The sequence below is a fragment of the Bradyrhizobium sp. LMG 9283 genome (assembly GCF_045571415.1).
Lineage (GTDB): Bacteria > Pseudomonadota > Alphaproteobacteria > Rhizobiales > Xanthobacteraceae > Bradyrhizobium.
This window is the reverse complement of sequence record NZ_CP120691.1, coordinates 8,462,671-8,518,277: the sequence shown is the minus strand read 5'-3', so window position 1 is coordinate 8,518,277 and position 55,607 is coordinate 8,462,671. Positions and strand designations below refer to the sequence as shown.

The following is a 55,607-nucleotide window of genomic DNA, read 5'->3' as shown; positions in this document are numbered from 1 at the left end:
CAAGTCCCTGTAGGAGAAGCCCGCCCCGATGGCGATCGACGCCCCATCTTCTCCCCCCGCCCAGCCCTGGTCCGACCGGCTGCGGCACTCGACCATCATCCTGATCGCCGCGGCGCTGGCGCTGTCCGTCGTGGTCTCGCTCGGCGAATTGTCGGCGCTGCACGCCGCGATCGTGTTCCTCTGCATCGCGGCGGCTGCCCTGATCCCGTGGCGGCTGCACGATCCCGCCGCTTCCCGCGACGACGTCAGACGCATCAACCCGGTCGAGAGCGCGGCGGTGGCCGCGGTGGTCGCCGGCATGCCGGATCCGGCGGTGCTGCTCGACCGCGCCGGACGCGTCATCCACCTCAACGCCGCGGCCGCCCAGCTCGCGCCGGCGCTGCGCCGGAACGAGCTCGCCCAGTTCGCGCTGCGCTCGCCGGAGATCATCACGGCGCTACGCGAGGCGATCGCGACCACCGAGCCGCGGCGCGCAACCTATCTCGACCACGTCCCGGTCGATCGCTGGATGGAGCTCATGATCACGCCGGTGCCGGTGCCAACCAGCTTCGGCGGCGCCGACAGGTGCATGCTGATGACCTTCCACGACCAGACGCCGTTGCGCCGTGTCGAGGAAATGCGCGCCGACTTCGTCGCCAATGCCAGCCACGAGCTGCGCACGCCGCTGGCCGCGCTGTCGGGCTTCATCGACACGCTCCAGGGCCAGGCCAAGGACGACCCCAAGGCGCGCGAGCGCTTCCTTGGCATCATGCACAACCAGGCCACCCGCATGGCGCGCCTGATCGACGATCTCTTGTCGCTATCGCGGGTCGAGCTGTCAGCCCATGTCCGGCCCGACACCCTGGTCGATCTCGTGCCTATCATCCGCCAGGTCGCCGACGGGCTCGAGCCGCTGGCGCGCGAGCGTCAGGTCGAGGTGGAGATCCATCTGCCGGAGCCGCCGGTGATGATCGCGGGCGACCGCGAGGAGCTGCTCCGCCTGTTCGAGAACCTGATCGAAAATGCGCTCAAATACGGCGCCTCGGGCGGACGCGTCATCGTGTCGCTGACATCAAGCGCGGCCGCTGACGGAGCTCAGGAAATCCGGGTCATGGTCCGCGATTTCGGCCCGGGCATTGCGCCGGAGCACCTGCCGCGGCTGACCGAGCGCTTCTACCGGGTCGACGTCGGCGACAGCCGCTCGCAAGGCGGCACGGGGCTCGGATTATCGCTGGTGAAACATATTCTTAACCGTCACCGCGGCCGCCTTCTGATTGAAAGCGTGCCCAAGCAGGGCGCCACTTTCACCGCCTGTTTTCCCCAGGCAAAGACTCCGGTGCAGGCCTGAAACTCAAGTTATTTCAAATGCTTGAGCGTGTCATCCAGCTGTCACGAAACCTTCGTAAAAGCACAGCCGACCGCTCCTAAAGGGGCGGCGCGGGGAGCGCGATCGGGCGCGGATGGCGCTTCGCTCCCCTGTATGGAGACCAGCATGAATTTCCTCAAAACTATCGTCGCTGCTGGCTTGGTCGCCGCATCGACGACAGCGGCGTTTGCAGCCGACATTACGGGTGCCGGTGCGACGTTCCCGTTCCCGATCTATTCGAAGTGGGCTGACGCCTACAAGAAGGAGACCGGCAACGGTCTGAACTACCAGTCGATCGGCTCGGGCGGCGGCATCAAGCAGATCCAGGCCAAGACCGTGACCTTCGGCGCCAGCGACGCGCCGCTCAAGGCCGAGCAGCTCGAGAAGGACGGCCTCGTCCAGTGGCCGATGGTGATGGGCGCCATCGTCCCCGTCGTCAACATCGAGGGCGTGAAGCCCGGCGAGATGGTGTTCGATGGCGAGACCCTGGCCAACATCTATCTCGGCAAGATCACCAAGTGGGACGATGCCGCGATCAAGAAGCTCAATCCGAACGTGAAGCTGCCGTCGGAGGCGATCACCGTGGTCCGTCGCTCGGACGGTTCGGGCACCACCTTCAACTTCACCAACTATCTCTCCAAGGCCAGCGCGGACTGGAAGAGCAAGGTCGGCGAGGGCACCGCGGTCGAGTGGCCGGTCGGCGTCGGCGCCAAGGGCAACGAAGGTGTGTCGGGCAACATCAGCCAGACCAAGAACTCGATCGGTTATGTCGAGTACGCCTATGCCAAGCAGAACAAGCTGACCTACACCGGTCTCGTCAACAAGGCCGGCAAATCGGTGCAGCCGACCGTCGAAGCCTTCCAGGCGGCCGCCTCCAACGCCGACTGGGCCAAGGCGCCCGGCTACTACGTCATCCTGACCGACCAGCCCGGCGACAAGTCCTGGCCGATCACGGCGGCGACCTTCATCCTTATGCACAAGGAAGCCACCGACAAGGCGGCCTCGCAGGAAGCCCTCAAGTTCTTCCGCTGGGCCTTCAAGAACGGCGACAAGGCGGCCGAGGAGCTCGACTACATCCCGATGCCGGACAGCGTCGTCCAGCTGATCGAGAAGACCTGGGCTGCCGAGATCAAGAGCTGATCTCTTGCTCTCGTGTCCCGGACGCGGTGCGGCACGTAGTGATGCACCGCAGAGCCGGGACCCACAAGAACTGGGCCCCGGATCAGCGTCGCAACGAGCGTCTCGTCCGGGGCGCGGGACCAAACAGGCAAGAACAAACATAGTCAGTACAGGGGATCGGCGTGGCAGAGATGGCCGTTCAGAGCGATGTAATCGACGACGCCGGACCGTATGACCGCGCCAAGGCCTTGAGCGCGTTCAAGCTCGGCGACGTCACCTTCTACTGGATCACGCGGCTGTCCGCGATCTCGGTGCTGCTGATCCTCGGCGGCATCATCATCTCGCTGATCGTCGGTGCGTTCCCGGCGATGAAGGAATACGGCCTGTCCTTCCTGTGGACGCAGCGCTGGGCGCCGTCGGCCGATCCGCCGGTGCTGGGCGCGCTTGGGCCGATGTACGGCACGCTCGTCACCTCCTTCATCGCGATGCTGATCGCGATTCCCGTCGGTCTCGGCATCGCGATCTTCCTCACCGAGCTCTGCCCGCAATGGCTGCGCCGCCCGATCGGCATCGCGGTCGAGCTGCTCGCCGGCATCCCCTCGATCATCTACGGCATGTGGGGCTTTTTCGTGCTGGGCCCGTTCCTGGCCAACACCTTCCAACCCTTCATGATCCGGATCTTCGACGGCGTTCCCGTGCTGGGCGCGATCTTCGCAGGTCCGCCGTCCTATCTGAGCCTATTCAACGCCGCGCTGATCCTCGCCATCATGGTGCTGCCCTTCATCACCTCGATCTCGGTCGACGTGTTCAGGACGGTGCCGCCGGTCTTGAAGGAAGCCGCCTACGGCGTCGGCTGCACCACCTGGGAAGTCGTCCGCAGCGTGGTGATCCCCTACACTCGGGTCGGCATCATCGGCGGCGTCATGCTGGCGCTGGGCCGCGCCCTCGGCGAGACCATGGCGGTCACCTTCATCATCGGCAACTCGTTCCGGATCTCCTCGTCGATCTTCGCTCCGGGCACCACGATCTCGGCGGCGATCGCCTCCGAGTTCGCCGAGAGCGACGGCCTGCATCAGTCCGGCCTCATCCTGCTCGGCCTGCTCCTGTTCGTGCTGACGTTCTTCGTGCTCGCGGCCGCGCGGCTGATGCTGCTGCGTCTGGAACAGAAGGCGGGGAAGTGACATGAACCCGATTTACGCACGGCGCCGTCGCAAGGACATCGTCATCCGCGGGCTCTGCATTAGCGCCGCCGCCTTCGGCGTCACCTGGCTCGCGCTGATCCTGATCACGCTGCTCTACAACGGCCTGTCCGGCCTGAACCTCCAGGTCTTCACCGAGAACACGCCGCCGCCGGGCTCGACCGAGGGCGGCCTGCTCAACGCCATTGTCGGCTCGCTGATCATGACCGTGCTCGGCGTCGGCATCGGCGCGCCGCTCGGCCTGTTCGCCGGCACCTATCTCGCCGAGTACGGCCGCAACGACAAGCTGACCTCGGTGATCCGCTTCATCAACGACATCCTCTTGTCGGCGCCTTCGATCATCATCGGCCTGTTCATCTATGGCGCGGTGGTGGTGCCGATGCGCGGCTTCTCGGCGATCGCAGGCAGCCTTGCGCTGGCCGTCATCGTGATCCCGGTCGTGGTGCGCACCACGGAAGACATGCTGCTGCTGGTGCCGAATCCGCTGCGCGAAGCCGCCAGCGCACTGGGCTTGCCGCGCTCGCTGGTGATCAAGCGGATCGCCTATCGCGCCGCGCGCTCCGGCCTCATCACCGGCGTGCTGCTCGCCACGGCCCGCGTCGCCGGCGAGACTGCGCCGCTGCTGTTCACTGCGCTGTCGAACCAGTTCTTCAGCCTGAGCCTGAACAAGACGATGGCCAACCTGCCGGTCACCATCAACAACTTCGTGCAGAGCCCCTACGCCTACTGGAAGCAGCTCGCCTGGAGCGGTGCGCTGCTGATCACCCTGACCGTGCTTGCCCTGAACATTGGCGCGCGCATCATCGGCGCCGAGAGGACTGCAAAATGAGTGAAATGTCTGTTTCCGTGAGCGCGCCGACCGTTCATCCCGGTTCCCAGCCGCTGCCCGAGGCGCCGGCCAAGGTCACCGCGCGCAACCTGAATTTTTACTATGGCGAGCACCACGCGCTGAAGAACATCAACCTGGCGCTCGGCACCAACCGTGTCACGGCGTTCATCGGCCCGTCGGGGTGCGGCAAGTCGACCCTGCTGCGCATCTTCAACAGGATGTACGATCTCTATCCGGGCCAGCGCGCCACCGGCCAGCTGCTGCTCGACCACACCAACATCCTCGACCCCAAGCTGGATCTCAACCTGCTGCGGGCGCGGGTCGGCATGGTGTTCCAGAAGCCGACGCCGTTCCCGATGACGATCTACGAGAACATCGCCTTCGGCATCCGCCTCTATGAGAAGATCTCGAAGTCGGAGATGGATGACCGCGTCGAGAAGGCGCTGCGCGGCGGCGCGCTGTGGAACGAGGTCAAGGACAAGCTCAATGCCTCCGGCCTGTCGCTCTCCGGCGGCCAGCAGCAGCGCCTCTGCATCGCCCGCACCGTCGCGGTGCGGCCCGAGGTGATCCTGTTCGACGAGCCCTGCTCGGCGCTTGACCCGATCTCGACCGCCAAGGTCGAGGAGCTGATCCAGGAATTGTCCGAGAACTACACGATCGCGATCGTCACCCACAACATGCAGCAGGCGGCGCGCGTCTCCGACAAGACCGCCTTCATGTATCTCGGCGAGTTGATCGAATTCGACGACACCAGCAAGATCTTCACGTCGCCGAGCGACCGGCGCACGCAGGATTACATCACCGGCCGGTTCGGCTGAGGAGACGGAACATGGGTTCTGAACATACCGCAAAGGCCTTCGACACCGACCTCCAGGAGCTCACCCGCCTGGTCGCCGAAATGGGCGGCATCGCCGAGCGCATGATCGTCGATTCCGTCGACGCGCTGATCCGCCGCGACGTCGCGCTCGGCCAGCGCGTGGTCGCGACCGACGCCGAGCTCGACGCGCTGCAGAAGCGCATCGAGGAGCGCGCCGTGCTCACCATCGCCCGCCGCCAGCCGATGGCGGTGGATCTGCGCGAGATCGTCGGCGCCATGCGCGTCGCGACCGATCTCGAGCGCATCGGCGATCTCGCCAAGAACATGGGCAAGCGCGTCGCGGCGCTGGAGACGGATTTCCATCCGCTGAAGCTGTTCCGCGGACTGGAACACATGACCGATCTCGTGCAGCAGCAGGTCAAGTCGGTCCTGGACGCCTATGCCGCGCACGATCTGCCGGCGGCCATGGCGGTGTGGAAAGGCGACGAGGAAGTCGACGCCATCTGCACCTCGCTGTTCCGCGAGCTCCTCACCTATATGATGGAGGATCCGCGCAACATCTCGTTCTGCATCCACCTGATGTTCTGCGCCAAGAACATCGAGCGGATCGGCGATCACGCCACCAACATCGCAGAGACCGTGTTCTACATGATCGAGGGCCAGGCGATCACTGACAAGCGGCCGAAGGGCGACATGACGACCTTCGCCACGACGGTGCCGAATACCTAAGGGAGCGACGACAACATGGGCGCACGCATTATGGTGGTTGAGGACGAGGAAGCTCTCACCGAGCTTCTCCGCTACAACCTCGAAGGCGACGGCTATGACGTCGAGACGGTGATGCGCGGCGACGACGCCGACACCCGCCTCAAGGAGCACATTCCCGATCTGATCGTGCTCGACTGGATGCTGCCGGGCCTGTCAGGCATCGAGCTGTGCCGGCGGCTTCGTACCCGCCCCGAAACCAAGCAGCTGCCGATCATCATGCTCACCGCGCGCGGCGAGGAGAGCGAGCGGGTGCGGGGGCTTGCGACCGGCGCCGACGATTACATCGTCAAGCCGTTCTCGGTGCCGGAGCTCTTGGCGCGCGTGAAGGGTCTGCTCAGGCGCGCCAGCCCCGAGCGGCTCGCCACCGTGCTCGCCTATGGCGATATCGAGCTCGACCGCGACAAGCGCCGCGTGGCGCGCTCGGGCCGGCCGATCGATCTCGGCCCGACCGAATATCGCCTCTTGGAGTTCTTCTTGGAGCATCCCGGCCGCGTGTTCTCGCGCGAGCAGCTGCTCGACAGCGTCTGGGGCCGCGACATCTACATCGACGAGCGCACCGTCGACGTCCATATCGGCCGCCTGCGCAAGCTGCTCAATCTCGGCCGCGAGCAGGACCCGATCCGCACCGTCCGCGGCGCCGGCTACGCGCTGGACGATCGTTTCGCGAAGGCCGAGCAGACCTGAGGTTTGCGAGCTGTTGCCACACGCTCAGTGTCGTCCCGGACAAGCGTCAGCGCAGATCCGGGACCATAACCACAGGGCATGATTGTTTTGCGAAAAGGTAATTTCGAGTCCCCATAACCACATCTCTCGGTGGCTATGGGTCCCGGATCGGCGCGCGCTTGTGGCGCGTTTGTCCGGGACGACATCGGATTGTTTGAGCCGTCATCGTGTGACAGCTCATTTCTGATCTCAGAACAAACTCACCGCGTGCCCGGCTTCGCCGGTGCGCGACGGCGATCCGCTGCGGGCTGATAGGCCACGCGCGAGTGCTGGGCGCAATAGGGCAGGCCGGAGAGAGCCTTGCCGCCGCAGAAGAAGAAATCCGGGCTTGAGGGATCGCCGACCGGCCAGTGGCAGGTCGCCTCGTTCAATTCCAGCAGAGACAGCCGCTGACTCATCGGCACCACGTTGTCATAGGTGACAGGCTCGGCCTCCACCTCGACCTCGAAGGCCTGCGCCAGCGCGGTGTTGCCGCGCGCGACAGGGCGGGTCACCCGCATCATGTGCTGCGCGGGCCGTGCCTTGCGCGGCCGGGGCGCTGCCGATGAAGGGCTCTTGGCGCGGCCGGACAGACCGAGCCGATGCACCTTGCCGATCACGGCATTGCGGGTCACATTGCCGAGCTCCGCCGCGATCTGGCTGGCCGAAAGTCCGGCCTCCCAGAGCTTTTTCAGCTGCTCGACGCGATCATCGGACCAGGTCAAAACCGTCATTGCACCCTTTCCCTCGCTGCGCGCCTGCCATCCTGGGGCCTTCGCAGCGAATGCCTGAAGCCTTGAAAATCCCGTGCCGCAGAATCCCTTAAGGCTCGCCGGGCGCGCTCAAGACGCCCGAACGTTTACGCCGGTACATGAGGACTCTTGGGATCAGAACCGCTGCACGAGATGTCGTATCTGACAGTCCAAACGCTACAATATGGCGTGACTCCCGCGCAAGAGTCCGCCGACTCGCTTCCACATGTTCCGTGGTGAAAACTCCGCAAAATCGCCACCGCAAGACTACGGATTCAGCGTTTCGCGAGGCTTTCCGGGCGGCATTGACACCTGTCTTGCCAAGCATAAGATAGTCTTACGTGCCGCCCTTAAAAGGCGGCACGTTTCGTTTTCCGGGGCCGGTCGATGGTGCGTTGCGCAATGCACGTCTCACACCGTCCGCAACATTCAAGTGACGTCATGACTGACAGCGCCGCGCCGCATTTGCTCCCCGTTTTCGCCAGGGCCGACCTCGGTTTCGAGCGCGGCGAAGGCTGCTGGCTGATCGCGACCAATGGCGATCGCTATCTCGATTTCACCTCGGGCGTGGCGGTGAATGCGCTCGGCCATGTCCATCCCGCGCTGGTCAAGGCGTTGCAGGAGCAGGCGACGAAGCTCTGGCACATGTCGAACCTGTTCCAGAGCCCGGACGGCGAGAAGCTTGCCGCGCGTCTGTGCAAGGAAAGCTTCGCGGACTTCGTATTCTTCTGCAATTCCGGCGCCGAGGCGCTGGAAGGCGTAATCAAGCTGGTGCGCCACCATCACTTCTCCAAGGGGCATCCGGAACGTTACCGCATCATCACCTTCGAGGGCGCCTTCCACGGCCGCACGCTGGCGACGCTCGCCGCCACCGGGTCTGCAAAATATCTCGAAGGCTTCGGTCCGCCGATGGACGGCTTCGACCAGGTGCCACATGGCGATCTCGACGCTGTGAAGAAGGCGATCGGCCCGCACACCGCCGGCATCGTGATCGAGCCGATCCAGGGCGAGGGTGGCGTTCGCTCTGCGCCTCCCGGTTTCCTGAAGGCGCTGCGCGAGCTCTGCAACGAGCGCGGCATATTGCTCGCCTTCGATGAGGTGCAGACCGGCATGGGCCGCACCGGCGATCTCTTCGCCTATAGACGCACCGGCGTCACGCCTGACGTGATGTCGCTCGCCAAGGCGCTCGGCGGCGGCTTCCCGATCGGCGCGGTGCTGGCGACCGCGGAGGCGGCCGCTGGCATGGGGCCCGGCTCGCACGGCTCGACCTTCGGCGGCAATCCGCTCGCGATCTCGGCTGCGAACGCCGTGCTCGACGTCATGCTCAAGCCCGGCTTCTTCGACCACGTGCAGAAGATGTCGCTGCTGCTCAAGCAGAAGCTCGCCTCCGTGATCGACCGCCATCCCGATGTCGTCAGCGAAGTCCGCGGCGAGGGCCTCCTGATCGGCATCAAGGCTGTGGTGCCCTCGGGCGATCTCGTTGCGGCACTGCGCGCCGAAAAACTGCTCACGGTCGGGGCCGGCGACAATATCGTGCGCTTCCTGCCACCCTTGATCGTCACCGAGGCGGAGATCGAGGACAGCGTCGGGCGGTTAGAGCGCGCCTGCGCTGCGATCTCGTCCAGCCAGACCAAGCGGGTGGCAAGCTGATGAGCAAGTCGCCGAAGCACTTTCTGGATATTAACGAGCTGCCGCTGTCGGAGCTCAAGAGCATGCTCGCCGCCTCTTCCGCCATGAAGGCGAAGCAGAAGGCGCATCAGCCGGTCAGGCCGCTTGAAGGCAAGACGCTGGCGATGATCTTCGAGCGTCCCTCGACCCGCACCCGCGTCTCGTTCGACGTCGGCATGCGCCAGCTCGGCGGCGAGGCGATCATGCTCACCGGCGCCGAGATGCAGCTCGGCCGCGGCGAGACCATCGCCGACACCGCGCGCGTGCTGTCGCGTTATGTCGACGCCATCATGATCCGCATCCTCAATCACGATGCGTTGCTGGAGCTTGCGGCCAACGCCACCGTGCCCGTCATCAACGGCCTGACGCGACGCTCGCATCCCTGCCAGGTGATGGCCGACCTCATGACCTATGAGGAGCATCGCGGCCCGATCGAGGGCAAGACGGTGGCCTGGACCGGCGACGATAACAACGTGCTGGCGTCGTGGGCCCATGCCGCCGAGCGCTTCAAATTCCAGCTCAATGTCGCAACACCGCCGGAGCTCGCGCCGAAAAAGGCGATGCGCGACTGGATCAAGGCGACCAGCGCGCCGATCGTGCTTGGCAACGATCCCGAGGCCGCCGTGAAGGGCGCCGATTGCGTCGTCACTGACACCTGGGTGTCGATGGGCGACAAGGAGGGCGAGCACCGCCACAACGTGCTCAAGCCCTACCAGGTCAATGCCAAGCTGATGTCGCTGGCCAAGCCCGATGCACTGTTCATGCATTGCCTGCCCGCCCATCGCGGCGAGGAGGTCACGGATGAAGTGATCGACGGTCCGCAATCGGTCGTCTTCGACGAGGCCGAAAATCGCCTGCACGCGCAGAAGGGCATTCTGGCCTGGTGCTTCGACGCGGTGAAGTAGGTATTGGCAAGCATCACCGGCCACAAACACTGCTGTCGTCCCGGACAAGCGCGCCAAAAGCGCGCGCCGATCCGGGACTCATAGCCACAGGACGTCGTGTGGCGAGGACTCGAGGTTATCATCTCGCGCTGTGACGCGATCCTGTGGTTACGGTCCCGGATCTGCGCTTGCGCTTGTCCGGGGCGACACCCGAATTGGCGGCAATGTTGTGCAACCTCAAGCGCGTCCTGAGCCCCCCGCGCCCCTTCCATTTCCCACTCTCCGACCCCAGATAAAGCGCCATGGTTTTCCAATCCCCTGACATGAACACCGGGCCTGAAGGCCCGGTTCGCGCACCATCGGCGGTTCCAATCGACGACGCCGTGCTGCCTTACGAGGTCGACGCGCTCGATGTGCGCGGGCGCCTGGTGCGGCTTGGTCCGGCGCTGGACGACATTCTCACCAAGCACGATTATCCGGCGCCGGTCGGCAAGCTGCTTGGCGAGGCCATCGTGCTGGCGACGCTGCTCGGCTCGGCGCTGAAATTTGAGGGCCGCTTCATTCTTCAGGCCCAGACCGACGGCCCGGTGTCATTCCTGGTGGTCGACTACAAGGCACCCGATCATCTGCGCGCCTATGCTCGCTTCGATGCCTCGCGCCTGGGCACGGTGAAGGATTCCGGCACGCTGCTCGGCCGCGGTCATCTCGCCATGACCATCGACCAGGGCCCCGACATGAGCCGTTACCAGGGCTTGGTCGCGCTCAACGGCGGCAGTCTGGAAGATGCCGCCCACGAATATTTCCTCCGCTCCGAGCAGATCCCGACGCGCGTGCGCCTCGCGGTCGGCGAGGAGTGGCGCAGTAGCGACGGCGGCAAACATCGCTGGCGCGCCGGCGGCATGTTGATGCAGTTTCTGCCCAAGGCGCCGGAGCGCGCGCGGCAGGCGGATCTGCATCCCGGCGATGCGCCCGAGGGCACCGAGGTGCACAGCGTCACTGAGGACGACGCCTGGGTCGAGGCGCGCTCGCTGATCGAGACCGTCGAGGACGTCGAGCTGATCGATCCCGAGCTCTCCGGCGAGCGGCTGCTGTTTCGCCTCTTCCACGAGCGCGGCGTGCGCGTGTTCAACTCGCAGGGTCTTAAGGCGCGGTGCTCCTGCTCGCGCGATGCGGTTGCCTCGATGCTCAAGAGCTTCTCGCCCGACGACCGCGTCGCCATGGTCAAGGACGATAAGGTCGTCGTCACCTGCGAGTTCTGCTCGTCGGTGTACCAATTCACGCCACACGAGGCGGGCGCGGAGGGCGCGTAGATCGCAAAGGCCGTGGCCCGGGTGAGCGCAGCGATACCCGGGACGGTGCTTGCGGAATCCCGGATGTCGCTTCGCTCATCCGGGCTGCGCGACCGTGCTTGTGTCGCCCCTTGTCAATCCACCTCGCCAAAAATATTCTACTTTCCCGAAGTTCGGATTTGTCGTATGTGTCGGCCATCCCGGCTCACTCAAGAGGGGCGATCCTGTGGTCGTCACGATCGCGAGCCGGGCTTGCGGTGGACGCGGCAGCGTCGGCACGAGATGGGGCGGGCAGGGCGGGTAGTCCCTGTGAGCTCGAATCCCGCGTGCGGATGAGCGGCGCTGTTCAGTTCGTCGCGCCAACATTTCGATGGTGACGTGCACAATGCCATCGATCCTGTGGCGCCAACGAATGCGCGTACGGCAAAACCGTGTGGTCCTGGCCGTCGTTGCTACGGTCAAGCCTATCGAAGATGCGCGCGAGCCCAACCGGGCGGACGGCATCGTCAATTCGAACGGCGAGGGAGGCCAGAAGGAACTCGGCTCCCGGGAGCAACTGTGTTGAAGTAGACCGGTGATCGAGCGGGCTCAAGGCTGGCGCTGTGCGCCCCCGCCTTCGGCGGCTGACGGCCTTGACCCCGCCCGCTCACCGGTCTTCAGGCGGTGCATGCGCTCGGCTGAGGCCGAGCGGGTTCGCTCAGTTCGTAGCGGCGAGCATCCCATTTCTGGCGCCGGGCGATCATGGTGTTGAGAATGCCGATGAGCTTGCGCATGCAGGCGATCAGCGCAACCTTCGGCTCCTTCCCTTTAGCGATCAGACGATCATAGAAGGCCATGATCACAGGGTTGTGCCGCGTCGCAGCGCCGAGGCAAGCCATGTAGAAGAGATTGCGAACCTTTCGGCGTCCACCTTTTACATGGCGATCACCGCGTCGCTTCCCGCTGTCGTCATCGTAAGGAGCTGCTCCCAACAGCGCAGCGGCGATCCTGTTGCTCACCTGGCCAAGTTCCGGCATCGCGGCGACCAGACCGGCGGATGTGATCTTGCCGAGCCCTGGCACGCTCTCGATGATCTCGGCAAGTTCGGCCAAATGTGGCGCGGCCTTGATCATTGCGGCGATCGCAACCTCGAGCTTGGCAACTTCGTCTGCGATCTGCTTTAACAACCGAGCCTGCATCTGCTGGACGATTTTGGGGGCGGCATGCTCGCCCCTATTTTTCAGGCTCGTCTGCAGATCGAGCAGGCTCTGGCGCGCTTTTACGACCTGCACCAGATTCTCGCGGGCCGTGTCATGGGCCTGATCTGGAGCATCGGTGAAGGTCTCGGCAAACCAGGCGATCATCTCCGCATCGATCGCATCGTTCTTGGCGAGTTGTCCGGCTGATCGAGCGAAATCACGCACGCGCTTGGGGTCGACGATCCGGGCTTCGATGTCGGCCTGACGCAGCGCCTTAGCCCACTCTCGCTCGTAACCGCCAGATGCCTCCATGACCGCCTTGGCAACCTTGTATTTGCGCAGCCAGCGGATCAGACCGCGCCGTCCTTCTGCAGTGCTAGGAAACGTCTGCCGTTGCGACACCGCGCGGATGCATGCATCCACCTTGTCCTTGGCCACATCGATCCCGACGACAACGCCACCGTTTTGTGCCATCATCCACTCCCTTCCTTGCTCGGTTCGGGCTCGAAGCCCATGCAACTGTTCGGGTTGAGGAAGACACCGGATCTGTCCCACGCTCCCGGACAGGCTCTCAAGGCCTTTGAGCACGGTCGGGCTCAGATCCAGCGACGGGCGGTTGGTCAGAACCGCCCGTTGGCGTTTTTTGGCACAATTTGCAGACACAAGAGCGCGGCATAAGCCGTCCGACCATCGCGCAGGGAAGGCCGAGTGATTGGCTCCACCTGTATGCTGCTGTGCGGTTCTTCCTGCGTGCGCTTTCGCGCAGCGGACCGCGGGTGCGAGGTCAGCACCCGGCTTTCCCTCGGCCTTCCCTGCGCCCTTGTGTCCCCGAAATCTGCCAGAATGTGGCAACGGGCGGTTGGATCAGAACCGCCCGTTGCCGGAACTGAGCCCGTTGCGCCCAAAGGCGACAGAGCCTGTTAAAGAGCAAGGGACAGCTCCGGTGTCTTCCTCAACCCGAACAGTTGCAAGGGCTGCGAGCCCGTACCAGGCAAGGAAGGGAGTGGATGATGACACAAGACGATCTGGTTGTCGTCGGCATCGATGTCGCCAAAGACAAGATTGATGCGTGCATTCGGACCGTAACGGAGCGGAAGACTTGCCCGACAACCGCGGCGGGGCGACGGAGCTTGATTGCATGGCTTCGCAAGCATCGGGTCGGCAAGGCAGTGATGGAGGCAAGCGGCGGCTACGAGCGGGTATGGGCCAAGGCGTTGCGCCAAGCCGGGCTGGAAGTACGGATCGTCGATCCCAAACGGGTTCGCCACTTTGCGGAATCGGCGGGACGCCTTGCTAAAAATGACAAGATCGACGCAGAGATGATCTCCTGGTTCGCCGAGACATTCAGCGAGGCTCCCAGCCAAGTCGACGATCCCGCTCACGAGGAGATGAAGGCACTGGTGAAGGGACGCCAAGGCCTGATCGACGTCAGGGCTCGCCTGGAAATGCAGAACGAGCATGAGGCGCCGGCCCTTGTTCGGAAGGCTCGCGCGCGTCTTCTTAAGAAGCTGGCTGACGAAATCGCCGCGATCGATACCGCGATCGCGGCGACGATCAAGACAACGCCGGACTTTGCCAAACGCGCCGAGATCATCCAGAGCGTACCAGGCTTTGCTGAGGGGACCGCAATGGCGCTGCTTGGAGGCCTACCGGAGTTGGGGCAGGTGAGCGACGAAGTTGTCGTCGCGTTGGTGGGCGTTGCTCCTTATGACGACGATAGCGGCAAACGTCGAGGTGAACGCTGCATCAAGGGTGGTCGCCGCTGGGTGCGGAACGCCCTCTACATGCCCTGCATCGGCGCCGCGACGCTGAACAACCCGGTGTTCAAGGCCTTCTATGAGCGCCTGATTGCCAAGGGCAAGCCGCCAAAGGTCGCGATCGTCGCCTGCATGCGCAAGCTGATCGTCATCCTCAACACCATGATCGCTCGCGGCGAGACGTGGGATCCGAAGAAATACAGGTTGGCCTGACGAGCGCGCCTTCTCGTGCTCGGACCTCGGCCGAGCGCATGCCAAGCCCAAAGACCGGCGTGCAGACGGGGTCAAGGCCGTCAGCCGCCGAAGGCGGGGGTGCGCCAGCACCAGCCTTGAGCCCGTCTGATCGCCGGTCTACTCCGACCCAGTTGCTCTTGGACAAGAAGGGCGAGAGATGAAGCAAAGCTCGGGTGAAACAAGCCGCGAGAATGAATATGCACGTCTGCGACCACGCACGCGGTGTCATCGCCCGGTTTAACGGGGCGATCCAGTACTCCGAGACGGCGGTGATGAATCGAGAGGCCGCGGCGTACTGGATTCCCCGCCTGCGCGGGGAATGACAGCGTCACTTGGAGAAGCAAGCTGTCACCTCATACGCCGTCATTGCGAGGCGCGAAGCGACGAAGCAATCCAGAATCCCTCCGCGGAAAGACTCTGGATTGCTTCCGCCTTCGCCGAGCTTCGGCGGGACAAGTCGCTGCGCTCGCAATGATGGGGTGGACGGCCCCCGAACGGCATCGGTGTGCCAGACTGGTGATGTTGAGTCGAACCAGACAAAGGGAGCCGTCCATGACGAAGATTAGCACGATTGGGGTTGATCTGGCGAAGAACGTTTTTCAAGTCCACGCGATTGACGCGTCGGGAGCTGTGGTGGTGAGGCGCCAGCTCAAGCGAGCCTCGGTCGAGAAGTTTTTCGCGCAGTTGCCGCCGTGCCTGGTGGGCATGGAGGCTTGCGGCAGCGCTCATCATTGGGCGCGCGTGATCGGCCGGTATGACCACCAGGTGCGGTTGATGCCGCCGGCTTATGTGAAGCCCTACGTCAAGCGCAACAAGAACGATGGCCGCGATGCCGAAGGGGTCTGCGAGGCTGTGACCCGACCGACGATGCGGTTTGTTCCGGTGAAGAGCATCGCGCAACAGGCAACGCTGGCGGTTCATAGCGCGCGTGCCTTGCTGGTTCGGCAGCGGACCATGGTGGCGAACGCCTTGCGAGCAGCGCTGAGTGAGCTCGGGATCGTGGCAGCGCAAGGATATCAGGGGCTGCGCGGGCTGATGGCCCGGCTCGAAGAGCCGAGTGAGGAGATTCCGGAGATGATGCGCAGCGCCCTGTTGATGCTGGCCAAGCACTGGCAGGCACTCGATGCCGACGAACGGGTGCTTGAACGGCAGCTCGCCAAGGCTGCCCGTGGCGATCGCGACGCCAAGCGGCTCATGGAGGTCCCAAGCGTCGGCCCGATCATCGCCAGTACGGTCCTGGCCAAAGTGCCCGACGCAAAAGTGTTCCGCTCCGGTCGCGACTTCGCAGCCTGGATCGGGATCACCGGCAAGGACCACGGCACCGGAGGCAAGCATCGCCCCGGGAGGATCTCCAAACAGGGAGACCGTGTGCTGCGAGCGCTGTTGATCAGCGGTGCCAGCGCCTATCTGCGGCAACAGAAGGCGCGCGGCGTCACCGATCCGTGGCTGCGTGATCTGCTGGCGCGGCGGCCTTATAAGGTCGCCATGGTGGCCTTCGCGGCCAAAACCGCCCGGATCATCTGGGCCATGCTGGTCAAAGGAGAAACCTACCGAGACCGCGCGAGCGCGCCGGCTGCGGCCTAGTTGAGGGGCAACAGCCGCCGCGCTCGCGCTCCACGCCTATCGGAAGGGCACTAAAGGTGTGATGGCAAATGGTCTGGAAAACGGGATCGAAACACTCCGCATCGTCATCGCGCGTCACAGCGCGCCGCAATGATTGGAATTCGATCAGCGATCTCCATCAGGGCCCGCGGTCAATGGCCGCTTCTCGAGGCCGTATACATGACCGCTCCCCGATTCATTTGCTGAAGCACCAAAAAGCCCTTGCCGAGAGGGGGCCGTCCATACATGACGAGGAGGGGAGTGTGCGCCACACTCCGCTCTCGTGCCTCGGACGCAGCGCTTCCGCGCTGCAGCTTGTCCGCGACACGAGGTGAACGATGCGCGGTTAATTCAACACCCTCTTGTTATCCGGGCTGTCCAGCGAGAATGTCGGCACGTCGATCTCGAAGCGCTCGCCGGTTTCGCTGACCATCTGGTAGCGGCCGGTCATGAAGCCCGAGGCGGTCGAGAGCGGCACGCCGGAGGTGTATTCGAAGCGCTCGCCGGGGGCCAGGATCGGCTGCTCGCCGACCACGCCCTCGCCCTTCACCTCCTGCTGGCGGCCGGAGGCATCGGTGATGATCCAGTGCCGCGTCTTGAGCTGCACGGTCTCCTCGCCCGAATTGGTGATGACGATGGTGTAGGACCAGAAGTAGCGCGAGCGGTCGGCCGACGACTGCTCCGGAACAAAGTTCGGCTCGACGGTCACTTCGATCTGGCGGGTCACGGCGCGGTACATGGTTGGCATCATACCGAAATCCGTCCCGGGAACCAAACGCCGCGGATGGCTTTGGCGACATCGTCCCGCCAGAATTCGAGGGGAAGGACACCCCCAAGCGAGACACCCTTATGTGATCCCGCCGCTTTGCGAGACGACAGCCGGACCATTACACTCCTTCAATGTCGCGATTTGCGGAAGGGTTTTTAGGCCCCCGATGACCATTGCCGACCAAGTGACGGGATCGACCATCGCAGGAACCGCGGAGACCAAGCCGCGCGCCGCTGCGCCGGCCATCACGCTGCCCGCCATCGGCGAGCGCGAGCTCCGGCTCGATCTGTTCCGCGGGCTCGCGCTGTGGCTGATCTTCATCGACCATCTGCCGCCGAGTCTGCTGACTTGGTTCACTATCCGCAATTACGGCTTCAGCGACGCCACCGAGATCTTCATCTTCATCTCCGGCTACACCGCCGCCTTCGTCTATGGCCGGGCGATGCTGGAGAGCGGCGTCGTCATCGCCACCGCGCGCATCCTGCGGCGGGTCTGGCAGATCTACGTCGCCCACGTCTTCCTGTTCACGATCTTCCTCGCCGAGATCTCCTATGTGGCGACCAGGTTCGAGAACCCGCTCTACACCGAAGAGATGGGTATCATGGACTTCCTCAAGCAGCCCGACATCACCATCGTGCAGGCGCTGCTCTTGCGCTTCCGTCCGGTCAACATGGACGTGCTGCCGCTCTACATCGTGCTGATGCTGGCGCTGCCCCTGATCCTGTGGTCGATGAAATGGCGGCCCGACGTCACGCTCGGCCTTTCGGTCGTGCTCTACGCGGTGACCTGGGAGTACGATCTTTATCTGTCGGCTTATCCGAACGGCTTCTGGGCCTTCAATCCCTTTGCCTGGCAGCTGCTGTTCGTGTTCGGTGCATGGTGCGCGCTCGGGGGTGCGCGCCGCATGTCGCGCATCCTGGCCTCGCCGGTGACGATGTGGATCTCGATCGCCTATCTGGTCGCGGCGTTCTACGTCACGCTGACCTGGTATGTGCCGCAGCTCTCGCAGTTCATGCCGAAGCGGATCGAGCAGTGGATGTATCCGATCGACAAGACCGACCTCGACGTGCTGCGCTTCACGCATTTCCTGGCGCTGGCCGCGCTCACCGTGCGCTTCCTGCCCCGGGATTGGCCGGGCTTGAAATCGCGCTGGCTGCGACCATTGATTCTATGTGGTCAGCATTCCCTCGAGATCTTCTGTCTCGGGGTCTTCCTGGCCTTTGCCGGCCATTTCATTCTCGCCGAAGTCTCCGGCGGACCGGCCATGCATGCGCTGATTAGTCTCTCCGGGGTCCTCATCATGTGGGGCGTGGCCTGGGTGATTTCGTGGTACAAGCGTGTGGCTGACAAGAGCGGTGCGAAAACCAAAAACGCCGTCGGCAACGCCGATCTGGCGGGAGGGGGCTGATGAAGGCGAAGGTTCTCCTGAGCCTGATCCTGCTATGCGGTGGCCTCGCCGCGCCTGTGGCGCGTGCGGGCGATGCTGTGCCAGCCGCTTCCGCTGCGCCCGCGGCCTGCGAATTGCCGCCCTATCTGCTGACCAGCGAAAGCCAGCTGCCCAAGGTCGCCGACGCGGTCAAGGCCGGCAAACCGCTCGATATCCTGGTCATCGGCAGCCGCTCGACCACGATTCCGTCGTCGGAGAGCAGCTCGTACCCGGCGCGCATGGAGGCGATCCTCAAGGAGAAGCTGCCACCGTCCGAGGTCGTGCACGTCTCCGTAGAAATACAGAGCAAGAAGACGGCAGAGGAGACCGCCTCCACCTTCGTTAAGCTGCTGGAAGCAAAAACGCCTACTTTGGTGATCTGGCAGACCGGGACCGTGGATGCTATTCGATCCATCGATCCCGACGAATTTCGTAGCGCGGTGACCGACGGGGTTGTTGCGCTGCAAAAGGCAGGGACTGACGTTGTCTTGATGAACTTGCAGTATAGCCCGCGCACCGAGACCATGATCTCGGCGCAGCCTTTTCTCGATAATATGCGCGTGGTGGCGCAGGAGCACGACATCCCGCTGTTCGATCGCTTCTCGATCATGCGGCAGTGGAATGATCAGGGCCAGTTCGACCTGTTCAGCCCGTCTCGCGGGCCTGAGCTGGCGAAGCAGGTCCACGATTGCCTTGGCCGGGCGTTGGCACAGTTCGTGATCGACGCGGCTCATCTGGAGCCAGCCCAGCAGCAAAATTGAGGTCTAGCGTTAATGAGTTCTCTTCGCCCTTTTTGCCTGACATCATGGCTGGCCGCGCCCACAGCCGCAGTGCTGTTGCTGCTGACGCCGGCCTCGCAGTCACGTGCACAATCGCAGGCCGCACAGGCGACACCCGCACCCGCGCAGCCGGCTGATCCCGCGTCCGCTTCGCCGTCGCAGACCACCGTCGCCGCGAGGTCGCCCGAGCAGCGCGGCGTCACGTCGCGCGCCATCGACAAGGTGAAGGAGGTCGCAAAGTCCGCCGCCGACATCTTCGGCCGCGTGCCCTGCCTGCCGCCGAAGGACGGCTCGAAGGCTATGGGCTCGCTGCCGCACGTTGCGAGCAAGCTCGTCGCCGGCCAGCCCGTCGTCATCGTCGCGTTCGGCTCGTCGTCGACCGCGGGATTCGGTGCGAGCTCGCCGGAATTCAATTATCCGAACCGTCTCGCCGCGCAGCTGCGCCGGCATTATCCGACCGCCGACATCACCGTCGTCAATGCCGGCGTCGGCGGCGAGGATGCGCCCGAGATGATGAAGCGCCTGCAGACGCAGGTGATCGACGCGCATCCGGATCTCGTGATCTGGCAGGTCGGCACCAACGCCGTGCTGCGCAACCTCGATCCCGGCGAGACCGCAAAGATCGTCGATGACGGCATCAGCCGTATCCAAGCCGCGGGCGGCACCGACATCGTGCTGGTCGATCCGCAGTACTCACCGGCCGTCAACCAGCGCAAAGAGAGCGCCGGCAAGATGGTGAAGCTGCTCGGCAAGGTCGCCGAGCTCCGCCACGTCGGCATCTTCCCGCGCTTCGAGGTGATGCGCGACTGGCACGAGAACCAATCGATCCCGGTCGAGAGCTTCGTGATCGCCGACGGCCTGCACATGAACGATTGGGGCTACGCCTGCTTCGCCCAGCTGCTCGGCGACGACATCATCCGCTCCGTCGGCCAGATCAGGATCGGTGTGAACGTGCCCGCTGATGTGAGAACGTATCGGCCGATGTAGGCGCGGTGCTGTAGGGTGGGCAAAGGCGCGCTCTCCGCGCGCCGTGCCCACCAATCTATCGGCGCTGTACGTTTGACTGGTGGGCACGCTTCGCGTTGCCCACCCTACGAAGCCCTCACGCCTTCTCCAGCGCCGCCGTCAGATCCTCGATCAGATCGTCCGCATGCTCCAGCCCCGCGGAGAAGCGGATGAAGCCTTCGCTGATGCCGAGCGCGGCGCGGTCCTCCGGCTTCAGGCGTTGATGCGTCGTGGTTGCCGGATGCGTGACGAGGCTCTTGGCGTCGCCGAGATTGTTGGAGATCTTCGCAAGCTTCAGCTCATTGAGCACGCGGAACGCCGCCGCCTTGCCGCCCTTGACCTCGAAACCGACCAGCGTCGAGCCGCCGCGCATCTGCTTCTTCACTAACGCCGCCTGCGGATGATCGGCGCGGCCGGGATAGACCAGCCGCGAGATCTTCGGATGGCTCGCCAGCGCTTCGGCGATACGCGCCGCCGTGTCGGTCTGCGCGCGCACGCGCACGCCCAGCGTCTCCAGGCCCTTGAGCAGGACCCAGGCGTTGAACGGCGAGATCGACGGGCCGGTCTGACGCATGAAATTGTGAATGTGCTCGGCGATGAAGGCTTCCGAGGACAGGATGATGCCGCCGAGGCACCGGCCCTGGCCGTCGATATGCTTGGTCGCGGAATAGACGACGACGTCGGCGCCCAGCGCGAGCGGGCTCTGCCAGATCGGCGTCGCGAACACGTTGTCGACCACGAGCCGCGCGCCGCCCTTGTGTGCGATCTCGGCGATGCCGGGAATGTCGAGCACGTCGAGTGTCGGATTGGTTGGGCTCTCCAGGAAGAACGTCTTGGTGTTGGGCCTCAATGCGCGCTGCCACTGGTCGAGATCGAGCCCGTCCACCAGCGTGGTCTCGATGCCGTAGCGCGGCAACAGGTCCTGGATGACGTAGAGGCACGAGCCGAACAGGGCGCGGGAGGCGACCACGTGATCGCCGGCCTTGAGCGGCGCCAGGATCGCGGTCGTCACCGCCGCCATGCCAGTTGCGGCCGAGCGGGCTGCCTCGGCGCCTTCGAGCTCGATCATGCGGCGCTCGAACATCGCGATCGTCGGGTTGGAGTAGCGCGAATAGATGAAGCCGGGATCCTCGCCCTTGAACCGCGCCTCGCACTCCTCCGCGCTGGCGTAGACATAGCCTTGCGTCAGGAACAGCGCCTCCGATGTCTCGCCATATTGCGAGCGCAGGGTCCCGGAATGGACGAGGCGGGTTTCGGGGCGGTAGGCAGCAGGCGACTTCGACATAAGGACCCTCCGACATGACCATCGACGCGCAAATGGTCACAAAAAAACCGGCCTGGATATCTCCACTGGCCGGGATCACAGAGGTCCCCGGCCTGTTTAGCGACTTATTTAACGTGGCTGCAAGCCGGCCGGCTCAAATCACCACGGGATAAGTGATGCTCTTATTCCGCAATCCCCTTTCCGTCAAGGCGTCCATCGGTTAGCCGTAAAAGGCTGGTATGTCCCGCATTTCGGGATGAGTTTGCCCCCTGATGAGGACCCCCGGTTGACGTTCACAGTCGCCGCCGACGCCAATGGTATCCTGCCCGACCGCATGATCGCGGCGATGGCGGAAGAAGGCCTCATCCTGCCCGCCTACGATTTCGTCGAGAGCCAGATCCAGCCGGCCAGCCTCGATCTTCGCCTCGGCGACATCGCCTATCGCGTCCGCGCCAGCTTCCTGCCTGGTCCCGGCGCCACGGTCGCGGAGCGCATCGACGAGTTGAAGCTGCACGAGTTCAGCCTCGCGGACGGCGCGGTGCTCGAGACCAACTGCGTCTACATCGTGCCGCTGCTGGAGAGCCTGGCCCTGCCGCCGGAGATCGTCGCGGCCGCAAATCCGAAGAGCTCGACCGGCCGCCTCGACGTCTTCACCCGCGTCATCGCCGACGGCACACGCCGCTTCGACATGATCGGCGCCGGCTATCACGGCCCGCTCTATGCCGAGATCAGCCCGAAAACATTTCCGGTGCTGGTGCGCGAGGGCTCGCGCCTGAGCCAGGTGCGTTTCCGCACCGGCGATGCCATCCTCAATGCCGACGAGCTCGATGCGCTGCATGCCGCCGAGCGCCTCGTCAACATCGACGATGCCGATCTCTCCGGCGGCGTCGCCGTCTCGGTCGATCTCTCGGGCGAGAAGGCAAATGGCTTCGTCGGCTATCGCGCCAAGCGTCACACCGGTGTCGTCGACGTCGACCGCCGCGCCGGCTATGCGGTGGAAGATTTCTGGGAGCCGATCTCGGCGCGCCCCGATGGCAGCCTGATCCTCGATCCCGGCGAGTTCTACATCCTCGCCTCCAAGGAAGCTGTGCAGGTGCCGCCCGATTACGCCGCCGAGATGGTGCCGTTCGATCCGCTGGTCGGCGAATTCCGCGTGCACTATGCCGGCTTCTTCGATCCCGGCTTCGGCTATGCCGGCGCCGGCGGGCTAGGATCGCGCGCTGTGCTGGAGGTGCGCTCGCGCGAAGTGCCGTTCATCCTCGAGCACGGCCAGATCGTCGGCCGCCTCGTCTACGAGAAGATGCTGGCGCGCCCCGACGCGATGTACGGCCAGCGCATCGGCTCCAATTACCAGGCCCAAGGCCTCAAACTATCGAAGCATTTTCGGGTGTAGCCCGATCCTGTAGCCCGGATGGAGCGCAAGCGCAATCCGGGAAGGTCTCACTTGTGGCGCGATCCCGGATTACGCTTTGCTCCATCCGGGCTACAAGGTGGTGTCATGACTGAGCCATCCCAACTCGATGCAAGCATCATCAACGACGTCGCGGACGCGCTGATCTATTCGGATCGCTCCGGCACGATCACGCGCTGGAATCGGGCATCGACCGCCCTGTTCGGCTTCACCGCCGATGAAGCGCTCGGCCGGAATCTCGACCTGATCATTCCCGAACATCTGCGCGCTGCACACTGGAAAGGCTTCGAGGCCGCGCTCGCGAGCGGGACGATGAAGCTTGCGGGCAGGCCGACGCTGACCCGCGCGCTGCACAAGAGCGGGCGCAAGCTCTACATCGAGATGACCTTCGCGCTGGTGCGTGACACTGACGGCGCAGTGCAGGGATCGGTGGCGATGGCACGCGACGTCACCGAACGCGTCGAGCGCGAGCGCGCCGCCAGGCTTGCGCAAAATTCGTGATGCGGAATTGCCGGGCCGCCGTGCAGGGCGCCCTGCATGAGCGTCAGGTTGCCTGTCACCAGGGGCGATGACGCACTCGATCGCAACAAAGATCGGGAGCGAACATGGCTCGAGCTGACGCCGCGCAGGATGATGCGGCCGAGACGCCGCCGCCGCGCGCCCTTCGCCTCTCCCCGCGTGCGGGGAGAGGCCGGAATTTGCGAGAGCAAATTACGGGTGAGGGGGAGTCTTCGCGAGTCCAGCTGTCACCGGTTGCGCGGATAGAGCCTCACCCCTCCCTCTCCCCGTAAGAACGGGGAGAGGGAGGGGTGAGAGAGCCGAATTCAATCCATTGAAATGCACTGCCGCAGGGCACGCCTGCGCCCTGCGCAGGAGGAATCGGCAATCGCCGTGCTAACAAGCCCCTGCCGCGCCCTGTGCGCGAACAAATTGATTGGCACACCTGTTCATTGCCGCGCCGCAAATGGCGCTCGCGCCCGGGAGAGGACATGTCCGACATCGCCGAGATCCCGGTCGATGATCACGAGCGCCCGCTGCCGCCGCGGCCGGTCCGAAGCGCGCTCACCGACGGGCCGATCCTGCGCACGCTGCTCTCCCTCGCCTGGCCGAACGTGATCGGCTTGTCGGCCGGCATCTGCGTGGTGATTGCCGAGACCTCCTATGTGGGCCGGCTCGGCGTCGAGGCGCTCGCCGCGATGGCGCTGGTGTTTCCGACAGTGATCCTGACCATGACCATGTCGGGCGGCGCCATGGGCGGCGCGGTGGCCTCCGCCATCGCACGTGCGCTCGGCGCCGGCGATCGTGAGCGTGCCGGCACACTCGCTGTGCACGCGATGCTGATCGGCATCAGCTTCGGTCTCGTTTTCATGCTGGGCATGCTGATCTTCGGGCCCAGGCTGCTCGAAATGCTTGGCGGCCGCGGCAATGTGCTGGCGCATGCGATCGCCTACACGCAGGTGTTTTTCGGCGGCGCCGTGCTGCCCTGGCTGCTCAACACCATGGCGGGCATCCTGCGCGGCACCGGCAACATGAAGCTGCCGTCGTTCCTCATCCTCAACTCCGCGGCCTGGCAGATCGTGCTCGGCGGCACGCTGGGCCTCGGGCTCGGGCCGGTGCCGCAGCTCGGCATGCGCGGCGTCGCGGCCGGCGCGCTGATCGCCTATTCCATGAACATCTGCATCATGGGCTGGTACCTGTTCTCCGGCCGCGCGCGGATCGCGCCGAAGCTTCGGGGCCTGCGCATCCAATGGGCGATGTTCTTCGATATCCTGAAGGTCGGCGCCATCGCCTGCTTCTCGCCGCTGCAATCGGTACTGACGATCTCGATCTTCACCCACATGCTGGCGAAGTTCGGCACTGCGATCCTCGCCGGCTACGGTATCGGCGCGCGGCTCGAATTCCTGCTGACCTCGATCGCGTTCTCGTTCGGCATCGCCTGTGTGCCGATGGTCGGCATGGCGATCGGCGCCGGCCGCATCGCGCGCGCCCGGCGCATCGCCTGGACCGCCAGTGCTGCCGCTTTCGTCGCAGTCGGCGCGCCGGCGTGCCTCGTTGCGATCTTCCCAGATCTCTGGGTCAACATCTTCACCGACAGCGTGGCCGTGCGCGTGGCGAGCCATCAATATCTTTCGACGGTCGGACCGTTCTACGCGTTCTTCGGCCTTGCCACGACGATGTACTTCTCCTCGCAAGGCGCGGCCAAGGTGATCGGGCCGGTGCTGGCGCAGACGGCGCGGCTGATCTACATCGCGGCTGTCGGCTGGTGGCTGTCGACGCACGAGGCCGGCGCGCAGAGCTTCTTCTGGCTGGCCGCGAGCTCGATGGTCGTGCTCGGCCTGCTGTCGTGCTCCAGCGTGGTGCTGACGCGCTGGGGGCCACGTGAGACGAAAGCTGCGATCAGGCCGGCGCTTTCGACTCCCGATTAGCGGTGCTTGTGACGGCGGTGGGTGCTAGGCCGCCGCAGCTGGAAATGCCCTTTGCATGGCGGCCACAGCCTCCTTCGTCTGCCCCTGAACGTAAGGCGCGAGCTCGTTCGGCAGCATATCGATGATCCAGACGAGGCGGCACCTCGTCTCGCCTTCGGCAATGACCTGCACCGAGGCGCTGTAATGCTTTAGCCGCTCGTTGTTGATCGCATAGACGAGGCGCTGCCGCGCGTCGTCGCAATCGACCAGCACCTCGCGCGCCACGGAGCCATTGGCGAAGGTGACGATGCGCGCATCTCCATCGAGCGTGCACGCGGTGACGAAGCCCGGCACCAGCCGCTGATGCAGCGCGCCGAAATCACGCACCGCGTCCCAGACGTCGTGCGCGGAGGCGGGGAGGGGGATGTCGTTGTAGATGGAGGCCATGGGGAATTCCTATATTGTGGAGAGTTCATAGGGTGGGCAAAGGCGCGCTCTTCGCGCGCCGTGCCCACCATTCGTCGGCAGTGTCGCCTACGCGATGGTGGGCACGCTTCGCTTTGCCCACCCTACAAGTGATTGTGCGCAGCGGCCCCTACGGACAAACCGCCTCGATATTGTTGCCGTCAGGGTCGATCAGGAACGCCGCATAATAGGTCGGGCTGTAATCCCTGCGCAGCCCGGCGCCGCCATTGTCGCGGCCGCCGCTCTTCAGGCCCTCGCTGTGAAACGCCTTGACCGCGTCATGATCTTTGGCGCGAAACGCGATATGCGCGCCATCGGCCTTCCGTCCCTTGTTCAGGTGCAGCCACAGCGCCGGCTCGCCCTTCGGCCCGAACCCGGCATAGCCATCGCCACCGGAGCACAGGACATAGCCGAGCGGCGCCAGCACCGCGGTGTAGAAGCGCGTGGCGGCGTCGAGGTCGGCAACACGCAATCCGATGTGGTCGTACATATTCGTCTCCATTGCAGAAGCGTGCCGCGAATGGCACGCGCCGGAGACGACCCTAGTCAGTTGAGGGCAAGCTGCTCTTGGAGAATCTTGCGCTCCCCCTTCGACGCCTGGCGGAACTTGGTCGGCGACACGCCGGCGGCGCGATGAAACGTGCGGACGAAGTTGGAGAGATCGCCGAAACCGACATCATAGGCAATCTCGGTGACGGCGATGTCGTCGTCAGCAAGCTTGCGCGCGGCGTGTCGCAGCCGCGAGCGCACCAGATATTGATGCGGAGTGACGCCGAGCACGCTCGAGAACAGCCGGAGGAAATGAAACGGGCTGAGGCCGGCCTGCTTTGCGGCCTGCTCAAGGTCGAGCTCGGCATGCGAGTTGTCGTCGATCCACAGTGCGGCCTCCACCGCGCGACGGCGGTCACGCGCAGTCGGCGTGGCCGGCTTGCGGCCCTTACCCGAGACGACGTCGATAAAACGGCCGGCGAGGATCTGGCCGATCTCGTCGAGGCCGAGGTCGCTGTTGCCATCTGCTGCCGTCTGGGCCAGCTCGCCCAGCACCATCAGCTCGGGCAGCGGCGGTGTCGCGCCGACCTGCCAGATCTCGCGCCGTCCCCCGAGGGCATCGACCAGGTTCTCGCTGAAGAAGAAGCCGAGGCAGATGTCGCCGCAGACATGCTCATGCGTGCAGGTGTATTCCTCGCCGGGCGCGCCGATCAGCATCGAGCCCGCCACCAGCTCGAAGAAGCCGGCGCGGCAATGGCAGCCGAAGCTGCCAGAGCGGACATAGGCGATGGAATGGCCGGTGCGGCATTCCGCAAAGGGCGTGTCGTCCGGCCCCGCATCGCAGCGAAACTCGGAGACTGTCATTGATGGCGTCGTCAGCAGCGTGATCGCGTCCATCCCGCCTATCTAGGTAGGAGCGCGCGGCGGAGCAACGGGCAGCAGCACCTCGAACAGGGTCTTACGGGCGACGGGATGGGCGCCCTCGAGGGCCAGCAGCCGTCGTTTGGAGATCACGCCGCCATAGGGCGAGAGCCGGCCGGTGTCATTGCCGGCCTCCAGCATCCGGTGGCAGGGCACGATCAGCATGAAGGGATTTTTCGCGATCGCCTGCGCCACGGAATACGCCGCGCCCGAGGCGCCCAGCGCCTTGGCCACCTCGTGATAGGTACGCGTCTCCCCGCGTGGAATGGTGCAGGCGAACTCGTAGACGCGCCGGTTGAAGCCGGGCACCCCGCCGGCATCGAGGCTGACATCGGAGAAATCAGGATCGGTGCCTTGCAGCAAGCCGACGATGCCCTCGATCGCTAGCTCGGCGTTCTCGGACGGGCGCTGCTCGCGCGCCTCGGGATGGACCTGGAAAACCCGGCGGCGGGTGTCGATCTCCCGCGCCTCCGGCAATTGCACGGCGACCACGCCGGTGCTGCTCCAGATGATGCCACAGCGCCCCAGCGCCGTGTCGAATATCGCGTACGCGCGCCCCACCATGCACACGCCCCCACTCAGTGCACGTTTCTCCCCCGACAGCTCGATCATAACACCGCCACAATCCGGCGCACCTGGAATCTTGCCAAGACGTTAACAACCGTCGGGCCGGGCGCGCCAAAGCGCTTGGCGGGAGGCGCCGTCTCGGCTAATCAGGAGCGGCGCAAGGCGCGCATCCGCGGGCGTAGTTCAATGGTAGAACGGCAGCTTCCCAAGCTGCATACGAGGGTTCGATTCCCTTCGCCCGCTCCAATGCTTCACCGACCGTGATCTCAAGCCGGGCCCGATTGCTTCGGGTTTCGCACGCAGGTGCGAGATTCCAATATATTAGCCTCTCATTTGTCGGCCTACGACTTTTCCCGCGCTAAGCTCCGTCGTCTTGGCGCGTACGGTCCTGGCGCCGGGGCGTTATGCGAAGAGGAGTCATGGACCAGCAGAAACTCGACCGCGCGATCGGTCGGCGCCTGAAGACGCTGCGGACGCAGGCGGGCATGACGTTGAACGAGCTTGCGGCGCGCTCCGGCGTCAGCCGCGCCATGATCGGGCGGGTGGAGCGGGCGCAGAGCAGTGCGACGGCGGCGCTGCTCGGAAAACTCTGCGCGGCGCTCGACGTGTCGTTGAGCGATGTCGTTGCGCTTGCCGAGAAGCCGCCCGAGCGGCTGGTGCGGCTCGCTGACCAGCCGCACTGGCGCGATCCCGAGAGCGGTTATCGCAGGCGTCATGCCTCGCCGACCGATGCGGCGAGCGGCATCGAGGTCATCGTCGTCGACCTGCCGGCTGGCGCGCGGGTGCCGTACAGCCCCTGGGGCCGCAACGCCTTCACCCAGCAGCTTTTGATGCTGGAGGGCGCGATCGCCGTGCATATCGATGCCAAGGCGGTGCGGCTGCGTGAGGGCGATTGTCTGGATTTCGACGTGATGCGCGCCGTGATCTTCGAGAACGAAACGAAGCAGGACGCGCGCTACATCATCATCACGCGGCGCGGCGCGTCCTACGGCAAGATGTGAGACCAGGAGATCCTGACGATGCAGATCCGCACCGGCGACACCCATGATCCCCGCGTCATCGCGCTGCTCGATCATCACGTTGCGGCCGCGCGGGCGCAGACCGCGCCGGGCAGCGCCCATGCGCTCGATCTCGCGGGATTGCGCGCGCCCGAGATCGCGTTCTGGACCGGCTGGGATGGCGAGACGCTGGTCGCCACCGGTGCGTTGAAGGCGCTCTCGGCTGACCACGGCGAGGTGAAGTCGATGCACACGCTACAGACCACGCGGCGGCGCGGCTTTGGCGGACAGATGCTCCGCCACATCATTACTGAGGCTCGTGCACGCGGCATGATGCGTCTCAGCCTCGAAACCGGCTCGTGGGACTATTTCAAACCGGCGCACGCGCTCTATCAGGCGCACGGTTTCGTCGCCTGCGACCCGTTCGAAGACTATCTCGAAGATCCCAACAGCCTGTTCCTGACGCTGGACCTGTCGGAGCCGACGCGCCGGTAGCTCAGGAGCGCGTCTCCTCGATCTTGTCGAGCACGCGCTCGGGCGCGATGTCCCGGGCCGCTTCCTCCAGATCGCGCTCAGAATCCGGCTTGACGTCGAGCCGCTCCGCGACCTGCGTGAGCAGGCGGGCAACCTTGGTCAGCTCATGCTCGGCGAGCAGGCTGATCTGGAGGTCGAGATCGGCGCGCTTGTCGGCTGCCGCGGTCATGCGGTTCTGTGAGATCAGCACGAACGTGGAGAGAAAGATCGCTTCCACGGAGGCAACCATCGCCAGCACGACGAAGCTCTCGTCCCAGGCCGGAATCCCCGGCAGCCAATGCAGGTTGGCAATGATCCAAAGCCCGAACACGGCGAGGTGCAGGTAGACGAACGTCATGCTGCCGGTGAAGGCGGTGATGGCATCGGCGAGCTTTTCTTGGGTCGTGGCCGTCCGTTGCTCGTGCTGGCGGCGCTCGACCAGCGCCCGGATGTTGCGCTCGAGCGTCGGGCTCAGCCCCTCGCCAGGATCATGGGTGATGTCGTTACGCATTCGGCGGAAACGGGCGAGTGGAAGAGCCGTTCCTCCCGGAGCACGGGCAAATCGCTGCTGTTCCCTCAAAATGAGTTGCGCACCTCAAAACACCTCTGCTAGCCTTCAGCCATGGCCGAGACGCTGACCCCGACTGTGCTGACGCTGAAGGACATCGCCCGCGAGGCCGGCGTCAGTCTCGCCACGGTTGACCGCGTCCTGCACAACAGGCCAGGGGTACGCCCGGACACGGTCCGCCGCGTCAAGGAAGCCATCGAGCGCAATTCGTTCCAGCCGCATGTGGCCGCCGCCGAGCTCGCCCGCGGCCGCGCCCGCCGCTTCGCCTTCGTGATGCCGTCCGGGCCGAACCCGTTCATGCAGCAGATCGAGGCCTATCTTGGCGAGATGGCCGCCTGGCTCTCGGCCCGCCGCCTCAGCGTCGAGATGGTCCCGACCGACGTGTTCAATCCTTCCGTGCTCGCCGCTTCGCTGGAGGCGCTGTCGGGCGCGTATGACGGCGTTGCCGTGGTGGCGCTGGACCATCCCGGTGTCCGCGCCGCGATCAACGACCTCGTCGATGCCGGTGCCAAGGTGGTGACGCTGGTCTCCGACGTGCCGTCCTCGCGCCGCCACCATTATGTCGGGATCGACAACATCGCTGCGGGCCGCACCGCCGGCGCGCTGGTCGGGCGCCTGGTTGGCGGGCGGTCCGGCAAGGTCGCGATCGTCGCGGGCTCGCAGGGCCTGCGCGACCATGCCGAGCGCATCTTCGGCTTCAACCAGGTGATGGCAACGGAATTCCCTGACCTGGACGTGCTGCCGGTGCTGGAAGGGCGCGACGAGGACGACCGCTCGGAACAGCTGCTGGCACAGCTGCTCGGCAGGCATGCCGACATCGTCGGCCTTTATAACGTCGGCGCCGGCACGCAGGGCGTTGCCAAAGCGCTGAACGACAAGGCGTTGAACGCGGCTGGTCGCGACAAGCTGGTGTTCGTCGGGCACGACGTCACCGCGTTGACGCGCCGATTGCTGCTGCAGGGCGTGATGGATGCCGCGATCTCGCAGAACCCCGGACATGAAGCGCGCGCCGCCGTGCGCGTGCTGCTGGCGCTCGCCCGCGGCGAGCCGATCCTGCGCGAACAGGAGAAGATCAGGATCGACATCGTAATGCGGGACAATCTGCCTTAGCGGCAGGTGGATTTGGAAAAGGCCCGCTGCGGGGGAAAGCGACGCAAGATCGCGCACCGCAGCAGGCGAAAGGGAGGATGACGTGTATCTCGGAATCGACATCGGCACATCCGGTGTGAAAGCGGTGCTCGTGAGCGAAGCTGGCGCGGTCGTCGCGACGGCGGCGCGCGAGCTTGCGCTGTCGCACCCCGTGCCGCTGTGGTCCGAGCAGGACCCCGATGCCTGGGTCGATGCGACGATCGGCGCAGTCGACGATCTCGCCGCGCGCCATGCGCGCGAGGTCGCGCAGGTTCGTGGCATCGGGCTGTCAGGTCAGATGCATGGCGCGACGCTGCTTGGCGAGGACGGCCGGCCACTGCGCCCGGCCATTCTCTGGAATGACGGCCGCTCGCAGGCCGAATGCGCCGCGCTGGAGCGGCGCTGTCCCTCGCTACACGCGATCGCCGGCAATCTGGCGATGCCCGGCTTCACCGCGCCAAAACTGCTCTGGGTGGCGCGGCATGAGCCGAAGATCTTCGACAGCGTGGCAAAGGTGCTGCTGCCGAAAGCCTATGTCCGCTATCGCCTCACCGGTGAGATGGTCGAGGATATGTCGGATGCGGCCGGCACGCTGTGGCTGGATGTCGGTCTACGCCGCTGGTCAGCCCTGCTGCTGCATGCCACCGGGCTGGATCTGCATCACATGCCGCGCCTCGTCGAGGGCAGCGCGGTGAGCGCGGTGCTCGCGCCGGACTACGCGCAGCGCTGGGGCATGGCGAAAGATGTCATTGTCGCCGGCGGCGCCGGCGACAATGCGGCGAGCGCGATCGGGCTCGGCGCGATCGCGCCGGGCGACGCCTTCCTGTCGCTGGGAACGTCGGGTGTCCTATTCCGCGTCACCGATCGCTTCGCCCCGGCGCCGGCTTCGGCCGTGCATGCGTTCTGTCACGCGCTACCCGGCCTCTGGCACCAGATGGGCGTGATGCTGTCGGCTGCGGCGTCACTCGCTTGGCTGTCTGGCGTGATGGAGACGCCGGCCGCAGCGCTGCTGGCGCCGCTCGGCGAGCGCGTCGATGGCCCAAGCCCGATCAAATTCCTGCCCTATCTCGACGGCGAGCGCACGCCGCACAACGATGCCATCGCCAGCGGCGCCTTCGTCGGCTTGCGCGGCGCGACCGGGCGCGCCCAGATCGTGCAGGCCGTGCTCGAAGGCGTCGCCTTCGCCGCGCGCGACAATCTGGCGGCGCTGCGCGCGGCGAGTGGGCCGATTGCCGAGGTCGCTCTCGTCGGCGGCGGCTCGCGCTCGCCGCTGTGGGCGCAGATCTGCGCCGATGTGCTCGGCATTCCCGTCCACCGCGTCGAGGAAGGTGAGGTCGGAGCCGCACTCGGCGCCGCGCGGCTCGGCCGGCTTGCCGCGACCGGGGAAGATCCCGCGGACGTCTGCACCCGTCCGCGGCGGCTTGCGAGCTTGACGCCCCGCGCATCTGTAACTGCGGCCTATGACGAGGCCTATCGTCGCTGGCGCGCACTTTATCCCGCATTGAAGGAGTCTGTTTAAGTGAACGTGTCAGCCAAATTCTTCGATGCAAGCACGCCCATAGCCTTCGCTGGCAAGGATGCGGCGAACGCGCCCGCCTTCCGCTGGTACGACAAGGACCGCCTCGTGCATGGCCGCCGGCTCGAGGACCATCTGCGCTTTGCGGTGTGCTATTGGCACTCCTTCTGCTGGCCCGGCGGTGATCCCTTCGGGGGCGAGACCTTTTTGCGGCACTGGCACCACGGCACCGATCCGATGGCGATGGCGCGGGCCAAGGCCGATGTCGCCTTCGAGTTGTTCCGCCTGCTGGACGTACCCTTCTTCACCTTCCACGATGTCGATGCCGCGCCGGAAGGCAGCTCGCTTGCGGAATCCGTCGCCAATCTCAACGCGATCGCCGATCTGTTCGAGGCGAAGATGGCCTCGGCAAAGGTCCGCCTGCTCTGGGGTACCGCGAACCTGTTCACGCATCGCCGCTACATGGCGGGCGCCGCGACCAATCCCGACCCCGACATCTTCACCTATGCTGCCGGCCAGGTCCGCGCCGCGCTGGAGGTGACGCACCGGCTCGGTGGCCAGAACTACGTGCTATGGGGCGGGCGCGAGGGCTACGAGACGCTGCTCAACACCGATCTCAAGCGCGAGCTCGACCAGCTCGGCCGTTTCGTCTCGCTCGTCGTCGAGCACAAGCACAGAATAGGTTTCGAGGGGCCGATCCTGATCGAGCCGAAGCCGAAGGAGCCGACCAAGCATCAATACGACTTCGACGTCGCCACCTGCTACGGTTTCCTCGAACGCTACGATCTCCTCAACGACGTCAAGCTCAACATCGAGCAGAACCACGCCATCCTCGCCGGCCACTCCTTCCATCACGAAGTCGCGCTGGCCGAGGCGCTCGGCGTGTTCGGCTCGCTCGATATCAACCGTGGCGACGATCTGCTCGGCTGGGACACCGACCAGTTCGCAATGAACGTGCCGGAGCTTGCCTTGGTGTTCCACGAGATCCTGAACCGCGGCGGCTTCACCACGGGCGGGCTCAATTTCGATGCCAAGATCCGCCGCCAGTCGATCGACCCCGATGATCTGATCCATGCCCATGTCGGCTCGATGGACGCCTGCGCGCGTGCCTTCCTCGCCGCCGCCGACATGCTCGACGCCGGCGTTCTCACCACACCCCTTGCCAAACGTTATGAGGGGTGGGCTGGGCCTGAGGGCAGGGCCATTCTCGGCGGCCAGCGTTCGCTCGCCGATCTCGCCGACCGTGCGCTCGCCCCCGGCTTCGACCCGCAGCCGCGCTCGGGTCGGCAGGAATATCTGGAATCCCTGGTCAACCGCTATGTCTGAGGAAGACCGCTGATGGCAAAGGCTGACGCAACACCGGTCCTCGAGCTCTCCGGCATCGGCAAGGAGTTCGGCGCGATCCGCGCGCTGCACGACGTCGACATGCAGGTCTTCCCTGGCGAGGTGGTTGGCCTGATGGGTGACAACGGCGCCGGCAAGTCGACCCTGGTCAAGATCATCGCCGGCAATTTCCGCCCCAGCCATGGCGAGATCCGCTTTGCCGGGAGCGCGGTTCACTTCAACCGTCCCGTCGATGCCCGCGCCGTCGGCATCGAGGTGGTCTACCAGGACCTCGCTCTATCGGACAATCTGACGGCAGCGGCCAACGTCTTCCTCGGCCGCGAGCTGAAGCGCAAGTTCGGACCTATCGCGCTGCTCGACCACAAGGCGATGGCGGCGCGGGCGCTGGAGCTGTTCGGTGAGCTACGCTCGGAGACGCGTCCCGACGATCTCGTCAAGCAGATGTCGGGCGGCCAGCGCCAGGCGGTCGCGATTGCGCGGACCCGGCTCTCCAATGCGCGGCTGGTGATGATGGACGAGCCGACCGCGGCGATCTCGGTGCGCCAGGTCGAGCAGGTGCTCGGCCTGATCCACCGGCTGAAGGAGCAGGGCGTTGCGGTGATGCTGATCTCGCACCGCATGCCCGATGTGTTCGCGGTCTGCGACCGCGTCGTCGTCATGCGCCGCGGCGAGAAGCGCGCCGACAAGCCGATCCACGAGACCTCCCCTGAGGAGGTCACCGCCCTGATCACCGGCGCGAAGGAGGCGGCGTGATGGCCATGCCCTTGGAAAGCCCGATCAGTTTCACCAATGTCGGCCGGATCAGATGGTGGCAGCGCGGCATCTTCGCCTCGCAGACCGGCTATGTCCTGCTCGCGCTCGCGGTGCTGCTGGTGATCATGCATTTCGCCAGTCCGTATTTCTTCACCGAAGGCAACATGCAGAACGTGGCGAAGAATTTTTCCTTCATCGCCATCGCCACGCTCGGCGTCACCTTCGTGATCATCACCGGCGGCATCGACCTCTCGGTCGGCTCGATGATGTGCTTCTCCGCCATGATCACCTCGATGGTCATGACCGAGCTGTCGACGCCCGGCGGGCTCGGCGCCTCGCTGTTCGTCCACATGGCGGCCGACGGCAAGACGGTGGTCGCCAACGTACCCGGTCTGATCCTGGTGATCTCCGTAGCCGCGGGCCTCAGCGTTGCGCTGATCGCGGGTCTCGTCAACGGCTTCTGCATCGCAGTGCTAGGCCTGTCGCCCTTCGTCACCACGCTCGGCATGCTCTCGATCGTGCGCGGGCTCGGCTATGTCGTCTCCAATGGTCGCGGCAGTTTTCCGGGCGGCCCGGACGCCGACTACTTTTACGCGCTCACCTCGGGCGACGTGCTCGGGGTGCCCATGCCCTTCATCTATCTCGTGATGCTCGCGCTGGCGATGGCGGTGGTGCTCCACCACACGTCGTTCGGCCGCCATGTGTTCGCGCTCGGCGGCAATGAGAAGGCGGCGGAGCTCACCGGCATTCCGGTGGTGCGGGTGAAGATCGAGGTCTATGTGATCTGCGCGCTCGCCGCGGGCTTGCAGGGCATCATCATCTCCGGCTGGCTGGGATCGGCGCCGGCCAACATGGCGACATCCTATGAGCTCAACGTGATCGCCGCGGCCGTGATCGGCGGCGCCAACCTTGCCGGCGGCATCGGCGGCCCACTTGGCGCCATCGTCGGCTGCGTACTGCTGGAAGTGATCCGCAACGGTCTCGTGCTGGCGCAGGTCTCCTCCTACTGGCAGCAGACGCTGGTGGGCGTGATCATCATTCTTGCCGTGCTGGTCGATCGCATCCGCTCGCGGATGACCTGACGTGACGTCATCCCGGGAAGGCAACCAAAATGCCGCCTGTCCGCTTCCCGGGCACTTTCGAGAGGATGGGCACCAAACAAGGGTGGAGGAGATAATGAGGAAACTTCTTCTTGCCGGTATCGCCGTTGCGATGATGGCGACGCCGGCATTTGCTGCGAACTACCGCTTCGTCATCGTGCCGAAGGCTATGAACAACCCGTTCTTCGACTTTGCACGCGACGGCTGCCTGAAACGCGCCAAGGAGCTGGGCAATATCGAGTGCATCTACAAGGGACCGGTGGAGCATGAGCCGGCGACGCAGGCCCAGATCATCCAGGACTTCATCACCCAGAAGGTTGACGGCCTCGCGATCTCGGTCGCCGACGTGGCGGCCATGACCAAGTCAATCGAGGCGGCAACCGCCGCCGGCATCCCCGTCATCACCTTCGATGCGGATGCCCCAGGCTCCAAGCGGATCGCCTATATCGGCACCAACAACAAGGAGTTCGGCTTAGCCCTCGGCAAGCAGCTGCTGAAGATGCGGCCCGATGGTGGAAAGTACGCGATGGTTTCCGGCGGTCCCGGCGCCAAGAACCTTGCCGAGCGTGTCGACGGCGTGCGCGAGGCGCTGAAGGGTTCGAAATGGACCGAGGTCGCGGGCTCCCCGACCTTCTGCAACGACGATCCGGCGCTGGCGGTCCAGCAGATGACGGACATGCGCACGGCAACGCCCGATCTCGCCGCCATCGTTCCCATCGGCGGCTGGCCGATGTTTGCCCCCGAAGGCTTCAAGGCCTTCGCTTCCCGCAACAAGAAGGACATCGATTCCGGCAAGTTCACGCTGGTCGTCGCCGATACGCTGAAGATGCAACTCGAGCTGTTGCGTGACGGCTATGCCAATGCGCTGGTCGGCCAACGTCCGTTCGAGATGGGCGAGAAGGCGATGGACACGCTGCTCGCCATCAAGAAGGGCGAGAAGGTGCCGGAGATCGTCTACACCGGCCTCGACCTCGTCACCAAGGACAACGTCGCGCAGATGCTGAAGTAGGAGCGCTGCCAGCCCCGTGCTCCTGCGTGCCTCTCCCGCTTGCGCTTGCCGCAAGCGGGAGAGATGATCTTTGGACTGTTGGAATATTGTAAGGCAATGGGAATGAAACGCTCGCGGCTCGGCCCTCTCGACGTCACCTCAATCGGCCTCGGTTCCGCCCCGCTCGGCGGATTGTTCAGCCCCGTCAGCGACGCCGATGCGGAAGCGACGATCGCGCGGGCCTGGTCGGCGGGAATTCGCTTCTTTGATACCGCGCCCCTCTACGGCTTCGGCCTCGCGGAGAGGCGGCTCGGCACGTTCCTGCGGCAACAGCCGCGCGACTCCTATGCCATCTCGACAAAAGTCGGCCGCCTGCTGCGCGCCCCCGATGGCGCTGCTGCGGAGGACGAGCACTACAAGGGCACGCCGCGCGAACGGCCGGTGTTCGATTTCAGTTATGACGGCGTGATGCGCTCGGTCGAGGAGAGCCTGACGCGCCTTGGGCTCGACCGCGTCGACGTCCTGCTCGTGCACGATCCCGACGATCACTATGACGAGGCCGTTTCCGGCGCCTTCCGCGCGCTGCAGCGCCTGCGCTCCGATGGCACGGTCAGCGCGATCGGCGCCGGCATGAACCAGTCGGAAATGCCGGTTCGTTTTGCCGAGGCCGTGCTGGTCGACTGCTTCCTGCTCGCCGGCCGCTACACCCTGCTCGACCAGGGCGCGCTGGACGCGCTGTTTCCGCGCTGCCAGGCCAGGAACATCGGCATCCTGCTCGGCGGCATCTACAACAGCGGCATTTTGGCCAATCCGCGAACTGGCGCGAAGTTCAACTATCAGGATGCCGATGCGGCGCTCGTCGCGCGTGCGCTCGAGCTCGATGAACTCTGCCGCAGGCACGACACGGAGCTGAAGGCCGCCGCGCTGCAGTTCTGCATGGCCCATCCGGCGGTGACGGTCGCCGTGCTAGGGGCGCGCAATGCCGCGGAAGTCGCCGACAACATCGCGATGTCGGAGAAGGCGGTGCCCGCCGCGTTCTGGCAGGAGTTGCGTGCACGAAAGCTCGTCGATGCGCGGGCGCCACTTCCCGGCGGAGCGTAAGGCATGATCATCGACAGCCACCAGCATTTCTGGGATCCGGCGCGCGCCGATTATCCCTGGATGGCGGCGGACGAGCTCGCGCCAATTCGTCGCGCTTTCGGTCCTGCCGATCTCGCGCCGTTGCTGAAGGCAAACGGCGTCGACGCGAGCATCGTGGTGCAGTGCCGCTCCGCGCTGGAGGAGACGGAGCAGTTCTTGCGCATCGCGCAGGCACATCCCTTTGTCGTCGGCGTGGTCGGCTGGGCCGATCTGACCGATGGTGCGCTTGACGAAACGCTCGACCGGCTGCGCGCCTTGCCGGGCGGCGGCAAGCTGGTCGGCATCCGCCACCAGGTCCACGACGAGGCCGATCCCGATTGGCTGCTCCGCGAGGACGTCCAGCGCGGCCTCACGGCTGTATTCGCCCGCGATCTCGCTTATGATTTCCTCGTTCGCCCCCGCGAGCTGCCGTCGGCGATCGCAACCGCGCAGGCATTTCCCCAAGCGCGCTTCGTGCTCGATCACGCCGCCAAGCCGCCGATCGCGGACGGTGGAAGCGACGAATGGGCCGACCGCATCGCCGCGTTAGCTGCTTGCGGCAATGTCTGGTGCAAGATCTCAGGGCTTGCGACCGAGGCGGTCTGGAATGACTGGGATGCGGAACGGCTGTTTCCGTTCGTCGAGCACGCCGCAAAAAGTTTCGGCGAGGACAGGCTGATCTTCGGCTCGGACTGGCCGGTGTGCCTGCTTGCGGGAAGCTATGGCGAGATCAAGAGCGCGCTGGAGGCCTGCCTGGCGAGGCTTGGCCCGCAGGTGCGGGACAAGGCTTTTGGTGTGAATGCGGCACGGGCGTATCGGCTGGCTGTCGCGGCTTAGCGCGAAGCGCCGGCGTCCTCCTCCTCTCCTGGCAGAGCAGGAGAGGGGAAGCAACGGCGGAGCCCTACTCCGACATCGGCTTGTCGGAGATGTCCCAGTCCTTGCCGGTGAAGGTGGAGATGAACAGCGTCTTCATCGGCGTGTAGTTCTCGGGCGTGTAGCTATAGGTGACGCCATCGAGGAAATAGGGCGAGTGGAAGCCCGCGAGCGTCGATGCCTGCTTCAGCACGTTGGCGCGGGTGAGCTCGCCGCCGCAGCGGCGCAGGATCTCGCCCATGGTCACGGCCTGGCCGTAGCCGGCGAAGGCGATGGTATTGTCGGGGTCGATGCTCGGCAGGTACTTCTTGCGCAGCTCTTCGAACGCCATCACGTCAGGGTCCTTCTCCCATTTCGGCAAGCCGACCTCCTTGTTATAGCGGATGGCGACGATGCCGGTGCAGTTCTCTAGCCCCGCGGCATTGAGGATCGAGCGTCCGGTCGAGCCGGCTGACAACAATTGCAGCGGCTTCCAGCCGAGCTCGGCGACTTTACGGATCGACTGCGACGACGCCTTGCCGGTCGAGATGTTGTAGAAGACGTCGGCGCCCGACTTCGAGAGATTGATGAGCTGGGAGTCGACGGTCGGATCGGTGAGATCGTAGGTCTGCTCCATGATCACCTGCGCGGTGCCGCCGGCATCGGCCAACACCTTCTTGAACGGTGCCAGGAAGTCGCGGCCGAAATCGTCGTTCTGGTAGAGGATGCCGACCTTCGCATTCGGCTTCACGCTGACGACGTGCCGGGCCAGGATGCGTGCCTCGGTCGGATAGAGCGGCAGGCCCGCCATCGTCCATTTGAACTCTTTCGGATTGTTCCACTTCGAGGCGCCGGTGTTGAGCAGCAGCTGCGGCACGCCCTTGGAGTTCAGGTATTTGTGTACGGCGGTCTGCGGTGCGGTGCCGAGCGAGCCGTAGAGCGCCAGCACCTCCTCCTGCTCGACCAGGCGCCGCGTCGCCTCGACGCATTTCGGCGCGCTGTAGGCATCGTCCATGGTGAGAAACTTGACCTTGCGTCCGTTGATGCCGCCCTTCTCGTTCAGCATCTGGAAATAGGCCTCGCCGATGCGGCCGAGCACGCCGTAGAGCGAGCCGGGGCCGGAATGCGGCACGGTCTGCCCGATCTTGATCTCGGTGTCGCTGGCGCCCGCGTCGTATTTCTTCTCCGCGGCCCAGACGTACGGCGCCGGCAATGTGGATGCAGCGATGGCGGCGAGTGCACCGGCGCTAAAATCGCGCCGCGATGGATTCTTCGTCATTATTTGTTTCTCCCTAGCGAGCGCATTGTGCTGGCATCGCAGCTCGGCTCGCAAGTGGGAAGTCGCAGCTTTGCGACGCAATGACGCTCAAATCGCAAGGGCGTTAGCGCCTAGACTCAAGTTTTCTCGGCAACGATGACGAGGCCGCGCACCGGCTCGTTGTTCTCGTTGCGCGGCGAGGCCGGCTCTAACGTCAGCAGCTTGAGGTCCGCCTTGGCGATGACACCGCGCACATATTCCGCGGAATGGGCATAGCGCAGGCCTTCGCCGAGCACGACGCCGCTGCCATCATGCGTCTCCAGCGTGAAGGCGAGTACGCCACCTGATACGAGCACGCGCCTGGCTTCGCTGAGCACCGGTGCGAGATCGGAGAGATAGACGAACGCATCCGCGGCGACGACGAGGTTCGCGCTTGCGGCGGCCTTGCCGCGCAGCCCCTCGATCATGTCGGCGACTTCGAGCTCGGCATAGAGGTTCGTTGCGCGCGCCTCCTTGATCATGCCGGACGACAGGTCGATGCCGATGAAATGGTCGACCTGCTTGGAGAACGCGGCGGCCGCCAGACCCGTGCCGCAGCCGAGATCGATGGTGCGCTTGAAGTAGGCGGGCTTTTTGGCGGCGACGCGCGCAGCCAGCACCGCCTTGAAGATCAGCGCGGGCGCGCGGTAGCCGAGATCGTTGATCAGCGCGTGCTCGAAGCGCGGCGCGTATTGATCGAACAGCGCCTGCACATAGGCCTTGGGCATCTCCGCCATGTCCGCGTCGCCGAGCCGCATCAGGTGCAGGCCGGCGCCGTGCTGGTCCTCGGGGTCGGATCGCCGCGCTTCACGGAAGGCCGCAATTGCCTTGTCGCGTTCGCCGAGCTGCTGACGGATCTCGCCGAGCGTGAACCAGGCCGAGGTGAAATCAGGCGCGAGCTCGATCGCCTGCTCCAGCAGGTCCGCGGCGGCGGGCAGGTCGCCCTTGAGCTGCAGGTCGCGCGCGAACTCGAAACGGCGGTCGGCCATGAGATCGCCGGAGGTCAGGAACAGGCGCAGGGGCATTGAGGAACCAGGAAGCGAAATGCGAGTGACTCGAAGATGCGGTGGCAGGGCCTATATATCAGGCATGCGTCCCCAGGACATCCTGCTGCCAACTGCTGCCGGCCTGTGCTGCAAGCCCGGCGGCTTCCATATCGACCCTGTCCGTCCCGTGGAGCGGGCCGTGATCACCCACGGGCATTCCGACCATGCCCGCGCCGGTCATGGCGCGGTGCTGGCGACGCAGGAAACGCTCGATATGATGCGCCTGCGCTATGGCGAGAATTTTGCCGGATCGACGCAAGCGATCCGCTATGGCGAGGAGATCCGGCTCGGCGATGTCAGCGTCAAGTTTCGCCCCGCCGGCCATGTACTGGGATCGGCGCAGATCGCGGTGACAGCTAAGGATACCTGCATCGTCGCCTCCGGCGACTACAAGGACGCGCCTGACCCGACCTGCACTCCGTTCGAGCTGGTGCCCTGCGACGTCTTCATCACCGAGGCCACCTTTGGGCTGCCGGTGTTCCGGCATGGCGATGCGAGCGACGAGGTGAAGAAGCTGCTCGCCTCCGTCGCATTGTTTCCCGAGCGCGCGCATCTTGTCGGCGCCTATTCGCTCGGCAAGGCACAGCGGGTGATCGCGCTGCTCCGTGCGGCCGGCTATGACGCGCCGATCTACCTTCATGGCGCAATGGAGACGATCACGCATTACTATCAGAGCCGCGGCATCGAACTTGGCGAGTTGCGGCCCGCGAAAGGCGTGAAGAAGGCGGCGCTCGCCGGCACCATCACACTGGCGCCGCCGTCGGCAACATCCGATCTGTGGACGCGACGCTTTCCAGATCCCGTCACCGCCTTCGCCTCGGGGTGGATGCGCGTGCGCGCCCGAGCGCGGCAGCGCGGCGTGGAATTGCCGCTGGTGATCTCCGACCATGCCGATTGGGACGGCCTCACCGCCACGATCGGCGCGACCGGCGCGGGCGAGATCTGGGTCACGCACGGCCAGGAAGATGCGCTGGTGCATTGGTGCCAGAGCAAAGGCCTGAAAGCGCGGCCGCTCGATCTCGTCGGCTATGGCGACGAGGAGGAGAGCGAAACGCCCATTCAAGACGAGGCCGAAGCATGAACCGCTTCGCCGAGCTTCTGGACCGCCTCGCCTATGAGCCCGGCCGCAACAACAAGCTGCGGCTGATCACCGGCTATTTCCGCGACGTCGGCGATCCCGACCGCGGCTACGCGCTGGCGGCGCTGACCGGCGCACTCAGCTTCAAGCATGCCAAGCCTGGGCTGATCCGCGATCTGATCGCGGCGCGCGCCGATCCGGTGCTGTTCGGATTGAGTTACGACTATGTCGGTGATCTCTCGGAGACGGTGGCGCTGATGTGGCCGAAGGCCGCGCTGGCGGCACACAACAATCCGCCGCCTCCGACACTGACCGAAGTCGTCACCACACTACGCACGCTCGGCAAGACCGAAATGCCCGCACAGCTGGCGCGCTGGCTTGACGAGCTCGACGAGACCGGCCGCTGGGCGCTGCTCAAGCTCGTCACTGGCGCGATGCGCATCGGCATCTCCGCGCGGCTGGCCAAGACCGCGGCCGCCGCACTCGGCGACAAGGACCCGCACGAGGTTGAGCTGATCTGGCCGGGCCTAGCTCCGCCTTATCTCGACCTGTTCGCCTGGCTGGAAGGTCGCGGCGAAAAACCTGTCAATCGCGATCCCGCGCCGTTCCGGCCCGTGATGCTGGCGCATGCAATCGAGGACACGGATTTCGCTACGCTCGATCCCTCCGACTACATCGCCGAATGGAAATGGGACGGCATCCGCGTGCAGGCGGTGGCGGGCCGCGACGACCGCGGCCACATCACGGCGCGGCTCTATTCGCGCACCGGCGAGGACATCACCGGCAGCTTTCCGGATCTCGTGCCGTCGCTGCACCTGCCCGGCGCCATCGACGGCGAGCTTCTGATCCTGCGCGAGGGGCGCGTGCAGAGTTTCAACGTCCTGCAGCAGCGGCTGAACCGCAAGGTGGTCTCACCCAAGCTGATCAAGGAGTTTCCGATTCACTTGCGCGCCTATGATCTGCTCGGCGACGACGAGAACGATCTCCGCGAGCTGCCTTTCGTGGAGCGGCGCGAACGGCTGGAGATCTTCGTCGCGAAGCTCGACGATCCCCGCATCGATCTGTCGCCCACTGTTCCCTTCGCAAGCTGGGACGCGCTCACTGCGGCACGCGCCAATCCCGCCAGCGCCGGCGCCGGCGAGGATGCCGATGCTGTCGAAGGCGTCATGCTGAAGCGGCGCGATGCGCCTTATCTGCCGGGGCGGCCAAAGGGCCAGTGGTGGAAGTGGAAGCGCGATCCGCATATCATCGATGCCGTGCTGATGTATGCGCAGCGCGGCCACGGCAAGCGCTCGTCCTACTACTCCGACTACACCTTTGGCGTCTGGACCGAGGGTGAGAGCGGCGACGAGCTGGTCCCGGTCGGCAAGGCCTATTTTGGCTTCACCGACGAGGAGCTCTTACAGATCGACCGCTTCGTCCGCCGCAACACCACCGAAAAATTCGGCCCCGTCCGCCATGTTGTGCATGAGCCGGACAAAGGCCTGGTGCTGGAAGTCGCTTTCGAAGGGCTGCAACGTTCGCCACGGCACAAATCCGGCGTCGCCATGCGCTTTCCCCGCATCAGCCGCCTGCGCTGGGACAAGCCTCCGCGGGAGGCAGATCGGCTGGAGACGTTGGAGAGGATGCTGAAGGCGGAAGCGGCGGAGATTGAGGTGTGAAGAAGATGAAGCTCGATTGCCGCTACGAAGGCGGTAGGCCCCCTCTCCCGCATGCGAGAGGGTTGGGGAGAGGGTGTCTGCGCAGTGGGATTCCCCCAGAGGAGAGAGCCCCCACCCGGCGCCACTCGCCGACCTCCCCCGCAAGCGGGAGAGGTGGACCGAGCCCGCGGCCGTTGACGCACCCAAATCGAAGTCCTGACGCACCGCGCGAATTAAACTCCGGTAACCCGATTGACGCGTCCTCTCGGGTTCCCCATGTGCCTCGCCGTGCCCTATAATGGGGGTCGAATCCCCCGAGGAGTTTGCGATGGTCCAAGACGTCAGAGATTTGCCGGCCGGCCGCAGCGACGGCTTGCACCGCTTTCTCGGCGGCTCCCCGCTTTCGGTCGCGTTCCGGCTGGTCCTGCTCTCGATCCTGGTCGGCGTCGTGCTGGCCGCAATCGGCTTCGACCCCTGGAACATCATCTACAGCATTCGTCTCTTGTTCCAGCGTCTGTGGGATCTCGGCTTCGATGCGGTGAACTGGCTGTGGCGCTACTTCCTGCTCGGCGCGGTCATCGTGATTCCGATCTGGCTGCTGTCGCGCGTGTTCGGCGCGCCGCGCGGCCGGTGAGGATTTGATTGAGGGAGTGCGCAGCCGATGCAACTGCGTTTCGTCGGCTGCGGTGACGCCTTCGGCTCCGGCGGGAGGCTCAACACCTGCTTCCATATCTCGGGGCGTGAAGCCAACTTCCTGATCGATTGCGGTGCGTCGGCGCTGCCGGCGCTGAAGCGGCTCGAGATCGAGCGCAACGAGATCGATCTGATCCTCGTCACGCATTTCCACGGCGATCATTTTGCCGGGCTGCCCTTCTTCCTGCTCGACGCGCAATTCTCGCGGCGGACGCGGCCGCTGACCATCGCGGGCCCGCAGGGCATCGAGACGCGGCTGCGCGAGGTGATGGAAGCGCTGTTCGAGCATTCCTCCAAGACCAAGCAGCGCTTCGAGCTCAATGTAATCGAACTCGCACCGGAGCAAAGCCAAAGCTTCGGCGCCGTGACGGTGACACCCTACCCGGTGGTGCACGGCGAATCCGGCGGGCCCTTCCTCGCCTATCGCGTCGAGGCCGAGGGCCGCACGCTTGCCTACAGCGCCGACACCGAATGGACGGAGACGCTCATTCCGCTGGCGCATGGCGCGGACCTTTTCATTGCCGAGGCCTATATGTACGAGAAGGTGGTCAAGAACCATCTCAGCCTGAAGACCTTGGAACAGCATCTGCCCGACATCGGCGCTAAGCGACTCGTCCTCACCCATATGAGCGACGACATGCTGTCGCGTCTGGATGAAATCGAACACCTCGCCGCCGAAGACGGCATGGTGCTCGTGTTCTGACATGCACGCACCGGTTCATCCCAGGATAGGCTCCCGCCAGGTGTTCGCCATCGCAGGTCCCGCGATGGTCGCGAATCTGACCACGCCGCTGATCGGCGTGGTCTCGACCACCGCGATCGGCCGGCTCGACGATGCCGCGCTGCTCGGCGGCGTCGCGATGGCCTCCGTCATCTTCGACTGCCTGTTCTGGCTGTTCGGCTTCCTGCGCATGAGCACGCTCGCCTTCACCGCGCAGGCGCTCGGCGCCGGCGAGACGCGCGAGCAGACCGCGATCTTGGTGCGTGGCTTCATCGTTGCCGGCCTGATCGGCACCGCGCTGATCGCGCTGCAATTGCCGCTGACGGGCGTGCTGTTCGACCTGATGGGCGGCAGCGCGGGCGTGACGCAGGCCGCGAAGACGTATTTCATGATCCGGATCTGGTCCTCGCCCTTCGCCTTCGCCAATTACGTCATCCTGGGCTGGCTGGTCGGGAAGGCCCGCGCCAATCCGGCGCTCGCGCTTCAGGTCGTCATCAACCTCATCAATATGGTGGCGACGATCCTGCTGGTGCTGGTCTACGACACCGGCATCGCCGGCGCGGCGATCGCCGCGCTGCTGTCGGAGACGACAGGCTTCGTGTTGGGCGTGATCGTCTGCCGTCGCTATGCGGCCGGTGGCTTCAACGTGCCTCGCGCAACGCTGTTCGATCGCGCAAAGCTGATGCGGCTGCTGGCGGTGAATTCCGACATCATGATCCGCACTGGGGCGCTGATCGCCGTGTTCCTGTTCTTCACCGCCAAGGGCGCACGTGCCGGCGACGTCACGCTGGCGGCGAATTCCGTGCTCAACAATTTCCTCCTGGTCAGCGCCTTCTTTCTCGACGGCCTCGCCAACGCAGCCCAGCAGCTCTGCGGCCGCACCTTTGGCGCGCGCGATCCAAAAGGCTTTGCGGATTCGATGCGGCTGGTGCTGCTCTGGGGCCTCGGCTTCGCGCTGGTCGTCGCGGTGCTGTTCGCGCTGTTCGGGCCAGCACTGATCAATGTCATGACGGCGAGTGAGGACGTCCGCCGCGCCGCGCGCGACTTCCTGCCGTTCATCGTGCTTGCGCCCATCCCCGGCGTGTTCGCCTTCGGCTTCGACGGCATCTATGTCGGCGCGACCTGGGCGCGCGAGATGCGCAATCTGATGCTGCTATCGCTGGCGATCTTTTTCGGCTTCTGGCTGGCGCTGCAATCGTTCGGCAATGCTGGCCTGTGGAGCGCGCTGATCGCGTTCTATGTCGCCCGCGGCGGCTTGCAGGGCGCGCGCTATCCGGCGCTCTACGGGGCGACGTTTTCGAAAATCTAGCCGTCGTGTCCCGGACGCGGCGCGGCATGAAATGACGCGACGCAGAGCCGGGACCCAGCAGGTATGGCCCCGGCTCTGCAGCGCACCGCTGAAGGAGCGCTGCGCTGCATCCGGGGCACGAGGCCTACATCCTCGGCCAGTCTTCCGCGGTGAGTGTCGCCGCATCCGCGCCGACGATCTCGGAGAGCGAGTCACGCCCGGTGCGCAGCAGGGTCGAGGTCAAGTCGCGCTTGATCTCGTCGACGAGGCCGAGACCCTTGTACACCAGCGATGAGTAGAGCTGGATCAGGCTGGCGCCGGCACGGATCTTCGTCAGCGCGGCGCCGCCCGAGTCGACGCCGCCGACGCCGATCAGCGGGAACGCGCCCTCGACGCGCACATAGGTTTCCGCGACCATCCGCGTCGACAGGCGGAACAGCGGCCGGCCGGACAGGCCGCCTTGCTCCTTCGCCCGCGACTCCTCGCGCAACGTGCTCGGCCGCGCGATCGTGGTGTTCGACACGATCATGCCGTCGACCCGGCGCGAGCGCGCGACCTGCACCACGTCGTCGAGCTGGGCAAGGCTCAAATCCGGCGCGATCTTGAGCAGCACCGGCGTGTCGCCGGCCTTCTGACGCATCCGCTCGCGGGCGTCGATCACGCGTGCGAGGAGGTCATCGAGCAGCGCGCCTTCCTGCAAATTGCGCAGGCCCGGCGTGTTCGGCGAGGAGACGTTGACGGTGAAATAGCTCGCCACCGGCGCAAAGGTCTCGATCAGCTTGACGTAGTCGGCGACGCGGTCCGGCGTATTCTTGTTGGCGCCGACATTGACGCCGACGATGCCGCCGTGCTGCACGCGCGCCGCAAGCCGGCGCAGAGCTGCCTCCGCGCCGTCATTGTTGAAACCCATGCGGTTGATGATCGCCTCGTCGCGCTCGAGCCGGAACAGCCGCGGTCGCGGATTGCCTTCTTGCGGCTTCGGCGTCACCGAGCCGATCTCGACGAAGCCGAATCCGAGCCGCAGCAGCGCGTCCGGCACCTCGGCGCTCTTGTCGAAGCCCGCGGCCATGCCGATCGGATTGGGAAAGTTCAGCCCAAAGGCGCGTACCGCAAGCTTGGGATCGTCGGCACGCGGCTTGACCGGCGGCAGGAAACGCAGGCCCTGGATCGCCAGGCGATGCGCGTCCTCGGGATCGAGCCAGCGGAGGACCGGCAGCGAAAAGGCGTCGAACGCACGGATCACGGGGCGAGCTCCGGAACGTCGTGACTTCCGTCGGAGTGCATGTTGAGGTTCATCACCGCGATCACCGCGCCGAGATCGAGCTCGCCATAGAGGTGCGGGAAGAGCTCGTCGTTGCGCGAGCGTTCCCAGCGCAGCTCGCTGCCCAGCGCATCGCCGTCGACCTCGACCAGGAACAGCGCGCGCTGTCCGAAATAATGCTTGCGCAGCGTTTCGGGAACCTGGGCGGCGGTCGAGAAATGGATGAACCCGTCGCGCGCGTCATCCGCGCTGCCAAGGTAGACACCCTGCCGTTCCGCCTCGCGCCAGGCCGAGGCCGGACAGATTTTGTAGATCTTGACCACCGCTTACGCAGCCTTGTTTGTTCTTTGAGTCTTTTGGGTTTTTTCGTCTCTCGCGGGTCCTCAAAACCCGGGCGCGACCGTAAAGGCCGTCCCTTCCGAACTCAAGACCTAGAGCCTTTTCCGTTCCGATGAAATCGGAAACGGGGCTCTAGATTCCTGTTTTGACGCGTTTTCCTGACGCGAACCGATACTCATTTCGCTTGAAAACGCTTTCTCCCGCGGCCCCTTGCGCGAAAAACGGAAAACCGGTTGATTTGAGGACAGTTTTCCTGAGTTGCGACAGGCTGGACCTTCCATGGTCAGACAGGCCAAAGCGCAGAGGATGCTGACTCACGGCCAGATCTGGGCCGCGCTGGATCGGCTGGCCGCGCGCGCCGGATTGTCGCCGTCTGGCCTCGCCAAGCGTGCCGGGCTCGACCCCACCACTTTCAACAGGTCCAAGCGCGTGACTGCCGACGGCCGCGAGCGCTGGCCCTCGACCGAATCGATCGCAAAGGCGCTTGCCGCGGCCGACGCCTCGATCGACGGCTTTGCCAAATTGATTGACGACGACCGCGCGGGCGAGGGCCGCTCGGTGCCGCTGCTCGGTCTCGCGCAGGCCGGAACGAGCGGCGCTTTCGACGAGGCCGGCCTTCCATCCGGCAGGGGCTGGACCGAAATCGCGCTTCCCACCTCTGAGGACAGCCACACGTTTGCGCTGGAGATTTCCGGGCATGCGCTTGCGCCTGTCTATCGCGACGGCGACATCGTCCTGGTCTCACCTGGCGCGCCGATCCGCAAAGGCGATCGCGTGGTGGTGAGGAGCAAAGCGGGTGAGATGACGATCGCGACGCTGAAGCGCCGCACTGCAAAGGCGCTGGAACTCGAGCCGCTCGATGGGGCACAGGCCGATCGCACGATGGCGGCCGGTGATGTCGCGTGGATTGCGCGCATCCTGTGGGCAAGCCAGTGATCGTTTCCCGCCGGCGTCGTGATCAAGTGACGACATCAGCCAGGCCGCATTTTGTCTGCCGCGACCTTGCGACACATTGCCCCTCTCGCACGATCCCCACGCCATGCTGCCACCGAAGCTCAGCTATTTCCGCTATCCCGGTTCGCTGAGGACGCCGCCTTGCTCGGAGATCGTCGAGTGGCTCTACCTCACGCGCTCCTTGCCAGCGCACCGTCGATCATGTTCACCGCGTTCTGCACGCCGTACACCGCGACGAAAGAGCCGAAGCGCGGGCCCTTCTCCTGGCCGAGCAGCACCTGGTAGAGCATGTTGAACCAGTCCAGCGTGACGCCCGGGCGGCCGTCCTTGCCTTTCTTGACCTGGTCGAGGAACGGCTCGCGGCGGCCGATCTCGTAGACGACGTTCTGAATATCCTCGGCCGAGGCATCCTGCGCCAGCTGCGACAGCGCATCGCGCAGATCCTGGAGCGCCGCACGCTCGCTATCTGTTGGTACGCGGAACTGCTTCGTCGGCGCGACGAAATCCCGATAGTAGTTGATGGCGTAGCCGACCATCGCATCCAGCTTCGGATGCGTCTGTGGCGTCACGCCGGGACGATAGCGGCCGATGAAACCCCATAGCGTCTCGGCGTTCTCCGCATTCGACGACGACACCAGCGTGAGCAGCAGCTGGAACGTGACGGGCATGTCGCCCTTCGGCGGCTTGCCGTTGTGGATGTGCCAGACCGGATTGCCAAGCTGCTGCTTGCCGTCCTGCCTAACAAAGCCGTCGAGGAACTGCTGGTAGTCGTCGACATTGCGCGGGATGACATCAAAATACAGCCGCTTGGCCGCCTTCGGCTCGCGATACATGAACAGCGACAGCGATTCCGGCGAGGCGTAGCGCAGCCATTCGTCGATGGTGAGGCCGTTGCCCTTCGACTTCGAGATCTTCTGGCCCTTCTCGTCGAGGAAGAGCTCGTAGTTGAAGCCCTCGGGCGGCGTGCCGCCGAGCGCCTTCGCGATGGCGCCGGAGAGCTTCACGGAATCGATCAGATCCTTGCCGGCCATCTCGTAGTCGACGCCGAGCGCAACCCAGCGCATCGCCCAATCGGCCTTCCACTGGCATTTGACGTTGCCGCCGGTGACGGTCGTCTCGACTTCCTGATTTGTGTCTGGATCGACATAGGTCACGGTGCCGGCCGCGACGTCGCGGCGGATCATCGGCACCTGCAGCACGACGCCCGTGGTCTTGCTGATCGGCAGGAACGGGGAGTACGTTGCGCGGCGGTCCGGCCCCAGCGTCGGCAGGATGATCGCCATGATCTTGTCGTAGGCGGCGAGCATCTTCAGCAGCGTCGCATCGAAGCGGCCGGACGTGTAGTAGTCGGTCGAGCTCGCGAACTCGTAGTCGAAGCCGAAATGATCGAGGAAGGCGCGCAGCCGCGCATTGTTGTGGTGGCCGAACGACGGGTACTCGTTGGAGAACGGATCCGGCACCCGCGTCAGCGGCTTGCCGAGGTGCTCCGCCAGCATCTCCTTGTTGGGGACGTTGTCGGGCACTTTCCGAAATCCGTCCATATCGTCGGAGAAAGCGAGCAGGCGCGTCTTGATCTTGTCCTCGGTCAGCACGCGGAAGGCATGGCGCACCATCGAGGTGCGCGCGACCTCACCGAACGTGCCGATATGCGGCAGGCCTGACGGGCCGTAGCCGGTCTCGAACAGCACCTCGTCCTTCGGGCTTTTCTTCAGCCGCGCGACAATGGCCTTCGCCTGCTCGAACGGCCAGGCGTTGGATTGTTCGGCGAGCGCACGCAGGTCGCTCGGGTTCGCGGCAAGATCGATAACGGACATCAGGGGCCTCCGGGCCGCGGAAAATAGCGATTTCCGGGCAGAATGCAATTTGTGGGACGGTGTTGCCTCACACACCGTCATTGCGAGCGAAGCGAAGCAATCCAGACTGTTTCCGCAGTGCCAGTCTGGATTGCTCACATGGGGATTTGATGTGTCAAGATTTATGGTCAGCTCTTTGTTCGATTGCAGGCCAGCTCTTCGTCCCGACCGCGGAACTTTTCGGATGGCGCGCGCAGATCAGGTCAAGACCGGCCCGTGAGGGCCGCCGCGAAGCGGCTTGGTCTTGACCTGAGCGAGCACGCCTTCAGGCTCGTTAGGTCGGGAAGTGCGGCGTGAACTACTCCTATGGTTGGCGATCCAAGGGTCGAGCCGGTTTTGGCAATCTGGTTTGCATGCCAGATCAAACTCACATTCGGTCGTTGCGCGGTGGCAACTGCACCAACATTCCGCTTGCGGCGGGCAGGCTCGAGAGGACGAGACCCTTCTTCGTTACGGCGTTTGAAGCCATGCAATCCATCGGTTCGTCCACCCGGATCGGCCGAGGCTGATCAACCTCGGCGGATTGGTTTTGAGGCTGAGAGGCGTGGTGTCAGGCGCCGGGCTTCACCACGGCTCCCTCGATCACGACGCCGGCGGTCACGTATTTCCACAGGGCCACGAGCAGCTTGCGCGCCAGCGCCACGATTGTGCGCTTGCGGCCGCGCTGGCTGTTGGCCTTGAACCACTGGGTCAGAGCCGATTGAGGCTGATGACGTATCCACAGCCAGGCGAGCTGGATCATCGTGGTTCTCAGGCGCGGATTGCCGGCCTTCGACACGCCCTGCTCACGCTCAATGCCGCCACTGCGCCATGGCGTGGCCGCAAGACCGGCATAGGACGCAACCTGGCGGCGGTTGGTGAACTGACGGTGGAAGGCCTCCGACCAGAGAATGGCAGCAAAGTTCGGGCCCAGGCCCTTCAAGTCGAGCAGCATCGCGACCGGGTTCGATGCAGCCTTCTCGCCTGCTGGTCGGCTTGCAGCCAGCAATGCATCCTGCTCGCGCTCTACCGCCGCGATCTGGTCAAGCAGAAGTTCGAGCCGGTCGAGCTCGCGGCTGATCTGCGCCTTCAAATGCGCCGGCAGCAGCCGCCCGTCCCCGTGCGCAAGGCCTCGAGCCGCGTCCGTCGATCGCGCCGCAGCGGCACGTAGTCGAATATCCCTTGCGCAAACAGAACACCCTTGATCCGGTTCACATGCACGATCCGCTCCGCGATCAAGGTCCGCCGCTCCCGGCAAAGCCTGCGGCGGTCCTCTTCTTCCGGAGAGGGGGCAACGACCATCGCGCAGACCCGTGGCTCGCCGCGCTTGTAGGCCAGAAGCGACCGCAACAGCGTCTCACCGTCCAACCGGTCCGTCTTGGCCCGCCGGCGCCGGCGCGGCGTCGCGATCGAGGCCGGATCGACCACGTAGCTCTCGACGCCCTCCGACTGCAGAGTGCGGTGAAGCCAGAACCCATCCAGCCCCGCCTCCTGGATGGTGATGATCGGATAACTCTCGCCCGTTCGCGCCTGGGCCTTACGCTTCAGCGCTGCAAAGAGCTTCAAAAGCTCCGCAATAGCGCCGGCCTTCACGCTGTGTTTGGACATCTTCTCGCCCTTGCCGGGCGACAGCGATGTAACCAGCCATGTCGAACGGCTCAGTTCCAATGACACAAAAATTGCGCCAATCTGCGTCCGGATAGCGGCCAGTCCGTTGGAAAGATGATCGAGCAACATCGTTGTCTCCAGGTTGAGTGCTTCAGCAACCTCAGTCTGGCCTCAGACCCGGTCGCTATCCACTCCCCATGGAATCTTCGTCGCAAGAGCTCCTCGCAATGACGGCGTGGGAGCAGCGACGGCTTAAAACGGGCTCACCGAGAAATACCGCAGCCACAGATCGGTATAGCGGCCTTTTTCCCAGACGCGGAACATCGCCCAGTTCAGGGCCTGGCGCAGCACGTCGTTGCCCTTGCGCACGGCGATGCCGATGCCTTCGCCGAAGAAACGGCTCTCGACGAAGGGGCCGCCGGAGAAGGCACAGCAATCGCCGGAATCGGTGCCGTTGATCCAGAACGCCAGCGAGATGGCGTCGCCGAAGATGAAGTCGACCTCGCCCCTGCGCAAAGCTGCGCGCATCGCATCGTCACTGGGATAGGCATGCAGCTCGGCGTCGGTGAACATCGCCTTGAGATACGCCTCATGCGCGGAGCCGGCGATGACGCCGACCTTCTTGCCCTCGAGATATTCGGGCCGGATCTCCGGCATCACCGCGTCCTTGCGCGAGACGAAGCGCGCCGGCACGCGGTAATAGGGATCGGTGAAGTCGACGCGGGCGCGCAGCTGCGGGCTCACCGCCATCGAGGCGATGATAGCGTCGCCCCGGTTGGAGGTGAGCGCATCGACCAGCGTCTCGAAGCGCCGCATCTGCACCGTGCAGGTGACCTTGATCTCCTCGCACAGGCTGCGGGCGAAATCGACGTTGAAGCCGGCCGGATTGCCATCCGCGCCGGTGAAGTTGAACGGCGGATAGTCGGTCTCGGTCAGGAAGCGGATCACGGTCAGGCGCGACAGGTCCGGCCGCTCCGGTCGCCGGCGCGGGTCCCAGAAGCCGGGCACGGCCTGCGGCGCTGCTTGGGGGGCGGCCTGAGGGGCGGTCTGTGGCGCTGCCGGAGGCCGCTTGGCTGGCGTCTGGGCCTCGGCGGGCAGCGCTGCGAGCAGGCACGCGGCGGCGGCCAGCCCCATCAGCAAGCCACGGGCAGATTTGAACGATTTCGCCTGTTGCGATAAAGCCATCGGCCGGAAATGAATGAATTTCGTTGGGATCGGAGGGCGTTATAGACCATCCCACCGGGAACGCGAGCGCGGAATGGGGCGAGGGTGAAGGTGCGCTCCCTCTCCCGCCTGCGGCGCGACCTATCCCGCATCCGCCTTCGAAGGCTTCTGCGGACAAGAGCGGGAGAGGTGCAGTGGAGCGCGTCGCCCGAACGGTAGTCCTCAGAGATACTTCTTCAAATCAGCTGCCGCCTCTTCCGGCGTTCGCTTCAGATTGAACGGCGAGACGAACCTGCCGTCGCGGTCCATCAGGTAGACCAGCGCAGTGTGGTCCATGGTGTAGTCGCCGTCCTTGGTCGGGACCTTCTTGGCATAGACCCGGTAGGAGGTGATGACCTTGGCGGTCTCGGCGGGATCGCCGGACAGGCCCACCAGATGCGGATCGAAACTCGACAGGTAGTCCTTCATCGTCGCCGGCGTGTCGCGCTCGGGATCGACCGAGATGAAGACGGCATTGACCTTGTCGGCGTCCTTGCCCATCGCCCGCAGCACTTCCGAGATCTCGAACAGAGAGGTTGGGCAGACGTCGGGGCAATGGGTGTAGCCGAAGAAGATCAGGGTCGGCTTGCCCTTGAGGCTCTTGTCCGTGACGGCTTTGCCGTTCTGGTCGGTCAGCTGGAACGGGCCGCCGATCGCGGCCGGCTGCGCCACCTTGCTGACCCCACCCATGGCCCAGAACATGATCAGGAGCCCGACAATGAGGCTTGCAGCGAAGGCAGTCGCGATCACCAGCGGACGGGTGGCGGGGCTCATGAGCGAAAAACTTCCTGTCGCAGGTCAGAAGCAGGCGGCAAAGCCGGTCCTGATCATTTCGAAGAATACCTGGCTGCCATAGTGGAACCAGAGCGCCAGCGCGCCGATCACGACGAGACCGCCGATTGCCGCGCCGGCCCACAGCAGCACGGATGACATCCGGCCGGCAGTGGGCGAATTGTCCGATAGCGGACGCGCTGGATGTAGTGGTTGAGCCATGACAACGATCGGGACGAAGGTCCCGGTTCCCAGGCTTTCAGATAGGCCTTGCGCCGCCTGCGGGCAAGACGTCGCCGGCGGCGCACAGGGACGCCGTCATGCTGCGACGATCAGTGGAGGAACTGGCCCCGAGCGGATTCGAGTTGCTCCGCTTGTGGGAGCGACCGGCGCGACGGCTTGGCCGTCGAGGCCTGCGCATCCAGGTAACAGGGCCGATACATGGCCTCGAGCTGCTTGCCCCTCAGGAAGAGCATGCGTGGGGTAAGCCCACCCCGCTGGCCGATCCAGCGCCTCACCTGCGAGGGGTACATCGCATAGAGCATCTGGGTCGCTTCAGGATTGGTGACGGCGCGGCCGTTGGCGCCGAAATCCCAGGCGGCGTGGAAGCCGAGCGTCGCATGCGAGGTCACGCAGATCCGATCGTGTGGGATGGCGCCGAGCACGATAGTGCAGGCGGAAGCGCAGAGGCCGTCGATGATGACGGTCTCGCCCGATTGCCTGAGATCCTGGTATCTATCGACGTAGGTTCCAATTCGGCCGCCGCGGTCATCTGCGATACGAACCACCGCGTGAGAAGCCCCCATGCCCGCGATCAAGAGAACCGCCGCAAGCAATCCCGTTAGAAACTTCATTGTCCCCCGCCCCAGTCGTATTCGAATCTGCGTGTCAGGTGGTGATGCACAGCTAGCGTCTGTCGTAACCAAGGTTTTGTCTAGGCAGGCCGCGTGGCGCAAAACAAATTCAAGTCCAGTGTTGCGTCCGCGCTGCACTCCGTGTGTCTCTATCCCAGAGTGGAACAAGTTAACGAGGTCTTACGCGCCATACCCTTGATCTCAGTTACAACCGTTGGCTTCAATCCGGGCAATTACAGGGGGAACTCATGGAGGGGGAAACACATGGCTGAAGAAACCGACGTCATTGTGGTCGGCGCAGGACTGTCGGGCCTTGTTGCCGCCACCGAGATCGCCGACGCGGGCAAGCGCGTGATCGTCGTGGACCAGGAAGGCGAGCAGTCGCTCGGCGGTCAGGCGTTCTGGTCGTTCGGCGGATTGTTCCTGGTCGATTCGCCGGAGCAGCGCCGGCTCGGCATCAAGGACTCGTTCGAGCTCGCGATGCAGGACTGGCTCGGCA

54 protein-coding genes, 1 tRNA gene, 2 pseudogenes and 1 riboswitch (1 of these 58 running past the window's edge) are annotated in these 55,607 nt (G+C 64.8%); of the genes and pseudogenes, 38 read left to right on the top strand and 19 right to left on the bottom strand.

Annotated elements, in window-relative coordinates; genetic code table 11:
• The first annotated feature begins 28 nt into the window (after positions 1–28).
• The 7 genes from P6U29_RS39745 to phoB all read left to right on the top strand — a co-directional run bounded on the left by P6U29_RS39745 (position 29) and on the right by phoB (position 6,761).
• Complete coding sequence (locus P6U29_RS39745) at positions 29–1,327, top strand: ATP-binding protein (RefSeq protein WP_407115519.1); 1,299 nt, start codon at positions 29–31, stop codon at positions 1,325–1,327.
• 144 nt (positions 1,328–1,471) lie between these two features.
• Complete coding sequence (gene pstS / locus P6U29_RS39740; protein ID WP_407115518.1) at positions 1,472–2,485, top strand: phosphate ABC transporter substrate-binding protein PstS; 1,014 nt, start codon at positions 1,472–1,474, stop codon at positions 2,483–2,485.
• A gap of 170 nt (positions 2,486–2,655) precedes the next feature.
• Entirely contained in the window at positions 2,656–3,645 is a 990-nt protein-coding gene (gene pstC, locus P6U29_RS39735; protein ID WP_407119560.1) for a phosphate ABC transporter permease subunit PstC, read from the top strand.
• A 1-nt stretch (position 3,646) separates the two neighbouring features.
• Positions 3,647–4,492: a phosphate ABC transporter permease PstA gene (gene pstA, locus P6U29_RS39730; RefSeq protein WP_407115517.1), complete on the top strand. Its 846-nt coding sequence runs from the start codon at positions 3,647–3,649 to the stop codon at positions 4,490–4,492.
• On the top strand, positions 4,489–5,310 hold the full coding sequence (gene pstB, locus P6U29_RS39725) for a phosphate ABC transporter ATP-binding protein PstB (protein WP_024337095.1): 822 nt from the start codon (positions 4,489–4,491) through the stop codon (positions 5,308–5,310). The genes pstA and pstB overlap by 4 nt, the downstream gene beginning before the upstream one ends.
• Positions 5,311–5,321: 11 nt before the next feature.
• The gene (gene phoU, locus P6U29_RS39720; protein WP_027574759.1) at positions 5,322–6,038 is read left to right on the top strand and encodes a phosphate signaling complex protein PhoU; all 717 of its coding nucleotides are present in this window, start codon (positions 5,322–5,324) and stop codon (positions 6,036–6,038) included.
• Between the two features lie 15 nt (positions 6,039–6,053).
• Positions 6,054–6,761, top strand: a complete 708-nt coding sequence (gene phoB / locus P6U29_RS39715; RefSeq protein WP_008143479.1) for a phosphate regulon transcriptional regulator PhoB — start codon at positions 6,054–6,056, stop codon at positions 6,759–6,761.
• A gap of 239 nt (positions 6,762–7,000) precedes the next feature.
• Here phoB and P6U29_RS39710 read toward each other — a convergent pair whose 3' ends face one another.
• Positions 7,001–7,513, bottom strand: a complete 513-nt coding sequence (locus P6U29_RS39710) for a GcrA family cell cycle regulator (protein WP_024337097.1) — start codon at positions 7,511–7,513, stop codon at positions 7,001–7,003.
• A 459-nt stretch (positions 7,514–7,972) separates the two neighbouring features.
• Here P6U29_RS39710 and P6U29_RS39705 point away from each other — a divergent pair, with 459 nt between their 5' ends.
• The 4 genes from P6U29_RS39705 (at position 7,973) to P6U29_RS39690 (ending at position 11,937) form a co-directional block, all read left to right on the top strand.
• Positions 7,973–9,181, top strand: a complete 1,209-nt coding sequence (locus tag P6U29_RS39705) for an aspartate aminotransferase family protein (protein WP_407115516.1) — start codon at positions 7,973–7,975, stop codon at positions 9,179–9,181.
• Positions 9,181–10,104 (top strand): ornithine carbamoyltransferase, encoded by a 924-nt coding sequence (gene argF / locus P6U29_RS39700; RefSeq protein WP_407115515.1) that lies wholly within the window; start codon positions 9,181–9,183, stop codon positions 10,102–10,104. The genes P6U29_RS39705 and argF overlap by 1 nt, the downstream gene beginning before the upstream one ends.
• 281 nt (positions 10,105–10,385) lie before the next feature.
• Entirely contained in the window at positions 10,386–11,393 is a 1,008-nt protein-coding gene (locus P6U29_RS39695; RefSeq protein ID WP_407115514.1) for an Hsp33 family molecular chaperone, read from the top strand.
• Positions 11,394–11,757: 364 nt separating this feature from the next.
• Complete coding sequence (locus tag P6U29_RS39690) at positions 11,758–11,937, top strand: hypothetical protein (protein WP_407115513.1); 180 nt, start codon at positions 11,758–11,760, stop codon at positions 11,935–11,937.
• A gap of 91 nt (positions 11,938–12,028) precedes the next feature.
• Here the strand turns inward: P6U29_RS39690 and P6U29_RS39685 are convergent, their stop codons facing one another.
• A complete protein-coding gene (locus tag P6U29_RS39685) occupies positions 12,029–13,027 on the bottom strand; it encodes an IS110 family transposase (protein ID WP_407115512.1) in 999 nt (332 codons plus the stop codon).
• A 530-nt stretch (positions 13,028–13,557) separates the two neighbouring features.
• On the opposite strand from P6U29_RS39685, the gene P6U29_RS39680 reads away from it, so the two are divergent.
• Positions 13,558–14,520, top strand: coding sequence for an IS110 family transposase (locus tag P6U29_RS39680; RefSeq protein WP_407115511.1), 963 nt, complete (start codon positions 13,558–13,560; stop codon positions 14,518–14,520).
• A 573-nt stretch (positions 14,521–15,093) separates the two neighbouring features.
• The gene (locus tag P6U29_RS39675) at positions 15,094–16,125 is read left to right on the top strand and encodes an IS110 family transposase (protein WP_407115510.1); all 1,032 of its coding nucleotides are present in this window, start codon (positions 15,094–15,096) and stop codon (positions 16,123–16,125) included.
• A 364-nt stretch (positions 16,126–16,489) separates the two neighbouring features.
• Here the strand turns inward: P6U29_RS39675 and apaG are convergent, their stop codons facing one another.
• Complete coding sequence (gene apaG, locus P6U29_RS39670) at positions 16,490–16,882, bottom strand: Co2+/Mg2+ efflux protein ApaG (protein WP_024337101.1); 393 nt, start codon at positions 16,880–16,882, stop codon at positions 16,490–16,492.
• Between the two features lie 196 nt (positions 16,883–17,078).
• On the opposite strand from apaG, the gene P6U29_RS39665 reads away from it, so the two are divergent.
• The 3 genes from P6U29_RS39665 to P6U29_RS39655 are packed head-to-tail and all read left to right on the top strand — an operon-like array spanning position 17,079 to position 20,104.
• Positions 17,079–18,320, top strand: a complete 1,242-nt coding sequence (locus P6U29_RS39665) for an OpgC domain-containing protein (protein ID WP_407115509.1) — start codon at positions 17,079–17,081, stop codon at positions 18,318–18,320.
• Positions 18,320–19,099 (top strand): SGNH/GDSL hydrolase family protein, encoded by a 780-nt coding sequence (locus P6U29_RS39660; protein WP_407115508.1) that lies wholly within the window; start codon positions 18,320–18,322, stop codon positions 19,097–19,099. Before P6U29_RS39665 ends, P6U29_RS39660 begins: the two co-directional genes overlap by 1 nt.
• A gap of 12 nt (positions 19,100–19,111) precedes the next feature.
• Entirely contained in the window at positions 19,112–20,104 is a 993-nt protein-coding gene (locus P6U29_RS39655) for an SGNH/GDSL hydrolase family protein (protein WP_407115507.1), read from the top strand.
• 115 nt (positions 20,105–20,219) lie between these two features.
• Here the strand turns inward: P6U29_RS39655 and P6U29_RS39650 are convergent, their stop codons facing one another.
• Complete coding sequence (locus P6U29_RS39650) at positions 20,220–21,407, bottom strand: O-succinylhomoserine sulfhydrylase (RefSeq protein WP_407115506.1); 1,188 nt, start codon at positions 21,405–21,407, stop codon at positions 20,220–20,222.
• Positions 21,408–21,482: 75 nt separating this feature from the next.
• Positions 21,483–21,562, bottom strand: a riboswitch (SAM riboswitch).
• Positions 21,563–21,642: 80 nt separating this feature from the next.
• Between P6U29_RS39650 and P6U29_RS39645 the strand changes: the two genes are divergently transcribed.
• The 3 genes from P6U29_RS39645 to P6U29_RS39635 all read left to right on the top strand — a co-directional run bounded on the left by P6U29_RS39645 (position 21,643) and on the right by P6U29_RS39635 (position 25,223).
• A complete protein-coding gene (locus P6U29_RS39645; RefSeq protein ID WP_407115505.1) occupies positions 21,643–22,779 on the top strand; it encodes a 2'-deoxycytidine 5'-triphosphate deaminase in 1,137 nt (378 codons plus the stop codon).
• 105 nt (positions 22,780–22,884) lie between these two features.
• Positions 22,885–23,298 (top strand): PAS domain-containing protein, encoded by a 414-nt coding sequence (locus P6U29_RS39640; RefSeq protein WP_407115504.1) that lies wholly within the window; start codon positions 22,885–22,887, stop codon positions 23,296–23,298.
• Between the two features lie 488 nt (positions 23,299–23,786).
• Positions 23,787–25,223 (top strand): MATE family efflux transporter, encoded by a 1,437-nt coding sequence (locus P6U29_RS39635; protein ID WP_407115503.1) that lies wholly within the window; start codon positions 23,787–23,789, stop codon positions 25,221–25,223.
• A gap of 24 nt (positions 25,224–25,247) precedes the next feature.
• On the opposite strand, the gene P6U29_RS39630 is transcribed toward P6U29_RS39635, so the two are convergent.
• From P6U29_RS39630 to P6U29_RS39615, 4 genes are all read right to left on the bottom strand, one after another.
• Positions 25,248–25,649: an SRPBCC family protein gene (locus P6U29_RS39630; RefSeq protein WP_407115502.1), complete on the bottom strand. Its 402-nt coding sequence runs from the start codon at positions 25,647–25,649 to the stop codon at positions 25,248–25,250.
• 148 nt (positions 25,650–25,797) lie between these two features.
• Positions 25,798–26,157: a VOC family protein gene (locus P6U29_RS39625; protein ID WP_407115501.1), complete on the bottom strand. Its 360-nt coding sequence runs from the start codon at positions 26,155–26,157 to the stop codon at positions 25,798–25,800.
• 56 nt (positions 26,158–26,213) lie between these two features.
• Positions 26,214–27,053, bottom strand: coding sequence for a helix-turn-helix transcriptional regulator (locus P6U29_RS39620; RefSeq protein WP_407115500.1), 840 nt, complete (start codon positions 27,051–27,053; stop codon positions 26,214–26,216).
• 9 nt (positions 27,054–27,062) lie between these two features.
• Entirely contained in the window at positions 27,063–27,641 is a 579-nt protein-coding gene (locus P6U29_RS39615; protein WP_407115499.1) for a methylated-DNA--[protein]-cysteine S-methyltransferase, read from the bottom strand.
• Between the two features lie 175 nt (positions 27,642–27,816).
• Here P6U29_RS39615 and P6U29_RS39610 point away from each other — a divergent pair.
• The 3 genes from P6U29_RS39610 (at position 27,817) to P6U29_RS39600 (ending at position 29,137) form a co-directional block, all read left to right on the top strand.
• Positions 27,817–27,890, top strand: a tRNA-Gly gene (locus tag P6U29_RS39610).
• A gap of 173 nt (positions 27,891–28,063) precedes the next feature.
• Complete coding sequence (locus P6U29_RS39605) at positions 28,064–28,645, top strand: helix-turn-helix domain-containing protein (protein WP_407115498.1); 582 nt, start codon at positions 28,064–28,066, stop codon at positions 28,643–28,645.
• Between the two features lie 18 nt (positions 28,646–28,663).
• A complete protein-coding gene (locus P6U29_RS39600; protein WP_407115497.1) occupies positions 28,664–29,137 on the top strand; it encodes a GNAT family N-acetyltransferase in 474 nt (157 codons plus the stop codon).
• A gap of 1 nt (position 29,138) precedes the next feature.
• On the opposite strand, the gene P6U29_RS39595 is transcribed toward P6U29_RS39600, so the two are convergent.
• A complete protein-coding gene (locus P6U29_RS39595) occupies positions 29,139–29,666 on the bottom strand; it encodes a DUF1003 domain-containing protein (protein WP_407115496.1) in 528 nt (175 codons plus the stop codon).
• 111 nt (positions 29,667–29,777) lie between these two features.
• Between P6U29_RS39595 and P6U29_RS39590 the strand changes: the two genes are divergently transcribed.
• From P6U29_RS39590 to P6U29_RS39555, 8 genes are all read left to right on the top strand, one after another.
• Positions 29,778–30,833 carry a LacI family DNA-binding transcriptional regulator gene (locus P6U29_RS39590; protein WP_407115495.1) on the top strand — a complete coding sequence of 352 codons (1,056 nt, stop codon included), beginning with the start codon at positions 29,778–29,780 and terminating at the stop codon, positions 30,831–30,833.
• Positions 30,834–30,915: 82 nt separating this feature from the next.
• Positions 30,916–32,370 carry a xylulokinase gene (xylB, locus tag P6U29_RS39585; protein WP_407115494.1) on the top strand — a complete coding sequence of 485 codons (1,455 nt, stop codon included), beginning with the start codon at positions 30,916–30,918 and terminating at the stop codon, positions 32,368–32,370.
• Positions 32,371–33,693 (top strand): xylose isomerase, encoded by a 1,323-nt coding sequence (gene xylA / locus P6U29_RS39580; RefSeq protein ID WP_407115493.1) that lies wholly within the window; start codon positions 32,371–32,373, stop codon positions 33,691–33,693.
• Positions 33,694–33,705: 12 nt separating this feature from the next.
• Positions 33,706–34,464: an ATP-binding cassette domain-containing protein gene (locus P6U29_RS39575; protein ID WP_407115492.1), complete on the top strand. Its 759-nt coding sequence runs from the start codon at positions 33,706–33,708 to the stop codon at positions 34,462–34,464.
• Positions 34,464–35,546 carry an ABC transporter permease gene (locus P6U29_RS39570; protein ID WP_407115491.1) on the top strand — a complete coding sequence of 361 codons (1,083 nt, stop codon included), beginning with the start codon at positions 34,464–34,466 and terminating at the stop codon, positions 35,544–35,546. The genes P6U29_RS39575 and P6U29_RS39570 overlap by 1 nt, the downstream gene beginning before the upstream one ends.
• 94 nt (positions 35,547–35,640) lie before the next feature.
• Positions 35,641–36,573: a sugar-binding protein gene (locus tag P6U29_RS39565; RefSeq protein ID WP_407115490.1), complete on the top strand. Its 933-nt coding sequence runs from the start codon at positions 35,641–35,643 to the stop codon at positions 36,571–36,573.
• Positions 36,574–36,675: 102 nt separating this feature from the next.
• On the top strand, positions 36,676–37,653 hold the full coding sequence (locus P6U29_RS39560) for an aldo/keto reductase (protein WP_407115489.1): 978 nt from the start codon (positions 36,676–36,678) through the stop codon (positions 37,651–37,653).
• A gap of 3 nt (positions 37,654–37,656) precedes the next feature.
• Positions 37,657–38,508, top strand: a complete 852-nt coding sequence (locus P6U29_RS39555) for an amidohydrolase family protein (protein WP_407115488.1) — start codon at positions 37,657–37,659, stop codon at positions 38,506–38,508.
• Between the two features lie 64 nt (positions 38,509–38,572).
• Here the strand turns inward: P6U29_RS39555 and P6U29_RS39550 are convergent, their stop codons facing one another.
• A complete protein-coding gene (locus P6U29_RS39550) occupies positions 38,573–39,802 on the bottom strand; it encodes an ABC transporter substrate-binding protein (protein WP_407115487.1) in 1,230 nt (409 codons plus the stop codon).
• Between the two features lie 116 nt (positions 39,803–39,918).
• Complete coding sequence (locus P6U29_RS39545) at positions 39,919–40,845, bottom strand: methyltransferase domain-containing protein (protein WP_407115486.1); 927 nt, start codon at positions 40,843–40,845, stop codon at positions 39,919–39,921.
• A gap of 64 nt (positions 40,846–40,909) precedes the next feature.
• Between P6U29_RS39545 and P6U29_RS39540 the strand changes: the two genes are divergently transcribed.
• The 5 genes from P6U29_RS39540 (at position 40,910) to P6U29_RS39520 (ending at position 46,307) form a co-directional block, all read left to right on the top strand.
• Positions 40,910–41,947, top strand: coding sequence for a ligase-associated DNA damage response exonuclease (locus P6U29_RS39540; protein WP_407115485.1), 1,038 nt, complete (start codon positions 40,910–40,912; stop codon positions 41,945–41,947).
• On the top strand, positions 41,944–43,605 hold the full coding sequence (locus P6U29_RS39535; protein WP_407115484.1) for an ATP-dependent DNA ligase: 1,662 nt from the start codon (positions 41,944–41,946) through the stop codon (positions 43,603–43,605). The genes P6U29_RS39540 and P6U29_RS39535 overlap by 4 nt, the downstream gene beginning before the upstream one ends.
• 307 nt (positions 43,606–43,912) lie before the next feature.
• A complete protein-coding gene (locus tag P6U29_RS39530; protein WP_407115483.1) occupies positions 43,913–44,218 on the top strand; it encodes a DUF6460 domain-containing protein in 306 nt (101 codons plus the stop codon).
• A gap of 27 nt (positions 44,219–44,245) precedes the next feature.
• Complete coding sequence (locus P6U29_RS39525) at positions 44,246–44,980, top strand: MBL fold metallo-hydrolase (RefSeq protein ID WP_407115482.1); 735 nt, start codon at positions 44,246–44,248, stop codon at positions 44,978–44,980.
• 1 nt (position 44,981) lies between these two features.
• Positions 44,982–46,307 carry an MATE family efflux transporter gene (locus P6U29_RS39520; RefSeq protein ID WP_407115481.1) on the top strand — a complete coding sequence of 442 codons (1,326 nt, stop codon included), beginning with the start codon at positions 44,982–44,984 and terminating at the stop codon, positions 46,305–46,307.
• A 124-nt stretch (positions 46,308–46,431) separates the two neighbouring features.
• Here the strand turns inward: P6U29_RS39520 and P6U29_RS39515 are convergent, their stop codons facing one another.
• Both P6U29_RS39515 and P6U29_RS39510 read right to left on the bottom strand, forming a co-directional pair.
• Positions 46,432–47,529 carry a quinone-dependent dihydroorotate dehydrogenase gene (locus tag P6U29_RS39515; RefSeq protein ID WP_407115480.1) on the bottom strand — a complete coding sequence of 366 codons (1,098 nt, stop codon included), beginning with the start codon at positions 47,527–47,529 and terminating at the stop codon, positions 46,432–46,434.
• Positions 47,526–47,870, bottom strand: coding sequence for a DUF952 domain-containing protein (locus tag P6U29_RS39510; RefSeq protein WP_407115479.1), 345 nt, complete (start codon positions 47,868–47,870; stop codon positions 47,526–47,528). The genes P6U29_RS39515 and P6U29_RS39510 overlap by 4 nt, the downstream gene beginning before the upstream one ends.
• 295 nt (positions 47,871–48,165) lie before the next feature.
• Between P6U29_RS39510 and P6U29_RS39505 the strand changes: the two genes are divergently transcribed.
• Together P6U29_RS39505 and P6U29_RS39500 are read left to right on the top strand one after the other, a co-directional pair.
• Entirely contained in the window at positions 48,166–48,822 is a 657-nt protein-coding gene (locus P6U29_RS39505) for a helix-turn-helix transcriptional regulator (RefSeq protein WP_407115478.1), read from the top strand.
• Between the two features lie 85 nt (positions 48,823–48,907).
• Positions 48,908–49,015: pseudogene (locus P6U29_RS39500) on the top strand (carbonic anhydrase family protein); the annotation flags it as partial.
• Here P6U29_RS39500 and P6U29_RS39495 read toward each other — a convergent pair.
• From P6U29_RS39495 to P6U29_RS39470, 6 genes and pseudogenes are all read right to left on the bottom strand, one after another.
• Entirely contained in the window at positions 49,011–50,654 is a 1,644-nt protein-coding gene (locus P6U29_RS39495) for a lysine--tRNA ligase (RefSeq protein WP_407115477.1), read from the bottom strand. The pseudogene P6U29_RS39500 and the gene P6U29_RS39495 overlap by 5 nt on opposite strands.
• A 589-nt stretch (positions 50,655–51,243) precedes the next feature.
• Positions 51,244–52,409 (bottom strand): annotated as a pseudogene (locus P6U29_RS39490) (IS110 family transposase).
• Between the two features lie 123 nt (positions 52,410–52,532).
• Positions 52,533–53,465 (bottom strand): transporter substrate-binding domain-containing protein, encoded by a 933-nt coding sequence (locus P6U29_RS39485; RefSeq protein WP_407115476.1) that lies wholly within the window; start codon positions 53,463–53,465, stop codon positions 52,533–52,535.
• A gap of 201 nt (positions 53,466–53,666) precedes the next feature.
• Positions 53,667–54,257 (bottom strand): SCO family protein, encoded by a 591-nt coding sequence (locus tag P6U29_RS39480; RefSeq protein WP_407115475.1) that lies wholly within the window; start codon positions 54,255–54,257, stop codon positions 53,667–53,669.
• Positions 54,258–54,281: 24 nt separating this feature from the next.
• A complete protein-coding gene (locus P6U29_RS39475; protein WP_407115474.1) occupies positions 54,282–54,476 on the bottom strand; it encodes a hypothetical protein in 195 nt (64 codons plus the stop codon).
• 110 nt (positions 54,477–54,586) lie between these two features.
• Positions 54,587–55,108: a hypothetical protein gene (locus P6U29_RS39470; RefSeq protein ID WP_407115473.1), complete on the bottom strand. Its 522-nt coding sequence runs from the start codon at positions 55,106–55,108 to the stop codon at positions 54,587–54,589.
• A gap of 264 nt (positions 55,109–55,372) precedes the next feature.
• Here P6U29_RS39470 and P6U29_RS39465 point away from each other — a divergent pair, with 264 nt between their 5' ends.
• Positions 55,373–55,607, top strand: the start of a protein-coding gene (locus P6U29_RS39465) for an FAD-binding dehydrogenase (RefSeq protein ID WP_407115472.1). Its footprint extends 1,424 nt past the window's final position; only the first 235 of its 1,659 coding nucleotides appear in the window; its start codon is at positions 55,373–55,375; its stop codon lies beyond the right edge, outside the window.

Excerpts from the sequence above, each read along its gene's own strand:
- P6U29_RS39745 (WP_407115519.1), top strand. The coding sequence starts at position 29 with ATGGCGATCGACGCCCCATCTTCTCCCCCCGCCCAGCCCTGGTCCGAC.
- pstS (WP_407115518.1), top strand. The coding sequence starts at position 1,472 with ATGAATTTCCTCAAAACTATCGTCGCTGCTGGCTTGGTCGCCGCATCG.
- pstC (WP_407119560.1), top strand. The coding sequence starts at position 2,656 with ATGGCCGTTCAGAGCGATGTAATCGACGACGCCGGACCGTATGACCGC.
- pstA (WP_407115517.1), top strand. The coding sequence starts at position 3,647 with ATGAACCCGATTTACGCACGGCGCCGTCGCAAGGACATCGTCATCCGC.
- pstB (WP_024337095.1), top strand. The coding sequence starts at position 4,489 with ATGAGTGAAATGTCTGTTTCCGTGAGCGCGCCGACCGTTCATCCCGGT.
- phoU (WP_027574759.1), top strand. The coding sequence starts at position 5,322 with ATGGGTTCTGAACATACCGCAAAGGCCTTCGACACCGACCTCCAGGAG.
- phoB (WP_008143479.1), top strand. The coding sequence starts at position 6,054 with ATGGGCGCACGCATTATGGTGGTTGAGGACGAGGAAGCTCTCACCGAG.
- P6U29_RS39710 (WP_024337097.1), bottom strand. The coding sequence starts at position 7,513 with ATGACGGTTTTGACCTGGTCCGATGATCGCGTCGAGCAGCTGAAAAAG.
- P6U29_RS39705 (WP_407115516.1), top strand. The coding sequence starts at position 7,973 with ATGACTGACAGCGCCGCGCCGCATTTGCTCCCCGTTTTCGCCAGGGCC.
- argF (WP_407115515.1), top strand. The coding sequence starts at position 9,181 with ATGAGCAAGTCGCCGAAGCACTTTCTGGATATTAACGAGCTGCCGCTG.
- P6U29_RS39695 (WP_407115514.1), top strand. The coding sequence starts at position 10,386 with ATGGTTTTCCAATCCCCTGACATGAACACCGGGCCTGAAGGCCCGGTT.
- P6U29_RS39690 (WP_407115513.1), top strand. The coding sequence starts at position 11,758 with ATGCCATCGATCCTGTGGCGCCAACGAATGCGCGTACGGCAAAACCGT.
- P6U29_RS39685 (WP_407115512.1), bottom strand. The coding sequence starts at position 13,027 with ATGATGGCACAAAACGGTGGCGTTGTCGTCGGGATCGATGTGGCCAAG.
- P6U29_RS39680 (WP_407115511.1), top strand. The coding sequence starts at position 13,558 with ATGATGACACAAGACGATCTGGTTGTCGTCGGCATCGATGTCGCCAAA.
- P6U29_RS39675 (WP_407115510.1), top strand. The coding sequence starts at position 15,094 with ATGACGAAGATTAGCACGATTGGGGTTGATCTGGCGAAGAACGTTTTT.
- apaG (WP_024337101.1), bottom strand. The coding sequence starts at position 16,882 with ATGTACCGCGCCGTGACCCGCCAGATCGAAGTGACCGTCGAGCCGAAC.
- P6U29_RS39665 (WP_407115509.1), top strand. The coding sequence starts at position 17,079 with ATGACCATTGCCGACCAAGTGACGGGATCGACCATCGCAGGAACCGCG.
- P6U29_RS39660 (WP_407115508.1), top strand. The coding sequence starts at position 18,320 with ATGAAGGCGAAGGTTCTCCTGAGCCTGATCCTGCTATGCGGTGGCCTC.
- P6U29_RS39655 (WP_407115507.1), top strand. The coding sequence starts at position 19,112 with ATGAGTTCTCTTCGCCCTTTTTGCCTGACATCATGGCTGGCCGCGCCC.
- P6U29_RS39650 (WP_407115506.1), bottom strand. The coding sequence starts at position 21,407 with ATGTCGAAGTCGCCTGCTGCCTACCGCCCCGAAACCCGCCTCGTCCAT.
- P6U29_RS39645 (WP_407115505.1), top strand. The coding sequence starts at position 21,643 with ATGAGTTTGCCCCCTGATGAGGACCCCCGGTTGACGTTCACAGTCGCC.
- P6U29_RS39640 (WP_407115504.1), top strand. The coding sequence starts at position 22,885 with ATGACTGAGCCATCCCAACTCGATGCAAGCATCATCAACGACGTCGCG.
- P6U29_RS39635 (WP_407115503.1), top strand. The coding sequence starts at position 23,787 with ATGTCCGACATCGCCGAGATCCCGGTCGATGATCACGAGCGCCCGCTG.
- P6U29_RS39630 (WP_407115502.1), bottom strand. The coding sequence starts at position 25,649 with ATGGCCTCCATCTACAACGACATCCCCCTCCCCGCCTCCGCGCACGAC.
- P6U29_RS39625 (WP_407115501.1), bottom strand. The coding sequence starts at position 26,157 with ATGTACGACCACATCGGATTGCGTGTTGCCGACCTCGACGCCGCCACG.
- P6U29_RS39620 (WP_407115500.1), bottom strand. The coding sequence starts at position 27,053 with ATGGACGCGATCACGCTGCTGACGACGCCATCAATGACAGTCTCCGAG.
- P6U29_RS39615 (WP_407115499.1), bottom strand. The coding sequence starts at position 27,641 with ATGGTGGGGCGCGCGTACGCGATATTCGACACGGCGCTGGGGCGCTGT.
- P6U29_RS39605 (WP_407115498.1), top strand. The coding sequence starts at position 28,064 with ATGGACCAGCAGAAACTCGACCGCGCGATCGGTCGGCGCCTGAAGACG.
- P6U29_RS39600 (WP_407115497.1), top strand. The coding sequence starts at position 28,664 with ATGCAGATCCGCACCGGCGACACCCATGATCCCCGCGTCATCGCGCTG.
- P6U29_RS39595 (WP_407115496.1), bottom strand. The coding sequence starts at position 29,666 with ATGCGTAACGACATCACCCATGATCCTGGCGAGGGGCTGAGCCCGACG.
- P6U29_RS39590 (WP_407115495.1), top strand. The coding sequence starts at position 29,778 with ATGGCCGAGACGCTGACCCCGACTGTGCTGACGCTGAAGGACATCGCC.
- P6U29_RS39575 (WP_407115492.1), top strand. The coding sequence starts at position 33,706 with ATGGCAAAGGCTGACGCAACACCGGTCCTCGAGCTCTCCGGCATCGGC.
- P6U29_RS39570 (WP_407115491.1), top strand. The coding sequence starts at position 34,464 with ATGGCCATGCCCTTGGAAAGCCCGATCAGTTTCACCAATGTCGGCCGG.
- P6U29_RS39565 (WP_407115490.1), top strand. The coding sequence starts at position 35,641 with ATGAGGAAACTTCTTCTTGCCGGTATCGCCGTTGCGATGATGGCGACG.
- P6U29_RS39560 (WP_407115489.1), top strand. The coding sequence starts at position 36,676 with ATGAAACGCTCGCGGCTCGGCCCTCTCGACGTCACCTCAATCGGCCTC.
- P6U29_RS39555 (WP_407115488.1), top strand. The coding sequence starts at position 37,657 with ATGATCATCGACAGCCACCAGCATTTCTGGGATCCGGCGCGCGCCGAT.
- P6U29_RS39550 (WP_407115487.1), bottom strand. The coding sequence starts at position 39,802 with ATGACGAAGAATCCATCGCGGCGCGATTTTAGCGCCGGTGCACTCGCC.
- P6U29_RS39545 (WP_407115486.1), bottom strand. The coding sequence starts at position 40,845 with ATGCCCCTGCGCCTGTTCCTGACCTCCGGCGATCTCATGGCCGACCGC.
- P6U29_RS39540 (WP_407115485.1), top strand. The coding sequence starts at position 40,910 with ATGCGTCCCCAGGACATCCTGCTGCCAACTGCTGCCGGCCTGTGCTGC.
- P6U29_RS39535 (WP_407115484.1), top strand. The coding sequence starts at position 41,944 with ATGAACCGCTTCGCCGAGCTTCTGGACCGCCTCGCCTATGAGCCCGGC.
- P6U29_RS39530 (WP_407115483.1), top strand. The coding sequence starts at position 43,913 with ATGGTCCAAGACGTCAGAGATTTGCCGGCCGGCCGCAGCGACGGCTTG.
- P6U29_RS39525 (WP_407115482.1), top strand. The coding sequence starts at position 44,246 with ATGCAACTGCGTTTCGTCGGCTGCGGTGACGCCTTCGGCTCCGGCGGG.
- P6U29_RS39520 (WP_407115481.1), top strand. The coding sequence starts at position 44,982 with ATGCACGCACCGGTTCATCCCAGGATAGGCTCCCGCCAGGTGTTCGCC.
- P6U29_RS39505 (WP_407115478.1), top strand. The coding sequence starts at position 48,166 with ATGGTCAGACAGGCCAAAGCGCAGAGGATGCTGACTCACGGCCAGATC.
- P6U29_RS39495 (WP_407115477.1), bottom strand. The coding sequence starts at position 50,654 with ATGTCCGTTATCGATCTTGCCGCGAACCCGAGCGACCTGCGTGCGCTC.
- P6U29_RS39485 (WP_407115476.1), bottom strand. The coding sequence starts at position 53,465 with ATGGCTTTATCGCAACAGGCGAAATCGTTCAAATCTGCCCGTGGCTTG.
- P6U29_RS39480 (WP_407115475.1), bottom strand. The coding sequence starts at position 54,257 with ATGAGCCCCGCCACCCGTCCGCTGGTGATCGCGACTGCCTTCGCTGCA.
- P6U29_RS39475 (WP_407115474.1), bottom strand. The coding sequence starts at position 54,476 with ATGGCTCAACCACTACATCCAGCGCGTCCGCTATCGGACAATTCGCCC.
- P6U29_RS39470 (WP_407115473.1), bottom strand. The coding sequence starts at position 55,108 with ATGAAGTTTCTAACGGGATTGCTTGCGGCGGTTCTCTTGATCGCGGGC.